A 57,671-nucleotide genomic window follows, 5' to 3' on the forward strand; every position below is an offset into this window, starting at 1 on the left:
AATCACCAGCACGATCGTGACCTCCAGCAACGAGAAGCCGCGGCTGCGCCGTGCGGTCCCGGTGGAGGAGGAAACGAACGGCCGGGTGCTCATGGCTGCTTGGCCGTCTTCGCCAGCGTGGCGTTGGCGTACGACTGCAGGGCGATCGAACCCTGGCTGATCTGGTCGCTCAGGTTGCGCATCTCGGCCAGGATCTGCTGGCGGCGCGCCACGTCCTTCGGGGCCGAGCTGGAGGCCACCGACTGCAACTCCTTGCCCAGCGCCTGCACCCGCGCGGACTGCTCCAGCATCTGGCGCATGGTCTGGAAGTAGCGCGGATCGAAGACGCCCCGCCCCAGCGCCTCGACCTCGTCCATCAGCGACTGCACCTCGGCAATCGACACGTTCGGCCCCTTGGCCTGCAGCTCGGCGAGCTTCTTGCGCACCTGCTCGCGCACCTGGCGGCGTTCTTCGCGCGACATGGCGCTCACCGGCGCGCCACTGCCGGCGGCAGACGGCGCCGCGGTGCCAGCGGCCGGCGGGTTCAGCCACGGGGCCTGGGGGGAGCCGGCGGCAGGCGACGAACCGTCGGCTCCGGCGGCTGGTTTCGAAGGCGACGCCAGACCGGCACCGGCGGCCGGCGCAGCGCTCCCGGACACCCGGCCCGCATCGGCGGAGGTGGCGCGGTCGGACGCCGGGTTCGCCAGCCAGTAACCGCCCAGGAAAGCCAGCACGACGACGCCCACGACGCCACCGGCGAGCACGCCCTTGTTCATCAGTTGCCTTTCGCCCGCGAGGGGAAAGCGCCCAGCACGCGCAAACGCTCCAGAGGCACCGCCACCTGCAGCTCTTCCTTGCCATAGGCAAAGGTCACCGTGCCGACCTGGATCGCGCTGACCACCAGACCTTCGCCGACCGGATCACCCACCTTCACCAGGTTACCGTTCACGATGGCCTTGCGCTCGGTGCCTTCGACCACCACGCTGACCTTGGGCAGGGGAATGGCGTTCAGCGGCGTGCGCACATGGGCCACGCGCACCGGGCCGTTGGCCGGCTTGCTGTCGGGTGGCAGGGCAAACAGGCTGTCGAAGCTGTCGATCGGGCGGATGCCGGGGTTGACGCTCGCGGCCATCAGGCCGGCCGGCCGGCGGGCGGCCGAGTCCAGCAGGGCCTGCAGCGAGCTCTTGAGCTCTCCCTGATCGGCCACATCCTGCGGCGACAGCGGCGGCAGAGACATCTGGATCGGGGCGGGTGCCCGCCGCTCCGCGCCGATGCGGTGGCCGATCGCGCCGACCGCCAGCAGAAGCAGCACGGAGGCGACGAGGCTGAGGGTCAGGGCAACGTATTTCATCGGGTGCTTGGTGTGTCAAAACGCGGACGGAAGCCGCATGGAAGTTCGGCCGGCGACGGGGTTACCTCCACCGCCGGCCTCACGGTCAGCTCTTCCCGCCGGGGGCCAAAGGACGAAGGAAATAGGCGAACGCACCTGCCGTGCCGTCGCTGGGCGCCGTGGACTCGGCCTGCCAGCCCTGCGCGCGCAACTCGCCGAGGAAGCGGCTGAGCTCGGCGCTGGAGCCGTTGGCCACCACGCCGTCGACGCGGAACCGCGCTTTGGACGACTGGTCGATCTTGGCCAGCTGCACCCGTTGCACCCGCACCGTGCTGCCGGCGGCGCGGCGCACCGTGGTCAGCATGCGGATCGGGTCGTGGGTGGCCGCAAAACCGAGCTGCCGGGCGAACGCCAGATCGCCCCCTTCGACCGAGGCCGCCTGCGTCGCGGTGACCTTGTCGACCCGCGCACGCAACTGCTTCATTTCGCCCTGCAGGGAGTCGATGCCCTGGCGCTCGCGGGCGATCATCTGCTCGGCGTAGAGGGCAAAGCCCCCCAGCCCCAGCGTGACGACCGCGACCAGCGCCATCAGCGGCATCACATAGCGCTCGCTCAGCCAGGCCAGCCGTTCCAGGAACGAGGCCGCGAGAAAACGGGCATCCAGTCCGTCCAGCAGACCCGGAATGGCCGAGACCGCCTTGCCGGTGCCGGCGCGGTAAGACGCGTGGGCGAGCAGCTTGGCGTCGGCGGCGCCGAGCGCGGCCAGTTGCGCCACCAGATCCTGCTCGGCGGCCAGGTCGTCCGCCAGCGCGGTGCCCCAGCGCAGCTCGCTGGAACCCTTCCAGCCACTGGCCCGCAACTGGGCCAGCACGGTGCGGACCGGCGCCACGAAATCGGTCGCGTCGCTGCCCAGGGCGGCGGCGGTCGCGAAATGCAGGCGGTTGTCCGACTCGGCATAGGCGTGCAGGTTCTGCCCGATCCGCAGCAGCCGGATCTTGTCGCCCACCCCGGCGCCGGCCAGCAGCGCCACCGCGGGCACGATCAGGCAGTGGTCGGGCTGGCGCGAAGCCCAGGTCTCGAACTGCTGCCAGTCCTCCAGGGCCACCGCGGTGTAGAGCGACTGGCTGCTGTCGGTGTGGCGCACCTGCTGGTGGACGAAGACCTTCAGGGGCCCTTCGACCGCGCCCTCGGCGCGCACCGCCTTCTCGATCTGGGCGGCGGCATATTCCGGCTTGCCCTTGGACGACTGGACGCCGACCTGGGAATCGGCGAAATCGACCACCACGATCGCGGAGCCCTTGAGGTCGGGCCAGGGCGCCACCGGACGCAGCTCGCCCTGCGCAAGGCAGGACCAGCCCTGCGAGGTGACCAGGAGGATCTGCTCAGCGTTCATTTGCCCACCAAGGGAAAGTAGAGGACACCGGCCATCTCGACGTTGAAGCCCCGGTCGTCCGGCGCGGCCGGCGTGAACAGACCGGCGCCGGCGGAGGCCACCGACACGTCGAAGTAGTCCGCAGCAAACCACTGGGCGCCGTTGGCACCGATCTGCTGCACCAGCAAGGTTTCGGCCTCCTTGCGCGGCAGCAGGGCCGCCGCGCGCTGGAGCTTGCGGTTGGCCCAGCGGGCCGGATCGAAGCCGGCCTGGCCGATCATGACCTTGATGTCTTCACCGTCTCTGGCGTAGCGCTCGTGCTGCTCGATCGCGGGCAGCAGGCCCCGCAACTGGGTCAGCTCGGCGCGTGCCAGTGCCGCCTGGGACTGGACCTGTCCCAGGCGCCCCACGGCCTGCAGCGCAAACCAGGTGGCCAGCGCCATCAGGCCGGTGACGATCGCCAGACCGATGAGACGCAGGCGTCGCGACCCGTCCATCACTGATCCATCGTCCAGTGGGCCGTGACCAGGGTCACCCGGTCTTCGTCGTACTGGCGGCCGGTGGCCGTAGCGCCGGTGGGGTTGTTGGCGCCGATGGCGGTGCTGTCATTTCCAGACTGGTTGCTACCGCCGATGTTGCTGGCCACCGTGTTGTTGGCCTCCCAGGCGGTACCGGGCGCGTTGGCGTCCGTGGACTGGGCGTGAGCGGCGCGACCCTGGATGCGGAAGCGGCCTTCGCGCGAGTCGGGCTTGCCGTCAATGACCTGGTCCAGGTAGCGCGCCAGATCGGGCGTCAGACCGCGGATCACCATCACGTTGCCGGCGCCGCTGGCTGTGCCGGAGGGGTTCCACTGGAAGCAGACCTGCGCCTCGGTGGTGTTGCCATTGGTGTCCTGGTAGACATAGCGGTCCTCATGCCCTTCGCCACGGCCCGGCGGCATGCGCACGCCGTGTCGGGTCATCAGGTCACGCAAGCCCTGGACCGCCAGTACCGCGTCGCCGTCACCGGTCTGGCCTGCGGCGTAACCCTGCCCTTCGCAGATCTTCAATCCGGTGTTGGAGAAGCTGTTCGGAATGCCAGCCACCGCTTGGCGGCCGGGGCGCTGACAGGCATTGGAGCCACCGATGGAGGTCTCCGAGCCATTCACGATGTAAGTCGGTGCCTGCTGGCAGTCGCCCACCACCGTCCCGGTGCGCTGGTAGTACTGGTCGTAAGTCATCTTCCACTGTTCGAGGAACTTGTGCTCGACCTTGGTGTACTCGGCGTTGCGCTGCACGTCCTTGCCGATGGCGATGGCGCCGATGATCAGGCCGATCACGGCCAGCACCAGCGCCAGTTCGATCAGGGTGAAGCCGCCCTGGCTGGCGCGGCGAGAGAACTGGGAACTCTTCATGATCTGGATCTCCGGAGGAATGGCGGTAGCGTCACTGGTTCATCTTGAAGACGGCCACCATGGTGGTCACTTGGTCTTCATCGAACCTGCGGTTGTCCCCTGCGGCGGCAGTCGCCGTAGCGATCGAGTCGTCGTTGGTGCGGTCCCACTGAACGCCAGGACCGTTGGCGACCCCGTTGGCCACACCCTGGCGGCGGAAGCGGCCTTCCTGTGCATCCGGCTTGCCATCGACGATCTGGTCCAGCATGCGGGCCAGATCCGGGGTCAGGCCGGAAATGATCATCACGTTGCCCGAACCAGCTGCTTCGGTCGGGTTGTTCCACTGGAAGCACACCTGCACTTCCTGCGGGTTGCCGTTGCTGTCGAGGTAGACGTAACGGTCCTCGAAACCCTCGGCACGGCCCGGCGGCATGCGGATACCGGTCTGGGTCATCATGGTCCGCAGGTCTGTCGTCGTGGCCGCAGCACGGGCCGCCATGTTGGCGCCGTCGGCTTTGTCACAGGCCCGCGCAGGCGGAGCGGCGGCAGTCATGTTGCCACCAGAAATCGGATTGCCCGCACCGGCCGCGAAACCAGCGCCATTGACCATCAGCCGCGGAGATGTCTGGCTGTCCCCCACCACCACGCCGGTGCGCAAGTAGTACTGGTTGTACGCCTGCTCCCACTGCTCAATGAACTTGTGATGGATCTTGGTGTATTCGGCGTTGCGCTGAACGTCCTTGCCGATGGCCATGGCACCGATGATCAAACCGATCACGGCGAGCACCACCGCCAGCTCAACCAGGGTAAAACCCGACTGCTTTTGCCGACCGCTGAGGGTGAGGGGGCGACGAAAACCATATTTCATAAGCTACTCCGTGACATTGATACGGTGTTTGCAGCTTATGAACTACAGCTCCTTAGAAACTGTCACAATCTGTCACGTTCAGATACAAGTGACGGCATTGGCGAGTTATCCCGGGAAAGTGCGCATTCGCGCACGCTGCGGACGGGAAATCAGGGCAGCAGGAGCAGGTTGACGGTGAAGCGATAGCCCCGCCCGCGCATCACCGCGATGGCCCCGGGCGGCAGATCGCAGAGTTCGAGCTTGCGGCGCAGGCGGCGCACCAGCGAGAACAGGGCGTTGTGGAAATCCACGTCCTTCACGTCTTCGGTCCAGAGCAGCGTGCGCAGGGTTTCCACCTCCACCAGCACCCCCGGCGACATGGCCAGCACGTGCAGCAAGGCACCTTCGCGGGATGTCAGCTTCTGCACCTGGCCGTTCAACCCGGTCAGCATGCCGTGCTGGCGGCTGAACGAGACGGAGCCCGGCGCCGACGGCGTGGCCGCGGCCCTGGCGCGCTGCACCACCGACCGCAGCACCAGCTCCACCTCTTCCATCTCGGCCGGTTTGATCAGATAGGCGTCGGCCCCGGCCCGCCAGCCTGCCAGGCGGTCGGGCGGTGCACCGCGCCCCGACAGCAGCACGATGCCGATGTCCGGGTGGGTGGCCCGAAGCCAGCCGGCAATGTCCACCCCCGACTCGTGGGGCAGGCCCACATCGAGCAGCAGCACATCGGGCAGGCGGTTGACCAGTTGCTGCCGCAGCGCCTGCCCGTCGGCCACGGCGCGCACGTTCCAGCGCCCGCTTTCTTCCAGGAAGTCCACCAGCGCCTCCCGCAGGTTGGTGAAATCCTCACAGACCAGCACATCCCACATCAGCAACCTCACTCGGGTAGAAGCGGCAATTCGAGTTCGAAGCACACCGTGGGCGCTTCCGCCACGAAGCGCACGTCGCCGCCCAGAGAGCGGGCGACGCCCCGCACCCAGTACAGCCCCAGACCAGACCCCGAATACTGATGTGCATTCGGCGCCCGGTAGTACTTCTTGAACACCTTGTCCGGGTCCGGCACGCCGACCGGCCCGGCGTCGTTGGCCACCACGATGACCAGCAGGTCCACGCCGGACCGGGGCTCGGTCCTGAACAGGCCGTGACACCGGACCACCGACCCCGGCGGCGAGTACTTCAGCGCGTTGTCCAGCAGGTTGCGGACCATCATCTCGATCAGCGAGACGGCACCCGCCACCCGCCGGGGAGCCCCGTCCGCCGCCCGGGGTGGCGCCCACTCCGCCCGCAACCGGGTCTCGCCCTGCCAGCGCCGGGCCAGCAGCGCCAGCAGGTCGTCCAGGTCGCACACCTCGTGGGCCGGCACATCGGCCGTGACCGCCCCGGTGCGGTGCTCGAGTTCGGTCACCGCCTGCACCTGCTGCAGCACATCGCGCATCTGCCCCACCGACTGACCGATGCGGTGAAGGTCGCGGCTGGTGGCGTCCTGCAGGGCGCCCCATCCGGGAAGCCGGCGCTCCAGCGCACTCTGCGCCACCGAGATCACAGCCAGCGGCGAGCGCAGCTCGTGCAGCAACATGCCCAGAAACCGGCCATCCTCCGTGCGCTGCCGGCGCTCAAACTGCACCTGCTGGTGGGCAAGCGCCAGTTTCCGCTGCACGGAATGCCGCTCGATGGAAAGCAGCTCCCCCCGGCGGACCAGCGCCAGATGCAGCACGACGACGGTGAGCAGGTGGATCGTGACGCCGGGGTACAGATCCAGGTATCCGGGCTCCAGCCACCCCTTTTCGGTGGCGTAGGTCAGCACCAGATAGGTGCCGATGCCGACCGCATTGAGCCGCAACAGGCTCAGCAGGAACGCATCGTCGCAGCGGACCAGCGCCACGCAGAGCACACAGATCACGATCGCCAGCGGATGGAGGAGCTCGTTGAGCCGGTGCGCGACATCCAGCTGCCCGGTGAGCAACACGAGCGCCTGCGCCGGAAGGAACAGCAGCAGCGAGGACAGCAGGACCAGCAGCCAGCGGGGAACGCCGAACTGGCGGAAGAACAGCCGGTAGAACAGGGCGCCGAAGAAAAACTGGACAAACCCGAGCCAGAGCGACAACTGGCTGGCCCAGCCGGGACTGTCCGGCAGAAGAAACTGGCTTCCCAGCCCGAAATAGAACGCCATCGCCCCCAGGGTCGACAGCTGAAACAGGGCATTGGCCGCCCAGTAGGGATCGCGGTGCATCACGGCCAGCAGCGCAGAGGCCAACGCCAGCAGGAGCACGGCCCCGCAATACAGGCCCATCACGACCAGGGTGCGGGCGTTTTCGCTGCCCGCAGCCCGGGGGTCCAGCAGCCGGATGCGGACGTTGTGGGCATGGCGGGTCTGCACGCGGACATAGGCGACCTCGCTGGCGGCAAAACCGTGCTCGACCGAAAAGCCCAGGTCGCCGCGCGGTCGCTGGGAAAACGGAAACAGGTCGCCTTGCTGGTAGAGGCGCCAGCCCGCCGGTTCAACGGGGTCGCGCAGGTAGATGCGCACATCGTCCAGATAGCTCGGCTGGACCACCAGCACACGCGCCCCCTGGGCTTGTGGTGGCGCCTCCACCCGGAACCACCGAACGTCCGGGGACAGGCCCAGAGACACCTGGGCCGCCACCGGGTCGAAAGCGCCGGGCGGCAAGGCAGTGATGCCTTCGATTCCCGCCTTGCCGGTGGCGTCGCTGTACAGCGACAGGCGGGCCGGACTGTCCGGTCCGCTGGCCCAGCGCGACGCCTGCAGATACAGCGCCAGCAGACCGAACAGCAGCAGCACACCGAGCATGAGTCGGCTGGCAGCGGTCCATCCGGCAGGCAGTTCTCCCTCCTCGGTGAGGGGCAGGGTCAAGGGAAACGACGTGCTGTCGGAAGGCATGAACAAAGACTTTGTCGCAAATTTATCCCTGCTTCCCCCATTATTGTGAACAAGCTCACGACACTGTATCAAACAGGTCGCAACAGGTGCAGCCCTGGCGGCGCGCTCACGGACTTTCCGCGGATGCCGAGTCAGGCCCGCGCAGCCTTCCAGCGCTGCGACAGGCGCGCGAGCTGCTCGAACAGCGCATCCACCGTGATGGCCAGCCAGCCGGTCAGCAGCGCGCCTTGCAGCACGTAGGCGGTGTTGAAGCCGCTCAGGCCGATGATGATGGGCGAGCCCAGGTTCTGTGCCCCCACCGTGGCGGCGATGGCCGCGGTGCCGATGTTGATGGTGACCGAGGTGCGGATGCCCGCCAGCACGATGGGCGCGGCCAGCGGCAGCTCGACCGACCAGAAGGCCTGCCATGCACTCAGGCCCAGTCCCCTTGCGGCGTCCATTGCCGCCTCGGGCGTGGCGTCCAGCCCGGCGACCACGCCCTGCAGCATCGGCAGCAGGCCGTACAGCGCCAGCGCCACGTAGGCCGGCTGTTCGCCAAAACCGATCAGCGGCACCGCCAGCGCCAGCACGGCCACCGGCGGAAAGGTCTGCCCCATCGACACCAGGGACTCGACCAGGCTGCGGTATTCGCGCCCGCTTTCGCGCGTGACCCAGATGCCCGCCGCCAGTGCCACCACCAGCGCCGTGCCGCTCGACAGCAGCACCAGGCGCAGATGGGCCAGCAGCAGACCGGCAAAGGTCTCCTGCCGGTACATCGGGCGGTCGAGCGACGGAAACAAGGCGTGGAACAGCGGCTCCAGCCGGTCCAGGCACAGGGTCAGCAACACCAGGCCCAGCACCAGCGCCAGCGACACCCGCCAGGCGCGCCAGCCGGCGGCGGGCTCGGACGCCCCGCTCATGCGCCCTCGCCCGCCGCCGCGGCCGGTGGGCTGGCCGGGTGGGCAGCCAGCAGGTCGACCAGGTGCAGCGCGCCCGCGGGCCGGCCCTGGGCGTCCACCACCGGCAGGCTCTCGCGCCCCTGGACGAAGAAGGCCGACAGCGCCTCGCGCAGGTTCGCATCGCTGCGCACCGGGTCGCCACCGGCCGGCTCACCCGGGCGCAGCCGGTCCGCCACGGTGCCCAGCCCCAGGCGTTTGAGACCCAGTTCCGAACGCCCCAGGAAGTCGCTCACGAAGCCGTCGGCCGGGCGCGTGAGCAGCGCCAGCGGGCTGCCGTCCTGCACCACACGGCCCTCGCGGAACAGCACGATGCGGCCGCCCAGGTACAGGGCCTCGTCGATGTCGTGGGTGACCAGCACGATGGTCTTTCCCGAGAGGGTGTGGATGCGCTTGAGTTCCTGCTGCAGGGCCAACCGAGTGACCGGGTCGAGCGCACCGAAGGGCTCGTCCATCAGCAGCACCTCGGGGTCGGCCGCCAGCGCCCGCGCCACCCCCACGCGCTGCTGCTGCCCACCCGAGAGTTCGTGCGGATAGCGCCGCGCAAACTGCGCCGGGTCCAGCTGCAGCAGTTCCAGCAACTCGTGCACCCGAGCCGCGGTGCGCGCGGCCGGCCAGCCCAGCAGGCGCGGCACGGTGGCGATGTTCTTCTCCACCGTCCAGTGCGGGAACAGGCCGACAGACTGGATGGCGTACCCCATGCGCCGGCGCAGCGCCTCGGGCGCAAACGAGCGGATGTCCTGGCCCGCGAAACGCAGGCTGCCCGTGTCGAACTCCACCAGCCGGTTGATCAGCCGCAGTGTCGTGGACTTGCCCGACCCCGAGGGGCCGATCAGCACCACGAACTCGCCCGGCCCGATGTCCAGCGAAAGACCGGCCACGGCCTGGCGCTGGCCATAGGTCTTGGTGACCTTGAGCAACTGGATCATGGGTCAGCCCCGGGCCCAGCGACGGGCCAGTGTGTGCAGCACGATGAACAAGGCCTCGGCCAGCCAGGCCAGGGCCACGATGGGCACCACCGCCAGCACGACCAGATCCAGCGCGCTGCTGAACAGGCCCTCGAACAGGAGCGCGCCCAGTCCGCCCGCCCCGATCAGGGCCGCCACGGCGGTCAGGCCGATGGTCTGCACCAGCATCACCTTCAGACCCGAGAGCAGCACCGGCAAGGCCAGCGGCAGCTCCACCTGCCACAGCAGCTGGCGGCGCGACAGGCCCATGGCGGTGCCGGCTTCGGCGTAGGCGCGTGGCAGGTGGGCCAGGCCTTCGTAGGTGCTGCGCACCAGCGGCAGCAGCGAATAGAAGGTCAGCGCCAGCACGGCCGGCGCCAGCCCCACACCGTGGATGCCGAGCGCTGGCAGCAGCGGAAGGTGCTGGCCCAGCGTCGACAGCAAGGCCATCAGCAGGCCGAACAGCGCAATCGACGGCACCGTCTGCACCAGGTTCAGCAGCGGGAACACCCGGGACGACCACCGCGGGCGCCGGTGCAGCGCCACACCCAGCGGCAGCCCGACAGCAACCGTCAGCGCCGTGGTCAGCAGGATGATGCGCAGGTGCTGGCGCAGCGCGCTCCAGAAATCCTCCGCCCGGTTGCCGTACTCCTTGACCGTGGACAACGCGTCCAGCGCCCCCGACGCGAGCAGCCAGCACACGGCCAGCAACAGCAGGCACCAGAAGACCGCCGCGCCCGTGGGCGATGCCCGCAGGCGGCGCAGCACCTCGCTGGCCGACATCCACAGCAGCAGGGTACCCAGCCAGAAACCGCTGGCCAGCGTGGTCCGCCCCAGCCCGCCGGTCTGCAGGTCCGCCGCCGCCGCGTGCTGGCCCGCCAGCGTCAGCAACCCCAGAAACCCGGCCCCGAGTGCCACCAGAAGAACGAACGGCACAGTGCGCTGATCCGGCCACCGCACCAGCAGCCCCAGCAGGACACCCGCCAGCAGAACCAGACAGAGCATCAGCATGGACCATCCCCCTGCCGCCGCGTGCAGCACCTGCGCCAGCGACACCCCCTGGCCGCTGAGCAGCCGGTTGGGGGCGGCACTGACCAGCGGCAGGCCCACCAGGGCCGCCGCGGCGGCCAGCAGCAGGATCGGTCGCGCGGAGGCCTTGCCGGAGAAAGGCAGGGAAGGCAAACCGGTCCCGGGCTCAGTTCTTGAGGAAACCCTTGGACTTGAGGTAGTCGGCCGCGACCTTCCTGGCGTCCACACCTTCCAGGGCGATGCGCGCGTTCAGGGTCTGCAGGGTCGTGCCGTCCAGGCTCCGGAACACCGGGGCCAGCAGGTCCCTGATCTTCGGGTTCGCCGCCAGCACCGACGCGCGGATGGTGGGCGCAGGCGCGTACACCGGCTGGATGCCCTTGGGGTCGTCCAGGATCACCAGACCCAGGGCCGCGACCGGCCCGTCGGTGCCGTAGGCCATGGCCGCGTTGACGCCCGAGGTGCTTTCCGCGGCGGCCTTGATGGTGACCGCCGTGTCGCCACCGGCCAGGGTCAGCAGCTGGTCCTGGCCGAGCTTGAAGCCGTAGGCGGTCTGGAAGGCCGGCAGCGCGTCGGAGCGTTCGATGAACTCGGCCGAAGCGGCCAGCTTGAACTTGCCACCGGCCGAGACCCAGCGCCCGAGGTCTTCCAGGCTCTTGAGCTTGTTGGCCTGGGCCACGTCCTTGCGCACGGCGATCGCCCAGGTGTTGTTGGCCGGCGAAGGCGTCAGCCAGGTGATCTTGTTCTGGCTGGCATCGAGCTGGCTGACCAGGTCAAAGCCACCCTTGGCACTCTTCCAGGCCGGGTTCTTGTCGTCGGAGAAGAAGAAGGCACCGTTGCCCGTGTATTCGGGGTAGATGTCGATCTCGCCGGCCAGCAGCGCGCTGCGCACGATCTTGGTGTTGCCCAGGCGGACCTTGTTCTCGGTCTTGATGCCGTTGGCCTCCAGCACCTGGACGATGATGTTGCCCAGCAGGGCACCTTCGGTGTCGATCTTGGAGCCGACGCGCACCGGAGCGCCCTGCGCGAAGACGGTGGAGGAGACCAAGGCACCGACGAGCGTCGCCAGCGCAAGGGTGCGGCGGGTGGTGGAATGTGACATGGGGCTCCTTCTTGTGGAATGAATGGGAATGAACGACGCGGCGGGCGAAATGTCAAGCCGTTCCGGCCCGGCAAGTCGATCGGGCGCCAGGGCGGGTGGCGGAACAGCCGACCATAGCCGGGGTTCAGGAACCATTCATTGCACAGAGATATTCCCCGGCACGGTGTCCCGTGCCGTGGCCACGTCCGTGGTGGCGGAGCACCCGGCAGATCCCAGGTGGATCCCCAGGAAGCCCGGAAACGACAAAGCCCGGCAAGGGCCGGGCTTTGTTCATGGTTCGGTGGGGTGGCTGATGGGACTCGAACCCACGACAACAGGAATCACAATCCTGGACTCTACCAACTGAGCTACAGCCACCGCAAGCCCACCATTATAGCGTGCCCTGTCAGGACTTGGGCTCCGGAACCAGGATTTTCACCTTGAAGCGCTGTTTGAGGGCTTCGTACTGGGCCTGGGCCTCGGCGTTGTTCCACCACTGCGCGTATTGCTGCAGCTCCTGGTTCTTGGGCGCCGGCGCATTGCGCGGCAGCACCTTCTCGACCTTCACGATGGCGTAGCCCTGCTCGCCCATGTCGACACCGGCCCAGGCCGGCAGCTGCTTGGGATCGACACTGAGCGCCGCCTTGACCGTTTCGGTCGCCAGGCTCTGCGGGTTGTCGCGCGAGACCACGACCGAGGCCGGCATGGCGCTGGTGTCGCTGCCCGACTTGAGTGCCGCGAGCTTCTTGGCGCCCTCCTCCTTGGCCAGCTGGGCCGAGCGCTGGGCCACCAGGCGCGTGCGCACGTTGTCGCGCACTTCGGCCAGCGGCAGGGTACGGGCGGGAGCGTGGTTGATCACGCGGGCCGCCGTCATCTGGCCCGAGGCGGTCTCGACCGCTTCGGTGTTGCGCTTGCTCTGGACCGCCTCGGGTGCGAACACAGCCCCCAGCAGGCGCTCGCTGGCGAGCACGCCGGAGCCCGGCACGGGCTGGCGCAGCAGGCCCTTGGCGGTCTTGACTTCCAGCTTGAAGTGGTCGGCAGCGGGCTTGAGGCTCTCGGCCTGTTCGTAGACCATGTTGCCGAAGGCGTCGGCGCTTTCCGCAAAGCGCTTCTGTGCCTGCTGTTTCTTCAGGTCGGCCTCGATCTGCGGGCGCATCTCTTCGAAAGTCTTCTGCTTGGGCGCCTTGATGTCGGTCAGCTGGATGACGTGGAAACCGAACTCGGTTTCCACCAGGTTGGCGATCTCGCCCTTCTTCATGCCGAACACCACGTCTTCAAACGGCTTGACCATGGCACCACGACCGAAAAACTCCAGATCGCCGCCCTTGGGGGCCGAGCCCGGGTCCTGCGAGTTGGCCTTGGCCACGGCGGCAAAGGTCTCCGGCGCCTTGCGCACCTGCTCCAGCAGGCCTTGCGCCTTGGCCTTGACCTTTTCGCGCTCGGCCGCCGGCATGTTGGCCGGGGCGTTCAGCAGGATGTGGCTGGCACGGCGTTCTTCGTCGCCGGAGAGGCGAGAAACGTTTTCCTTGTAGTAGGCCTTCAGATCGTCTTCGGGCAGGGTGATGGTCTTGGCCAGTTCCTTGGCGTCGAGCACGACGTATTCGATGTCGACCTGCTCCGGCGCCTGGAACATCGGCTGGTTGTCCTTGTAGAACTGCTCGATCTCGGCGTCGGTCGGCGTGACCTTGGCGGCGAAGTCCTTGGCCGCCAGCGGCAGCACGCGGATCTCGCGGCGTTCGAAGAAGGCATTGAGCGACACGTTGGCCACCGACGGGGGGGCGAAGCCGGTCGCCTGGACGGCACCCAGCACCTGGCGCAGGGACAGGTCGGAACGCACGCGGGCTTCGAAACCTTCGGGGGTCAGGCCCTGGCGGGCCAGCAGTTGCTGGTAACGCTCGACGTCGAGCGAGCCGTCGGCCTTGCGCAGCGCGGCGATGTTCGGATCTTCCTGCAGGGCCTGGGCCAGGCGCTGGTCGCTGGTGTAGAGATGCTCCTTCTGCACCGCGGTGGCCAGCACGCGGTCGCGCACCAGGCGCTCGAGCGTGGAGTACTTGGCCGCATCGCTGTCGAGCATCTTGGGATCGATGTTGGGCATCTGTTCGCGCAGGCGCTGCGATTCGGTCTTGTGTGCCTGATCCCAGTCGGCCTTGCTGATGTCGTGGCCGTCCACCGTGGCCACGGTCTCACCCTTCTGGCCGAAACTGGTGAAGCCCTGGATACCGAACAGGACGAAGGACGGGATGATCAGGATCATCAGGAAGCCCATGAGGTACTTCTTGTGATTGCGAATGGAATCGAACATGCCTGGAATCCTGCAAATCAAACAAACGCCGACACCGGAATGTCGACAACAAAAAAGGCGAACCCGAGTTCGCCTTTTTGATGGTGGTGGGTGCTGACGGGGTCGAACCGCCGACCTACGCCTTGTAAGGGCGCCGCTCTACCGACTGAGCTAAGCACCCCACCGAAACCCTGGGGTCTGCTTCAGTTCAGAGCGTCCTTGAGCGCCTTGCCCGGACGGAACTTCGGCACCTTGGCGGCCTTGATTTTAATCTCAGCGCCAGTGCGCGGATTGCGACCCTTGCGGGCAGGACGCTTGGTCACGGCAAACGAGCCAAAACCCACCAGCGACACCGTGCCGCCCTTCTTGAGCGTGGTGCGGATGGCGGTGATGGTGGAATCGAGCGCGCGGGTGGCGGCGGCCTTGGAGATGTCGGCGTGCTTGGCAATGTGCTCGACGAGTTCTGTTTTGTTCACAAAAAGCCCCTCTATATGAAATGAAAGTTCGTTGCTTCAGGCAGGCGGGTGATGTGGCATCACCGGTCGCCACAGCCTGCGGATTCTGGTCAGGTCATGCGTCGCATTGGTACGGGAAATCTCTCCATACATGCGCCTCTTCATTAGACCCACGGGGCTGCGCCACTGTCAATACAGCCGCAGCCAAAACGCCCAACGTGCGCCAGAACCGCGAGATTCTATGCGGTTTCGCGACGCATCCGTGATGAAAGACCGGTCGCTTTGGACACGGTCCTCACAGCATCCGAACACTCTCTGCAATGGCCTTTCCCAGATCGCCGGTGCTTGCGGTTCCACCCAGATCGGGGGTGCGCGGCGCACCGCTCTCCGGTGCCAGACAGGCTTCGATCGCCCGCATGATCGCGTCGTGCGCATCCCGGTGGCCCAGGAAGTCCAGCATCATCGCGCCGCACCAGATCTGGCCAATCGGGTTGGCGACACCCTTGCCGGCGATGTCGGGCGCCGAGCCATGCACCGGCTCGAACAGCGAGGGATGCGCCCGCGTGGGATTGAGGTTGGCGCTGGGTGCGATGCCGATGGTGCCGGTGCAGGCCGGCCCGAGGTCGGACAGGATGTCACCGAACAGGTTACTGCCCACCACCACATCGAAGAAGTCCGGCCGCTGCACGAAATGCGCGGTGAGGATGTCGATGTGGAACTTGTCGACTTTCACATCCGGATACGCTTTGGCCATGGCCTCGACCCGTTCGTCCCAGTAAGGCATGGTGATGGCGATGCCGTTGCTCTTGGTGGCGCTGGTCAGGTGCTTCTTCGGCCGCGAGCGCGCGACCTCGAAGGCGTGTCTCAGCACGCGGTCGACGCCGATGCGCGACATCACCGTTTCCTGCACCACGATCTCGCGCTCGGTGCCACCGTACATGCGGCCGCCGATGCTGGAATATTCGCCCTCGGTGTTCTCGCGCACGATCACCATGTCGATCTCGCCGGGTTCGCGCGGGCTGCCGTCGCGCCGCACCACCGGCGCGCGCACGCCAGGCATCAGGCGCGCCGGACGCACATTGACGTACTGGTCGAATTCGCGGCGGAACATCAGCAGCGAGCCCCAGAGCGAGATGTGGTCGGGCACCTTGTCGGGCCAGCCGACGGCGCCGAAGTAGATCGCATCGTGGCCGCCGATCTGGTCCTTCCAGTCGTCGGGCAGCATCTTGCCGTGGCGCTCGTAGTAGTCACAGCTGGAGAAGTCGAAGTGGTCGAACTGCAGGCCGATGCCGAACCGCGATGCGGCGGCCTCCAGGACGCGAAGGCCCTCGGGCATGACTTCGGTGCCGATGCCGTCGCCGGCGATGACTGCGATGCGGTGCGTGGTGCTCATGGGAAATCTCCTGAAATGTGGGTGAGAGCTTACGACCGCATGGAGCAATAATTCGTCCATTCATTGTTTCCACAAGGGAAAGAATTGGACCGACCCGATCTGGAGCTGGTGCTGGCCGTGCGGCGCCACGGCAGCCTGGTCACGGCCGCACGCGCGCTGCGGCTGGCGCCTTCGGTGGTGACCAAGCGCCTGGCCGCGCTGGAGACACGCCTGGGCTCGCGGCTGTTCCAGCGCACCACAAGGCGCGTCAGCCCGACCGCCGACGGCGAGACCCTGTGCGAACGCGCCGAGGAACTGCTGCGCGGGTTCGCGGCGGCCGAGACCGAATTGCGCGAGCGACAGGCCGAGCCATCGGGTCCGATCCGGCTGGCGGCCACCTTCGGTTTCGGCCGGCAATGGCTGGGTCCGGCGCTGGCCGATTTCCAGTCGCTCTACCCCAGGGTCAGCGTGCAGGTGCAGCTGACCGAGCAGTTGCCGGACCTGGTGGTCGACGGCCTGGACGGCGCGATCTGGCTCTGGACCGCGCCGCCGCAGCGCGCCGGCGAATGGGTGTCCCGCAAGCTGGCGGCGAACCAGCGCGTGCTGGTCGCGTCGCCGTCCTATCTGCGCCGCCGCGGTGTCCCGGTTTCACTGGAGGACCTGTCGGCACACGACTGTCTGGTGGTGCGGGAGAACGGCGGCGGGCCGGACCAGCGTTTCGATCACTGGCGGCTGCGCCGCGATGGCGAGGCGCACTGGGTGCATGTGCCGGTGCGCGGCCCGCTGTCCAGCAATTCGGGAGAGCTGGTGCGCGACTGGTGCCTGGCCGGGCACGGCGTCATGCTGCGCAGCCTCTGGGACGTGGCCCCTCAGCTGGAGAGCGGCGCGTTGCAGCGCGTGCTGCCAGACTGTGCGATGCCCGACGCCGACGTGCACTGGATCGCGCCGTATCGTGCGCAGGTGCCGCGCCGCATCCGCTTGCTGGTGGACTTCCTGGCCGAGCGCTTCAAGGGTGAGCCCTGGCGGCACCCGCCGGTGAAGCAGAAAGAGAAACGCGTCAGCGCGCCGGCCGCACCACCAGGCTCACGCCGAAAGCGGTGAGCGCCGTGCCGGCAACGGTCACGGCGGTGATCGGCTCGGCAAACAGCAGCCAGGCGATCATCGCGGTGCAGGGCGGCACAAGGTACATCAGGCTGGTCACCGAGGCCGCCGCGCCACGCTGGATCAGCATGTAGAGCAGCGAGCTGCCGCCCAGCGTCAGCCCCAGCACCGACCAGGCCATGGCGCCTGCGAGTTCGGCATTCCAGCGCATCGGCTCGGCCTCCAGCAGGGCCAGCGGCAGGGTCACCACCAGGGCCGCGGCCAGTTGCACCGTGTTGGCGGTGCGCACGTCGCAGGGCTGCACGAAGCGCTTCTGGTACAGCGTGCCCGCCGTGATCGCGAACAGCGCCATGATGGCCAACGACAGGTTGTGCCAGTTGGCCGAATCGCCCGGGCCGCCAGCGCCGAACTTGCGCGAGACCACCAGCACCAGACCCGCAAAGCCCAGCAGCAGGCCCAGCCACTGGCGCCGCGAGACATGTTGGCCGCCCACACTGCTCAGCCAGATCGCGGTGAGCACCGGCTGGATGCCGACGATCAGCGAAGAGAGACCCGAACCCATGCCGGCCTTGACCGCCGCCCAGACGCCACCCAGGTACCCGGCATGCATCAGCACACCGGTCACCGCCAGATGCATCGCCTGCCGTTGGTTCGCGGGCCACTTCACGCCGGCCAGCACGATCCACGGCAGGAAACAGAGGATGGAGAGCGCGTAGCGCACCGCCAGGAAGGACATCGGCGGCGCGTGTGGCATGCCGTAGCGCGCGACGATGAAGCCCGTGCTCCAGATCAGCACGAACACCCAGGGCATGGCGCGCAGCCAGGCGTTGTCCTGGCCCGCCGAGTCCGCCATCAGCGGGCCCGGGCGCGGATCTCGGGCAGCGCCTTCTGCAGGTAATAGACCATCGACCACACGGTGAGCACTGCCGACGCCCAGATCAGCCAGGTGCCCCACACATGCGTGTCGATCACGCCCAGCAGCTTGCCGTTGAACAGCAGGAAGGGGATCGCCGTCATCTGTACCGATGTCTTGAGCTTGCCGATCATGTGCACCGCGACGCTCTTGGTCGCACCGATGATGGCCATCCATTCGCGCAGCGAGGAGATGGCGATCTCGCGCCCGATGATGATCAGGGCCACGAACACGTCGGCCCGCTTCAGGTGCACCAGCACCAGCAGGCTGGCGCAGACCAGGAACTTGTCGGCCACCGGATCGAGAAAGGCACCGAAGGCCGAGGTCTGGTTCAGTCGGCGTGCCAGGAAACCGTCGGCCCAGTCGGTCGCCGCGAACACCACGAACATCACCGTGGCGATCAGGTTCTGCTGGGCCGCACTCACACCTTCCAGATAGAACACACCGATGATCAGGGGAATGGCGACGATGCGCGCCCAGGTCAGCAAGGTGGGAAGGTTGAAGAACATGGGCGAGATTATGGGGGCGGTTTTGTACACTGCCCGTCCATGACCCGCACCGATCCCGCATCCGGCCCGCGCTTTGGCCGCTTCACCTTGCGGTTCACGCTGGTCGCGGCGTTTGCCGGCGTCACCCTGCTGGTCAGCCTGGTGATCGGTCTGGCGACCAGCCGCCTGGTGGGCGACTTCGTGCGCGACGAGTTCAAGCTGCGGCTGGCCGACCTGTCGTCCGTGGCCGCGACCCAGATCGATGTGGTCAAGCACCAGCGGCTGCAGGACAAGGGCGACCAGGCCAGTCCGGACTACCGCGCCCTGCGCGACCGGTTGCGCGAGATCCGCGACATGGGCACCGACATCCGCTTCATCTACACCACGCGTCAATTGCCCGACGGCAAGGTGGTGTTCGTGGTCGACGCGGAGGAAAACCCGACCGAGTTCAGCACGCTGGGCGATGTCTACCAGGACGTGAGTCCCGCCCTGCTGCAGGCCTTCAAGGCCAGGCGCGGCGAGCGCTCCTCGTATGTGACCGACCGCTTCTACACCGACGCCTGGGGCACCTGGATGTCGGCCTACGCGCCGCTGTACCTGCCCGACGGGCGGGTGGAAGCCGTGCTGGGGCTGGACATTTCTGCCGAGCGCGTGCTGGCCAAGGAGCGGCGCTACCAGGTCGTGCTCTGGGGCACGGGCGGTCTGGTCACACTGCTGCTGATGCCGATGGCCTACCTGATCGCACAGCGCATCCGGCGCCCGCTCTCGCGGCTGGAGGCCGACATGATGAAGGTCCGCCAGTTCAACCTGGAGAGCACGCCACCGATCTACTCGCGGGTGATCGAGATCAACAGCATGGTGCAGCAGCTCGAGAGCATGCGCTCGGGCCTGCGCTCGTTCCAGAAGTACGTGCCCGCCGAGCTGGTGCGGCGCCTGATTGCGCGCGGCGTCGACGCCGAACCGGGTGGCGCGCAGCAGGAACTGACGGTGTTCATGTCCGACATCGAAGGCTTCACCTTGCTGAGCGAGCGCGTGCCGCCGGACCAGCTGGTGCATCTGCTCAGCGAATACCTGACGACGGTTTCTGCCGCCCTGCTGCAGACCGGTGCGACCGTGGACCAGTATGTGGGCGACGCGGTGCTGGCGTTCTGGAACGCGCCGGAGCCCACGCCCGACCATGCGCACCGCGCCTGCGAGGCCGCGCTGGCGGCCCAGACGGCGATCACCGCGCTCAACGCCGACTGGCGCGACCGCGGGCTGGACGTCGCGTTCAGGACCCGCATCGGCATCAACACCGGCGAGGCCATCGTCGGCAACATCGGCTCCGACAACCGCATGAGTTACACCGCCATCGGCGACCAGGTGAACCTGGCCAGCCGGCTCGAAGGCGCCAACAAGCTCTACGGCACCTCGGTCCTCCTGTCGCAGCACACCCGCGACCAGCTGCGCCCGGACAGCTTCGTGACGCGGCGGGTGGACCAGCTGGTCCCGGTGGGCAAGTCGGTGCCGATCAAGGTCTACGAGCTGGTGGGCCGCAAGGGGGAAGTGCCCGAGGCGCAGATGGCCGTGCTGACCGACTACGAAGCCGCGTTCACCCGCTACCAGCAGCGCGAGTTCGCCGCCGCCATCGCACGGCTCGAACGCCACCCGGACGATCCGCCGTCGCGCGTGCTGCTGGCGCGCTGCCGCGGGTACCTCGACCAGCCGCCGCCGGCCGGATGGGACGGCAGCTTCCAGCTCACCAGCAAGTGAGGCGAACGCCTCAGTGCAGGGCGCGGTAGATCGCGTCGGCCAGCTCGGCCGAGATGCCTTCCACCGTGCTCAGGTCCTCGACGCTCGCCGCCGCCACGCCACGCACGCCGCCGAAACGCTGCAGCAACCGCGCCCGCTTCTTCGGGCCGACGCCGGGAATGTCTTCGAGCTTGCTGCCGCCGGTGCGCACCTTGGCGCGCTGGGCCCGCATGCCGGTGATCGCGAAGCGGTGCGCCTCGTCGCGGATCTGCGCCACCAGCATCAGCGCGGCCGAATCGTGGCCCAGGTAGACCTTCTCGCGACCGTCGGCAAACACCAGCTCTTCCAGACCGACCTTGCGGCCCTCGCCCTTCTCGACGCCAACGATCAGCGACAAGTCCAGACCGAGCTGCTGGAACACTTCGCGCGCCATGCTGACCTGGCCCTTGCCACCATCGACCAGCACCAGGTCGGGCATGCGCGGCCCCTTGGGCGCTTCCTGCGAGGCGCTGGATGCCTCTGGCGCTGCCGCGTCGGCAGCCTCTGGCACCGCCTGATCGGCCAGCAGTTCGGCCACCGGTGCCGCCTCGACGCCCTGCTCCGCCCGCAGCGCCTCGGCGATCTTGCCGTAGCGCCGCAGCAGCACCTGGCGCATGGCGGCATAGTCGTCGCCACCGGTGATGCCGTCGATGTTGTAGCGCCGGTACTGGCTGTTCTGCATCTTGTGGGTTTCGAACACCACGCAGGACGCCTGGGTCGATTCGCCGGCGGTGTGCGAGATGTCGAAACACTCGATGCGCAGCTCGTCCAGGTTGTCGTCGGGCAGGCCCAGCGCCTCGGCCAGCGCGCGCGTGCGTGCCTGCTGCGAGCCCTCTTCGGCCAGCAGCCGCGCCAGCGCGATCTCGGCGTTCTTCTGTGCCATCTCCAGCCAGATGCGGCGGTGCTCGCGCGGCTGGTGCACCGCGTTGACCTTGGCGCCGTTCTGCTCGGTCAGCGCCTCGACCAGCGAGCGGCGCACCGGGTGGCTGGTGACCAGCGTGTGCGGCAGCGCGGCGCCCAGGTAGTGCTGCGCGATGAAGGCTTCGAGCACGCGCACATGCACCCGCTCCAGCGGATCGCTGACCGCCGGTGCTTCCCCCTCGGTCTCCAGCGCCTCGTCGATCTGGGTCGCATCGTCGACGTGGGCCGGGAAATACGGCCGGTCGCCCAGGTGCCGACCGCCGCGGATCATCGCCAGGTTCACGCAGGCCCGGCCGCCGAGCACCTTCACCGCCAGCACGTCGACGTCCTTGTCCGAGAGGTTGTCCATCGCCTGCTGCTGCAGCACCTTGGACAGGGCACCCATCTGGTTGCGGATCTCGGCCGCCTGCTCGAACTCCAGCCGGTCGGCGTGCGCCATCATGCGCGCCTGCAGCGCGTCGAGCACCTCCTGGGTCTCGCCGCGCAGGAAACGCTCGGCGTCGGCCACGTCCCGCCCGTAGGCCTCCATGTCGATCAGGTCCACGCAGGGGCCAGTGCAACGCTTGATCTGGTAGAGCAGACAGGGCCGCGTGCGGTTGGCGAACACCGTGTCTTCGCAGGTGCGCAGGCGGAACACCTTCTGCAGCAGCGTGATGGTCTCCTTGACCGCCCAGGCGCTGGGGTACGGGCCGTAGTAGCTGTGGCGCCGGTCGACCACGCCACGGTAGTAGGCCATGCGCGGGAACGCGAGCATCGGCAGGGGCTTGGTCCCGGCGGTCCGGAAGGTCTCCCGCGTGCCGGTGATCTTGAGATAGGGGTAGCTCTTGTCGTCGCGGAACAGGATGTTGAACTTGGGGTTCAGCGTCTTGATCAGGTTGTTTTCCAGCAGCAGCGCCTCGGCCTCGGTGCGCACCACCGTGGTCTCCATGCGCACGATGCGGCTGACCATCTGGCCGATGCGGGTGCCGTCGTGGTTCTTCTGGAAGTAGCTGCTGACGCGCTTCTTGAGGTTGCGGGCCTTGCCGACGTAGAGCAGCTGGCCCTGGGCGTCGAAATAGCGGTAGACCCCTGGCAGGCCCGGCAGCGCCGCGACCTCGGCCAGCAGTTGTTCGGAATGTGGTGCGTCAGATGCAGGGCTGGACATGGGGCCGTATTGTGGCCCGGACCGATCCGTCAACGTGGGGCCAGCACCTTCGTCAGGAACCCCACGATGGCTTCCGCCGCCTTGTCGCGTGCAGCCTTGTCGCCCTGCACGTTGGCACCGGTTGCGGCGCAGGCTTTCTGCGTCGCAGCGAGCGCTTCGCCGGTCAGTCGTTGCCCGGTCTTGCGGTCCATCACCGCCATCGCATCGACGTCGGTCTCCAGCGGGCAGTCATCGACCGTCCGCTGCGCGCCCCGCAACATGATCTTGCGGGTGTCGTCGGCATCGAATTTGTGCTGCGCGCCGGGAATGGTCACAAACGTCACTGGCGTACCGGTCTGTCCGATCTTCTCTGTGTACTCGCGGCACGGCCCGATGGGCGTGTAGTCGTCGGCGTCACCATGCACCCAGAGCATCGGTGCGGGCGAGAACACCCCGGCCTTGGGCGTGACGCGGAAGATGCCCACACACCCGCCGGCATACACCGGCACGTGGGCCGCAAACCGAAGGTCGCCCGGCAGCTTCTGGGAAACGATGATGCGGTTGATGGCGCTTCGCCACGCCGTGATCCCGCCACGGGAGAAACCCATCACCGCGATGCGCTTCGGATCGATCCGGGGATGCGTGGCCAGCATCCGCAGGGCCACGAAAGCATCGGCGGTGTCGGCCGCAAAGGGCACCTGGGACTGGTCCTCGGCGGTGCTCTTGACCCCTCTGGGCCCGAAGGTGTCGAGCGACAGCACCGCCAGGCCCGCGGCATTGAAGCGCTTGGGCCAGTAGTCGAGCATCGCGTCGTAGATCCCGCCCGAGCCATGGACCAGGATCACCGCGCCCACCTTGCCGGCAGCGGGTTCGGCGGGCAGAAAGAGATGGCCGACGATGCTCGCCGGATCACCCTGCCCGGGCCCGCGCAGCAGCTCGGGCAGGCTCTTGGGCGTCGAGCTGCCGAAGGCGTAGCGACCGGAGGGTGGCCCGGCCGCCATGTCGGTCAGCAGCTCCTGCGCCCAGGCGGAGCCGACACCCAGACTCAGACCCAGACACAGGACCCACAGGGCGAAAGCCTTCAGCAACTGCTTCATGGTTTACCTCCAGCCAGACCGCAACAACCTCGTGCGGACTCTAAGACCCGCGACGTCCCCTGTCCATCCCTTGCGCGCCACGTTGGACAATCGGTGCCATGCAATGGGACATCTTCTGCCGCGTGATCGACAACCTGGGCGACACCGGCGTCTGCTGGCGCCTGTGCGCCGATCTCGCGCGCCGCGGCGAGCCGGTGCGGCTGTGGATCGACGTGCCGGACGACCTGGCCTGGATGGCGCCGGGTGCGCTGGAAAGCCGCTGGCCCGGCGTGCAGGTGTTCCGCTGGACCGCGCCACTGCCCGCCGGTCTGGTCGCTTCGCTGCCGCCCGCCGAGGTGTGGATCGAGGCCTTCGGCTGTGACCCGGCGCCGGAATTTCTCGACGACCTGGCACGGCGTCTGACGGAAGGCGCAACGCCGCCGGTCTGGATCAACCTCGAGTACATGAGCGCCGAGGCCTGGGTCGAACGCTCGCACCGCCTGCCCTCGCCGGTCATGACCGGCCCGCTGCGGGGTCTGACCAAGTGGTTCCTGTTTCCGGGCTTCACGCCCGCCACCGGCGGCTTGCTGCGCGAGGCCGACCTGCCTGCGCGGCAGGCGGATTTCGACGCGCCGGCCTGGCTGGACGCACAGGGTCTGCCATCCGGCGAACGCCCGCGCGCCAGCCTGTTCTGTTACGAGCCGCCGGCGCTGGCCGCGGTGCTCCGGCAGGCCGGGCGCGACACCGCCAGCGACTGGCTGGTGACGGCTGGCCGTGCCAGCGACGCCGTGGCCGCTGTGCAAAAGGACGGGCAGGACATGGGTGCTCCGGACCTGCACGCCGTGCCCCGCCTGACCCAGCACGGCTACGACCACCTGCTCTGGAGCTGCGACCTCAATTTCGTGCGCGGGGAGGACTCGCTGGTGCGTGCGCTGTGGGCCGGACGGCCCTTCGTCTGGCACATCTATCCGCAACACGACAACGCCCACCACGCCAAACTTGAAGCCTTTCTGGACTGGCTGGAAGCACCGGCCTCGCTGCGCGATTTCCACCGTGCCTGGAACGGTCTGACCCGGCCCGAAAGGGTCTGGCCAGGCTGGGAAACGGTGCGCGGCTGGAGTGGCTGCGCCCTGGCGGCCCGGCAGCGCCTGCTGGCCCAGGCCGACCTGACCAGCCAGCTGCTCGGATTCGTTGCCGAAAAGCGTTAAAATTCAAGGCTTTGCTGTAAACCGGTGCGGCCATGCGCCGCCGCCCGTTACCCGCCAGCCATCTGCCTCGCCGCGCAGATCGCGGCCTTCCAGACCTTCCGCAGGCCTTTCGCCCCGACGGAACCCGCGGCCCAACTGTTGGAATCCCTATGAAAATCGCCCAAGAACTCCGCGCCGGCAATGTGATCATGCACGGCAAGGACCCGATGATCGTCCTGCGCACCGAATACGCCCGTGGTGGCCGTGGCGCCGCCACCGTCCGCATGAAGCTCAAGGGCCTGCTGGGCAACATCGGCACCGAAGTCGTCTTCAAGGCCGACGACAAGATGGACCAGATCATCCTGGACAAGAAGGAGTGCACCTACTCCTACTTCGCCGACCCGATGTACGTCTGCATGGACGCCGAGTACAACCAGTACGAAGTCGAAGCCGAAAACATGGGCGACGCCCTGAACTACCTCGAAGACGGCATGACCGTGGAAGTGGTGTTCTACGAAGGCAAGGCCATCTCGGTCGAACTGCCCACCAGCGTCGTGCGCGAAATCACCTGGACCGAACCCGCCGTCAAGGGCGACACGTCCGGCAAGGTGCTCAAGCCCGCCAAGATCGCCACCGGCTTCGAAGTGCCGGTGCCGCTGTTCGTCAGCCAGGGCGACAAGATCGAAATTGACACCCGCACCGGTGAATACCGCAAGCGCGTCTGATCATCCGGACTGTTGATGTAAAAGGCTCCCCCGGGAGCCTTTTTCTTTTGCTGCACGCATGGACCTCATCACCCGCATCGCCGACGTCATCATTCCGGTCTTCCTGATCGTGGCCATCGGCTACGGCTACGCCCGCCGCAAGGCGCCGGACATGTCGGTCTTCAACCGCATCGCGCTGGACGTGCTGGCGCCGGTGCTGGTGTATTCGGCGCTGTCCTCGAAAGACTTCCACCTCGCCAGCCATGTGCCGCTGCTGATCGGCGGCACGGTGCTGATCCTGGGCAGCGGGCTGCTGGCCTGGCCGGTGGCGCGGATCTTTGGCGCCCAGCCGCGCTCCCTGGTGCCGGTGGTGATGTTCAACAACAGCGGCAACATGGGTCTGCCACTGGCCCTGCTGGCCTTCGGACCGGCGCATTTCGGTGCCGCCGTGGCCCTGTTCTCGGTCGCCAACCTGCTGCACTTCTCGATCGGCGCACGCATCACCAGCGCCTCTGCCCGCACCCGCGACCTGCTGACCAGCCCGCTGATGATCGGCACTGCGCTGGGTTTCGCGAGCGCTCTGACCGGGCTGCGCCCTCCGGATGTGCTGCTCTCCGGCCTGAAGCTGCTGGGCGACGCGCTGCTGCCCATGATGCTGTTCGCGCTCGGCGTGCGCCTGACCTCGCTCACCCGGGCCGGGCTGGCGCTGGGCCTGCTGGGTGCGCTGGCCCGGCCGCTGATCGGTCTGGCGATCGGCATCCCGCTGGCCTGGGCGCTGGGCATCGAAGGCGCGGCGCGCGGCCAGTTGCTGCTGTTCGCCGCCCTGCCCCCGGCGGTGATGCAATTCATGCTGGCCGAGCGCTACCACCAGGAACCCGACAAGGTAGCGGCCATGATCATGCTGGGCAATGCGCTGGCCGTGGTCTTTGTGCCGCTCGCGCTGGCCATCGGCCTGTGAGCGGGTTCTTCGCGACACAATCCCTCTTTTGCCAACGAGACCTCCCGCATGGAAACCACCCAAAACCTGAGCGAACAGCGCATCGCCGACGCCTGGGCCGACCTGCAGGCCCACGCCAACAACGGCAATGCCCTGCAGGCCGATGCCTACCGGATGGCGTTTGCCGACCCCGAGTTCCTGCTGCGGCGCGAGACGCGCGGCATCCGCTTCCAGCTGGAGATGCTCAAGCCCGACCTGGCACAGCAGCAGCTGGGGATCGAGAACACCGTCGTCGTCTTTGGCAGCGCCCGCTTCCGCGAACGGGAAGAGTCCGAGGCAGCGCTGGCCACGGCCCGTGAAGGCGGCAACGCCGAGAGCATCCGCAAGGCCGAAGCGATCCTGCGCAACGCGCACTACTACGACGAGGCGCGCGCCTTCGGCCGCCTGGTGGCCCGCTACAGCGCCCACGCCGCCAAGGAAGACCAGATGTTCATCTGCACCGGCGGCGGGCCGGGCATCATGGAAGCGGCCAACCGGGGCGCGCACGATGAAGGCGCGCTCAATGTCGGCCTGAACATCTCGCTGCCCTTCGAGCAGTCGGGCAACCGGTTCATCTCACCCGGCCTGAGCTTCAAGTTCCACTACTTCGCGCTGCGCAAGATGCACTTCATGATGCGCGCCAAGGCCCTGGTCGCCTTCCCTGGCGGCTTCGGCACGCTGGACGAATTGTTCGAAGTGATCACGCTCGTGCAGTGCAAGAAGGCCAAGCCGGTGCCAATCGTGCTGTTCGGCTCGACCTACTGGCAGCGCCTGCTCAACCTGGACGTGCTGGTCGAAGAAGGCACGATCTCGCCCGAGGACCTGAACCTGTTCAAGGTCGTCGACGACCCGCAAGCCGCCTGGGAGCACATCGTGCGCTTCTACGACCTGAAGACTTAATAGCCTCCGCCGAGGGCCTTGTAGAGCGCGACCTGGTTTTGCTGCTGGGCCAGGCGCGACTGGGCGAGGGCCTGCTGGGTCGCGAACAGCGAACGCTGCGCATCCAGCACGTCGAGGTAGCTCGACACCCCGTTCTTGTAGCGCAGCTCGGCCAGGCGGAAGCGCTCGGCCTCGGCCTTGGCCTGCAGCTCCTGCGCCGCCAGCTGCTCGCCCAGCGTCGCCCGCCCGGCCAGTGCGTCGGCCACTTCGCGGAACGCGACCTGGATGGCCTTCTCGTACTGCGCGATCGCGGTGTCGCGACCGACCTTGGCCACGTCCAGGTTGGCCTGGTTGCGGCCCATGTCGAAGATCGGCAGCAGCGCCTGCGGCGCCAGCGAGAAGCCCCACGAGCCGTCCTTGAACAGACCCGAGAGCTGGTTGCTCACCGTGCCCACGCTGGTCGTCAGCGAGATGCGCGGGAAGAAGGCCGCGCGCGCGGCGCCGATGTTGGCATTGGCCGCCACCATCGCCTGCTCGGCCTGGCGGATGTCGGCGCGGCGCGTCAGCAGCTCGGACGGCAGCCCCTCGGGCACCGCCTGGAACGGCGTGACGTCGGCCGCACCGGGCAGCAGGTTGGCCGGCACTTCCTGCCCCACCAGCAAGGTCAGCGCATTGATGTCCAGCGCGCGGGCCCGCTGCTGCTGGGCCAGCGTGCTGCGCGCGGCCGCCGTCAGCGATTCGGCCTGCCGCAGGTCGAGCGCCGAGGTGGCGCCGTTGTCGAAGCGCAGCTTGGACAGCCGCAGCGAATCCTCGCGCGTGGTCAGGGTGCGCTGGGTCAGGGCCAGCAGTGCCTCGTCGGTCTGCAGGCTCAGCCAGGTGCTCGCGACCGAGGCGACCAGGCTGGTCTGCGCCGTGCGCTGCGCTTCTTCGCTGGCGAGGAACTGCGCCAGCGCCGCGTCCTTGAGGCTGCCCAGGCGACCGAAGAAATCGATCTCCCAGCTCGCCATCGCCAGACCCGCGGTATAGACGCTGCTCATGCCACCGCTGGTGGTCGGCTGGCGGCTGCCGCTCACCACCGCATTGACGGTGGGGAACTGGTCGGCCCGCTTGACCTGGTACTGCGCGCGCACCTGCTCGATGTTGAGCGTGGCCACGCGCAGGTCGCGGTTGTTCTGCAGCGCGAGCTTGATCAGGTCGCGCAGCCGCGCGTCGGAGACGAAGCTCTCCCAGGCCGGCAGCTGGCCGGTGGCGGTCGCCGCCGCGGCCTGCCCCGGGTAGGTGGCGGCGACGGGTGCCGCGGGCTTTTCCAGCGCCGGGGTCAGCGAGCAGCCGCCCAGCAGGGCCGCCAGCGCCAGCGCGGACAGTCGGAAGGTGGCGCGCTCAGACATGATTCACTCCATGGTGTTTGGCTTCCTCGATGTCGTGGAGCCGCTGCCGCTCGCTGCCCTTGAAAATGGAGCGCACGACGACAAAGAAGATCGGAACAAAGAACACGGCCAGCGCCGTGCCGGTCAGGATGCCGCCGATCACGCCGGTGCCGATGGCACGCTGGCTGGCCGAGCCCGCGCCCGAGGCGAGGAACAGCGGCAGCACGCCCAGCGTGAACGCCAGCGAGGTCATGATGATCGGACGGAAGCGCAGGTGGGCGGCGGCCAGCGCCGACTCGATCACGCTGTGGCCCTGCGCCTGCAGGTCCTTGGCGAACTCGATGATCAGGATGGCGTTCTTGGCCGACAGACCGATGATGGTGATCAGGCCGACCTGGAAGTACACGTCGTTCGAGTAGTTGCGCAGCAGCGTCGCCAGCAGCACGCCGAGCACACCCAGCGGCACCACCAGGATCACGGCCAGCGGAATCGTCCAGCTCTCGTACAGGGCGGCCAGACACAGCACGACCGCGAGGATGGCGAAGCCGTAGAGGATCAGCGCCTGGCTGCCGGCGAGCTTTTCCTCGCGCGACTGGCCGGTCCACTCGTAGCCGAAGCCCGGCGGCAGCTTGGCCGCCAGTGCCTCCATCTCGGCCATCGCCTGGCCGGTGCTCACGCCCGGCGCGGCGCTGCCGCTCAGGCGCATCGAGGGATAGCCGTTGTAGCGCACGGTCTGCATCGGGCCGGTGATCCACTTGGTCGAGGCGAAGGCCGACAGCGGAACGGCCTGGCCGCTGCTGTTGTTCACCGTCAGCTTCAGCACGTCGTCGGGCTGCATGCGGGCGGCCGCGTCGGCCTGCACCATCACGCGCTGCAGGCGGCCGGCGTTCGGGAAGTCGTTGGCGTAGGCCGAGCCCAGCGCGGTACCGATGGCGGCGCTGATGCCGTCGAAGCTCACGCCCAGCGCGTTGGCGCGGTCGCGGTCGATGTCGATCTGCAACTGCGGCGCATCTTCCAGACCGTCGGGCCGCACCTGCGTCAGCAGCTTGCTCTGCGAGGCCATGCCCAGCAGCTGGTTGCGCGCGTTGACCAGGGCCTCACGGCTCTGACCCGAGCGGTCCTGCAGGCGGAAGCTGAAGCCCGACGAGGCGCCCAGCTCGGGAATCGGCGGCGGATTGAGCGCGAAGATGAAGGCGTCGCGGATGCCCGAGAGCGCGCCGAAGGCACGGCCGGCGATCGACTGCGCGTCGCTGCCCGGCGCCTTGCGTTCGTCCCAGTCCTTGAGGGTCACGAAGGCGAGCGCCGCGTTCTGGCCCTGGCCGGAGAAGCTGAAGCCCAGCACGCCGACCATGCTCTGCACCTCGGGCTGCTTGAGCACGAAGCCCTCGACCTGCTTCATCACCTCCAGCGTGCGTTCCTGCGTCGCGCCCGGCGGCAGCTGCACGTTGACCAGCATGGTGCCCTGGTCTTCGTTGGGCAGGAACGAGGTCGGCAGGCGCTGGTAGACGAACACCGCCACACCGACGATCACCGCGTAGACGATCAGCGTGCGGCCGGCGCGCGGCAGCAGGCGGGACACACCGCCCTCGTAGTTCTTGGCGGTGCGGGCGAAGCCGCGGTTGAACCAGCCGAAGAATCCGGTCTTGGCATGGGCGTGGCCGGCCTCGACCTGCTGCAGCAGCGTGGCGCACAGCGCGGGCGTGAGCGACAGCGCCATGAAGGCCGAGAAGGCGATCGACAGGCCCATCACGGCCGCGAACTGGCGGTAGATGTTGCCGACCGAACCGCTGAAGAAGGCCAGCGGCACGAACACCGAGATCAGTACCACGGTCACGCCGATGATGGCGCCCGAGATCTGGCCCATGGCCTTGCGCGTCGCCTCAACCGGCGGCAGGCCTTCCTCGCTCATGATGCGCTCGACGTTCTCCACCACCACGATGGCATCGTCCACCACGATGCCGATCACCAGCACCATGCCGAACATGGTCAGCACGTTGATCGAGAAGCCCATCGCCAGCAGGCCGGCGAAGGTGCCCAGCAGCGCCACCGGCACCACCACGGTCGGGATCAGCGTGTAGCGCCAGTTCTGCAGGAACAGGAACATCACCAGGAACACCAGGGCCACGGCCTCCAGCAGCGTCTTGGCCACTTCCTGGATCGAGATCTTCACGAACTTGGAGCTGTCGTAGGGAATCGTCCAGCTCATGCCCTTGGGAAAGAACTTCTCCAGCTCGGTCATCTTGGCGCGCACCGCGTTGGCGGTCGCCAGCGCGTTGCCGTTGGGCGAGAGCTGCACGCCAATGCCGGTCGAGGGCTTGCCGTTCAGGCGGGCGGAGGTGGCGTAGGCCTGGGCGCCCAGCTCGATGCGGGCCACGTCCTTGAGGCGCACGGTCGAACCGTCGCTCTTGGCGCGCAGCACGATGTTGCCGAACTGCTCGACGCTGGAGAGCTGGCCGTTGACCACCACGGTGGCGGCGATCGACTGGCCGGCCACGTTGGGCAGCGCGCCGATTTCACCGGCCGAGACCTGCGCGTTCTGCGCGCGGATGGCGGTGGTCACGTCGTTGGCGCTCAGGTTGAAGCCCAGCAGCTTGGCCGGGTCGATCCAGATGCGCATGGCGCGTTCGGTGCCGAACAGCTGGGCCTGGCCCACGCCCGGCAGGCGCTGGATTTCCGGCACCACGCTGCGCGAGGCGAAGTCGCCCAGGGCCACCGGGTCCCAGGCCGGGTCGTCCGAGGACAGGATCGCGAACAGCAGGAAGTTGCTGCGCGACTTGTCCACGCGCACGCCCTGCTGCGTCACCGCCGAGGGCAGGCGCGGCGTGGCGCGCGAGAGGCGGTTCTGCACATCCACCTGCGCCAGGTCGGGGTTGGTGCCCGGCTGGAAGCTCAGCGTGATGCTGCCGGTGCCGTTGGCCTGCGCCACGGCTTCCATGTAGATCAGGCCGGGCGAGCCGTTCATTTCCTGCTCGATCACCGACAGCACACTGTCTTCCAGCGTCTTGGCCGAGGCGCCCGGGTAGGTCGCGTTGATGACGATGGACGGCGGCGCCACCGGCGGGTACTGCGAGATCGGCAGCTGCGTGATCGACACCGCGCCGGCCACCATGATGAAGAGCGCGATCACCCACGCGAAGATGGGGCGCTCGATGAAAAACTTTGCCATGTCAGACGTCCCTTACTTCGCGGGGGCCGCGTCGGCCTTGCCTTCGGTCTTGGCTTCCGCCTTGGCCTCTGGCTTGGCCTCGGCCGGCTTGGCGTCGGCGGGTTTCGCCTCCGCTGGCTTGGCCGCCGGTGCGGCGCCCGGGGTCCACGGCACGGCCTTGACCGGCGTGCCCGGCGGCAGCATCTGCAGCTTCTGGAAGCCGTCGACCATCACCTGCTCGCCGGCCTTGAGACCGTCCGTGATCACCCAGCGGCCGTTCTGCTGGCCACCGACCTGGACCGGGCGCTGCTCGGTCTTGCCGTCGGCGCCCACCACCTTGACCGAATCGCCCTGCGCGGAACGCGTCACCGCCTGCTGCGGCAGGGCGATCGCGTTGCCCGCCACCGCCTGCTCCAGCCGCACGCGCACGTACAAGCCCGGCAACAGCGCGCCACCCGGGTTGGGCACCTCGGCGCGCAGCGTCACCTGGCCGGTGGTCGAATCGACCGTGAGGTCGGAGAACAGCAGCTTGCCAGGCTTGGCGTATTCGCTGCCGTCGTCCAGCACGACCCTGACCGCCGCCGCGCCCTGACCGGCGCCCTTGAGCTGGCCGGACTCCATCGCGCGCTTGAGCTTCATCGCCTCGGCCGCCGACTGGGTGAAGTTCACGTACAGCGGATCGACCTGCTGGATCACGGCCAGCGCCGTGGCCTCACCCTGTCCGACCAGCGCGCCTTCGGTCACCAGCGCGCGACCGATGCGGCCCGAGATCGGCGCGGTCACACTGGCGAAACCGAGGTTGATGCCCGCGGTCTGCACCGCGGCCTTGGCGGACGCGACATCGGCCTCGGCCACCTTCTGGGCCGCGACCGCGGTGGTGTATTCCTGCTGGCTGATCGCGTTTTCGGCCACCAGCGGCTTGTAGCGCTCGGCCACCGCCGTGGCGTTCACCAGATTGGCCTGCGCGCGCGCCAGGCTGGCCTGCGCGCTCTGCAGCGTGGCCTGGTAGGTCGCGGGGTCGATGCGGAACAGCGCCTGCCCCGCCTTCACATCGCTGCCTTCCTTGAACAGGCGCTGCTGCAGGATGCCGGCCGCGCGGGCCCGCACCTGCGCCACGCGCGAGGCCTCGAGGCGGCCGGGCAGCTCGGTCTGCAGGCCGACATCGCCGGGCTGCACCGTGACCACGCCCACTTCCGGCGCAGGCATGCCCCCACCCGGTGCACCACCGGCCGCGGCCGGGGCGTCCGACTTGCCACAGGCGGCCAGTGCGGCGACCAGCGGCAGCAGCAACGCGACCTGGCGCAGGCGCGCGCCGGAGAGGGAATGTGCCGGCTGTGGCGGCAAGGGTTCGGCGGGGGAAGCGGACATGAAGAACCTCGCGAAGGGCATTTTTGCAGGATGGTGGTGTCTGGGCACCGGGCCGGTGGCGTGCAAGGCGCATGCCATGACCCTTGAAGGAGCGGCAGTATACATACACACACGAATGTATGTATATTCGTGGGGTTTCTACTTTGCAAAGAGCCTGCCATGGTCCGCCGCACCAAAGCCGACGCCGAAGCCACCCGGCAAAGCCTGCTGGACGCCGCCGAACACCTGTTCCAGTCGCGGGGCGTCTCGCGCACCTCGCTGAACGACATCGCCACCGCCGCCGGCACCACGCGCGGCGCGATCTACTGGCATTTCAAGGACAAGGCCGACCTGTTCAACGCCATGATGGAGCGCGTCACCCTGCCGCTGGAAGACTCGATCGCCTGCGCCGGCGCGGCCGCTCAGGAGATGGACGATCCGCTGCAGTCGCTGCGCGATGCCATGCGCATCGCCATGCACCGCACCGCCACCGACGAGCAGACCCGCCGCGTGTTCGAGATCGCGACGCACCAGGTCGAGTACAACGACGAGATGGTCGCCGTGCGCGAGCGCCACCTGCAGGTGCGCAACGACTGCGTGAAGCAGACGGCGCAGGTGCTCAAGGCCGCGGCCCAGCGGCAGTCGCTGAAGCTGGGCGTGACGATGGAGTCTGCCGCGCTGGGCCTGCACGTCATCGTCGACGGCCTGATCCAGAACTGGCTGCTCTCCCCCGGCGCCTTCGACCTCGTGAAGGTCGGCCGCCAGACGGTGGACGCCTACCTGACCGGTCTGGGCTTCAAGGCGGCGCCCCAGCGCGTGGCCCCGGCGTCCGGCAACACCCGCATCCTGGCCGCACCGGCCACCGGGCTGCCCGCGGCCAAGGCCAGGGTCGCGATGAAAAGGGCCACGGTGAAGCCGGTGTCTCAGAAGCTGGCCACCGGCACCTGATCGCACTGCCGCAGCCCGCCGGGCGGGCCGGCGGCTGGACGTTGTTCAACGGCCGATGTCAGTGGCCGCGCGACGGGTGGTGGCCCGCCGACATGCGCCAGGCCAGCCTCGCACCCAGGCCGACCACCGAGCCCACCGCCCAGAACACGCCCGCCGTGCCCACCACCACCCCGGCCGACCCGAACAGCAGCGGCATCACCACGCTGGACCCGTTGATCGCCATCGAACGCAGACCCAGTGCTTCGCCGTGGCGGTGGTGCGGCGTGATCTGGTGCAGCGTGCTCATCACCATCGGCTGCACCGAGCCCAGCGCCAGTCCCAGCAGCACCGACAGCGCGCCCATCAGCCAGGCCGTGTGCACCAGCGGATAGAGACCGAACAGCAACGCCGTCGCCACCATCGCGCTGCCGATCACCCGGCCCTCGCGCAGGTGGTCCGACACCCAGGGCATCACCACGCGGATCGCGGTCGCGGCGATGGCGAACGCGCCCAGGATCGACCCGATCACCGTCGCCGACAGGCCGCGCTCATGACCGATCACCGGCACGACGAAGGTGTGCACGTCCCAGCACGATGCCAGCATCCAGTTGATCAGCAGGAGATGGCGGAACGCCCTGTCGTGCAGCAGGTCCCACGACGAGCCCCGGCGATGCCCCTCCGGAATCTCCACCCGCGCATGCTCCTGCACCCCGCCGACCGCGAACCAGGTGAACAGGGGCAACAGCGCCAGCATCAGGTAGGCGGCGCGGAAGCCGCTGGCGTCGATCAGCAGGCCCGACAGGAAGGGGCCGAGGAAGTTGGAGATCGATGGTCCGATGGCCAGCCAGCTGAACACCTGCCGCAGCTCGCTGGCGTCCTGGGCCATGCGGCCCACGTGGCGCTGCAATGCGATCACCGTCAGGCCCGAGGCCGCGCCGGTCAGCAGTGCCGCGAGACACAGCACCGGAAACAGGGGCCAGGCCGCCGCCAGCGCATTGCCCAGCACCGCCACGATCACCGCCAGCCGCACCGGCCGGCGCATGCCGTGGCGGTCGGTGAAGCGCCCTGCCGGCAGCGCGAGAAACACCTGCGACAGCGCAAACAGCGCCAGCAGCAGCCCGACCGCGGCCGGGCTGTGGCCCTCGCGCAGCGCCATCAGAGGCGCCGCCATGCGCAGCCCGGTCATCGCGGCGTGCAGGCAGACCTGCGCGCCGATCAGGCGGGTGAGCGTCTTGCGAAGGCCTTGCACCAGATGAAAGGCTGCCCGGCTTCAGCCAAACAGGTGGTGTTGAGCGATGTAGACCGCCGCGCCCGCCAGGTAGCCGACCAGCGCCAGGCCGCTGATCTTCTTCACGTACCAGAAGAAGTGGATCTTCTCCAGACCCATCGCCGCCACACCCGCGGCCGAGCCGATGATCAGGATCGAGCCGCCGGTGCCGGCGCAGTAGGCCATGAACTCCCAGAGGAAGCTGTCTGCGGGGTACTTGTCCAGGCTGTACATGCCCATCGATGCCGCCACCAGCGGCACGTTGTCGACCACCGCGCTCACCAGCCCGATCAGCAGCACGATGATGTCCTGCCGGCCCACCGTCTGGTCCAGCCAGCCGGCCAGCGAGGACAGGATGTGGGTGTGCTCCAGCGTCGCGACCGACAGCAGGATGCCGATGAAGAAGACGATCGACCCCATGTCGATGCGCGAAAGCGCGTGGCCGAGGGTCAGCGGCATGCGAGCCGATTCGTCCTTTTCCTTGTGGATCAGGTCACCCACGAGCCACAGGATGCCGAGCCCGAACAGCACACCCATGAATGGCGGCAGGTGGGTGACGGTCTTGAACACCGGCACCAGCACCAGAATGCCCAGGCCCAGGAAGAACATGGTGTTCTTTTCGAACGGCGTGGTCTGATGGCCCTCCCGCTGTTCAAGCTTCTGCGGTGCCACCACCAGACGGCCGCGCAGCACCATGGCGGTGATCGCCAACGGCACCAGCAGGTTGACGATCGAGGGCAGGAAAACACCCTTCATGATCTCGATCGCTGTCACCTGGCCTCCGATCCAGAGCATGGTCGTGGTCACGTCGCCGATGGGCGTCCAGGCCCCACCAGCGTTGGCCGCAATCACGATGATGCCGGCGAAGAACAGGCGGTCGTCCTGCTTGTCCAGCAGCTTCCTCATCAGCGAGATCATCACGATCGTCGTGGTCAGGTTGTCCAGGATCGCCGACAGGAAGAACGTCACAAAGCCCACCATCCACATCAGGGAAGACAGCTGCTTCGTCTTGATGCGCGCGGTGATGACGTCGAAACCGTCGTGCGCGTCGACCACCTCGACGATGGTCATCGCACCGATCAGGAAGAACACGATCTGCGCCGTGCCCATCAGCGACTCGCCCAGTTCTTCACTGACCCGATGCGCATCGCCTGCGCCCAGCGCATAGACGGTCCAGAGCAGACCGGCGCCGATCAGTGCAGAGGCCGCCTTGTTGATGTGAATGGGGTGTTCCAGCGCAATGGCCGCATAGGCCAGCACGAAGATCACGATCATCGCGGAGAGCATGTTGTCGTCCTTTCTGGTTATTCGGGGTGGCGCTCTGGTTCGCCCTGCCCCGCTGGCATGCCATCCACGATTGTAGAAAGCCCCGCGTCAGGAAAACCAACGAAACACTGACGCCAGGCTGGCGACCTCAGTCGTCCTCGCGGTCCAGTGGCAGCAGGCTCTGCGCCCGGTCCTGCGGCAGCGCCTCGACGGTGCGCAGCGCCCGGCCCATGGCACGGCTGCGGGTCTCGGCGGCGTCCAGCGTGTTGAGCACGGTCTGGGTCTGGTTCTTGACCTTGGCCAGCACGTCGCCGAACTTGCCGAACTCGGTCTTGACCGCGCCCAGCACCTGCCAGACTTCGGAGCTGCGCTTTTCCAGCGCCAGCGTGCGAAACCCCATCTGCAGTGAGTTGAGCATCGCCATCAGCGTGGTCGGCCCGGCCAGCGTCACGCGGTACTCGCGCTGCAGCACCTCCATCAGCCCCGGGCGGCGCAGCACCTCGGCGTACAGGCCTTCGGTCGGCAGGAACAGGATCGCGAAGTCGGTCGTGTGCGGCGGCTCCAGGTACTTCTCGGCCATCGACCTGGCTTCGAGCTTGATCCGGTTCTCCAGCCCGCGCGCCGCCGCTTCGGCGCCTTCGGCGTCGGCGCGCTGCTGCGCATCCAGCAGGCGCTCGTAGTCCTCGTTGGGAAACTTCGCGTCGATCGGCAACCAGCACGGCGCACCGTCGTCGCCGCGCCCCGGCAGCTTGATCGCGAAGTCCACCACGTTGCGGCTGCCCGGCCGGGTCGCCACCTGCGCCGCGTACTGGTCGGGCGCGAACACCTGCTCCAGCAGCGCGCTCAGCTGCGCCTCGCCGAACATGCCGCGCGTCTTCACGTTGGACAGCAGGTGCTTGAGGTCACCCACGCCCTGCGCCAGCGTCTGCATCTCGCCCAGGCCTTTGTGCACCTGCTCCAGCCGCTCGGCCACCTGCTTGAAGCTTTCGCCCAGCCGCGCCTCCAGCGTCGCGTGCAGCTTCTCGTCCACCGTCGCGCGCATCTCGTCGAGCTTGGCGGCGTTGTTCTGCTGCAGGCTGGCCAGTTGCGTCTCCAGCGTCGCGCGCACCTCGGCCATGCGGCGGGCATTGGCCTCGCTCAGGTCCTTGAGCTGGTTGGTCAGCGTGTCGCCCAGCGTGCCGCGCAGTTGCACCAGCTGCTGCGCGAAGGCATCGATCTGCGCATTCTGTGTGCGGGTGGTCTCGGCACCCTGGCGCGTCAGCGTCTCCTGGAAGGTCGCCAGCGTCTGCTGGATCTCCTGCCGACCGCCGCGCGCGTTGTCGCCGACCTCGCGCCGCAGTTCGCCCTCGACGTGTTCGATGCGCTGCATGGTCGACGCGCCCTGCGCCTGGATCACCGACAGCAACTCCTGGCGGTGCGCGGCCTGGGCCGGGTCTTCGGGCCTGCGCCGCAGCAGCAACCACAACAGGGCCAGCAGGATCAGCACCTGCAACAGCAGGCCCAGCACCACCCAGATCGAGAGCGAATCAGACATGGCGGCGATTATCGGTGAGGGTCCTCTCGATAGAATGGTCCGATCCCTTGAACACCATCCTCTGGAGTCCCCGATGAGCGTCTACGACAAGCTGAACCAACTGGGCATCGTCCTGCCCCCCGTCGCCATTCCCGCCGCCGCCTATGTGCCCTTCGTGCAGACCGGCAATCTGGTCTTCCTCAGCGGCCACATCGCCAAGAAAGACGGCAAGCCCTGGGTCGGCCAGCTGGGTCTGACCATGTCCACCGACGAAGGCAAGCTCGCCGCCCGCGCCATCGCCGTCGACCTCATGGGCACCCTCGCCGCCGCCTGCCTGGCCGCCGGCAAGACGCTCGACGACGTCAAGCGCGTCGTCAAGGTCATGAGCCTGGTCAACAGCACCGGCACCTTCACCGAACAGCACCTGGTCACCAACGGCGCCAGCGAGCTGATCGGCGAAGTCTTCGGCCCGCAGGTCGGCGCCCACGCCCGCAGCGCCTTCGGCGTCGCACAGATCCCGCTGGGCGCCTGCGTCGAAATCGAACTGATCGCCGAGCTGGCCTGATCCGCCGCCACCCGGCAAGGCCCACCATGACCATGCAGCCGGTTCTGCTGAACAAGGCCAGCCGCCTGTTGAACCATGGTCCCACCGTGCTGGTGGGCAGTGCGCACGGCGGAAGGACCAACGTCATGGCGGCCGCGTGGGCCATGCCTCTGGACTTCGATCCGCCCAAAGTCGCGGTGGTCATCGACCAGTCCACCCTCACGCGCCAACTGGTGGAATCCAGCGGGGTGCTCAGTGTCTGCGTCCCGTGCGTGGCGCAGGCCGACCTGACCCGCGCGGTGGGGGGTGAAAGTGGCAAGGACCACCCCGACAAACTGCAGCGCTGTGGCGTCGCCTGGACGGCAGGCCCTGAAACCGGTTGTCCGCTGGTCGAGGGTGCGATTGCCTGGATGGAATGCCGCGTCCTGCCTGCGACCCGTCATGTGGCCGCCCCTCACGACCTGATCCTGGCCGAGGTGGTGAGCGCCTGGGCCGATGATCGGGTGTTTTCCAACGGACGCTGGCATTTCGAAACCGGCCCCCAGGACTTGCGCAGCCTGCACCACGTGGCGGGTGGTTCTTTTTATGCGGTCGGTGATGCGGTGTTCCCCCACTGAAGCAGCACATTTCTGAACGCTCGATCATTGGTCTCCCCAGAAGGTTGCAGGTGCCCTGAAATCCGCTGGAGGTGCCCTGGGAAACCTGCCGTGCCCTCTTCCACCACTGGCCTCCCCTGACCTCACACCCTGAACCTATGGAACTGCTCAAACTGGAAGACTTCGCGGGCTGCGTCAACGACACGTTCGCGTCGCGGCTGGATGACGTACCTCTGGAATTTGTCCTGGTCGAGGCTCGCGCCTTGCAAAACCCGTCGCCGGCTGCGGTCAGGCAGCCGTTTTCCCTGCTGTTCCGCAACACGGCCGCAGTGGTGTTTCCACAGAAGATCTACCCACTGCACCATCCGCGCACAGGGGAAGTTGGCATCTTCCTGGTGCCCATCGCGATGGAGCCGGCGGGATTCCTCTACCAGGCCGTGTTCAACTGACCGCGTGCGCCGCGCTGGATCGGGCACTCCACCGCATGGCGGTGTGTGCGCCTTCGTCGCCTTCCGCGCGAAAGCCCATCCGCTCGTACAGGCGACGCGCCGATGGATTGGTCTGCAAGACGTGCAGAACTAGATCAAGACCCTCGCGGGCAGCGTCCTGCTGGCATTGGCGAATCAGCGCTGAGCCTATCCCCTGGCTACGCCATACCGGAAACAGGCTGATGTGCACGATCCGGTGCTCCGCCGGAATGCGCTGCAGATAGAAATTGCCGACCGTTTCGCCTGCACCGGACTCGATCGCCAGAAATTGGGTGCTCTGGCAATGCACCACGTAATGGCGATGCTGGAGCCCGAACTGCTGTTCCAGGAACATGCGCCGGGTGGATTCCGGCCAAGGCACCTGCGCCATTTCCTCCTCGCGTGTGCTCTCATAGAGGCGAAGCAGCCACGGGACGTCTTCGAGCGCCAGCGGCCGCAGCCGGACACCGCGCACCGCCAGTTCCGGCGGCGCAAAGAACTCCCAGGGCGGAGCGGAAGGGAACGGCGGCAGCGGCGGCAACACCGCGGCAATCAGGGGAAACTGGGGAAGACGCCTTGCAGCGCAATGCAGAAGTTCACAGCCAGGTAAGGCTGCTGGTTCTGGTGGGGAGTGCTCCCACCCGCACTGGGCGAAAGCATGTTCGCCGCCAGCGTCGTGTTCGGTGCACCCGCCGAAAACGCCTTGTTGGCCGCCGAGGCCGGCTGGGAGAGGCCGCCGTTGGACACGGGTGTGCCCGATCGTTTGGCCGGGTCGCCCTGCACGAACGCTGTCATGCCATGGTTGTGCGTGGGCATCTGGTTGACGTTCAGTGTCACATCGTCCACACCGAATGTCTCGCCCAGGGATCTTGGGGAGAGTCCCGGCCCGTTGCCTTGCTCACAACCCGCACGGCCGGCAAAGTTCGGCAACTGGAACGTCGTCTGTCCATTGCCGCCATAGGTGGTCCCGAGGAGCGCAAACAGTGCCGTGTTTTGCGAAATCGGCAAGGTGGCGCCGTTGCAGAACGCCCAGCCCCGTGGATTGAAGTTGAAACCGAACAGCTGGATCTCGCCGATGTATGGGGTGGTCATGGAAAGTGTCCTCCGTGGTGGGTCAGGCTTGCGACGGGAAGATGCCTTCGGTGGCGATGCAGTACTGCACCGTCAGTGTGGGCATGCAGTTCTCGTGGGGCTGACTGGCACCGGCGACCGAGGTCGATTGCGCTGACATGGCCAGAGGGGTTGCACCCGTGGTGTCGGTCACATAGAAGGTTTCGCCACTCACCGCACCGGGCAGCACGGTGGGACCGGGTGTGACCGTACCGGCGGCCCCGGTGGACACCGACAGGGTGTGGGTGTGGGCCGCCATCTGGGTGGGCAGCAGCGTGACGGTTTCTGTGCCGCTCTTCTGGCCAATCACATAGTTCGAGAGGCCGGGGCCCGTACCTTGATGGATGGGCACGCGTCCCCGCAGATCGGGCACGGCAAAGGTGTTCTGCCCGTCGCCGCCATAGGTGGTGCCGATCACCGCGAACAGTACGTCGTACTGCGAGATGGCCAACAAACTGCCATCGCAGGCCTGCCATCCCGTCGGAACACGGCCAAATCCGAGCATGCGGATCTCACCGACATAGGGTGTGGTCATGGGTGATCCTCCTGTATGTTCTCAATTGCGTGAGGGGAAGATGCCGGACAGCGCGATGCAGAAGTTGATCGTCGTGTAGGGCTGCAAGTTGCTGTGGGGCTGGTTGCCCCCCGACGCACCCACGGTCTGGGCGTTCTGGGGAACGGCGGCACCCGAACTGGCCGCGTACAGGTTGGGAGCCGTTCCGGTGCTGGTGCTGGTGGCATAGACGCGCCCCGTGGGGTTGCGGTTGTCTGCGGCGGCAGTGGAGGCGTTGACCGCGTGGCCGTGCGCCGGCAGATTGCTCGACAGCAGGGTCACGTTCTCAACCCCGGCGGCCTGCCCGATCTGCACCGACGGAGGCTGCCACGAAGGATCGACCGAACTGGCGTAGCCCACTGGTGTGCGGCTCCTCAGGTCAGGCAAGGCGAAGTTGGTGGTTCCGTTGCCACCGTACTGGGTTCCCAGCAGGGAAAACAGGGCCTGGTTCTGGTTGATGGGCAACAGCTGTCCGTTGCACTGCGCCCAGAACTTGGGCGCGAAATTGAACCCGGCCAACATGACCTGTCCGATGAAAAAGTCGCTCACTTTGGTTCCTCTCCAAGTGGTTGGAACGGGCGCGGATTTCGCGCCGTCGCAGCCCATTCTGTGGGGATCGGAGTGGCGAAACAAGCGGCCAGTGAGCCGACGAACGGAGCATTTGCAGATTCCGCGTTTTCGTGCTTAAGCCCCGCAAGAAGGCTCCGTCCCCCCCTGTGACACGGGAAGAACGGATGTGATTCATCACGCAGTTCTCCACAAAAAGGTGCAAAAAATGTCACACGAAAAGTCGAAAACCCTCTATTTTCGGTGGATTTGTGTTGGCAACTTACAACTTTTTGCATCTGCAGGTGAACCCTATACTGGCCGGCCGCTGGACAAGTATCCATCGGTTTCTGGGGCCATAGGCCACGTCGGACAATCCGTGGGAGGGAGCAAATGACAACGAAGATTCGGGCCACAGACGCCATTGGCGGGCCATCCAGAACACGCCCAGGTTTTCTGAATGGGTTGCGGCTGTTTCTGCTGGTCCTGGGACTGCTCTGGTCGGGCATGGCAAGTGCCCAGCATTCCTCCTCGCTGTGCTCTGCAAAAACAGCCTCGGTGACCGTCGGCGGCTCGGTCACCATCGACATCAGTGACTGCGAGTTCGGCCTTGGATTCGGTGGAGACGGTGCCATCGATGGCGGCGGCTCCGACGGTTCCGCTGCCAACTTCGAAGACCACGGGACGGCCACGACCCGGCACACCGGCAGCCAATGGCTCCTTGATTACAGCAACAACGGCACGGGAGCCGGTTCGACCGATGTCTTCGAGCTCAGTGATGGTTCACTGACTGGCATTGGCGACATCCAGTTCACGATCACCATCAATGCCTCGGCCTCCCCGATCACGGTGGCTCCGGCCAGCCTGCCCACATTGACCGCCGGCTCGGCCTTCTCGCAGACCCTGACGTCTTCGGGTGGCCTGGCGCCCTATACCTACACGCTGCAGAGCGGCGCACTGCCCGTCGGGCTCTCCTTGACCAGCGGCGGCGTGCTCAGCGGCACGCCCACCCAGCGCGGCGCCTACAGCTTCAGCGTCCGTTCGACCGACTCCACCACACCAACGGCGCAATTCGCCGACAAGGGTTACACCGGCACCGTGGCGAATCCGACCCTGACGCTCACCACGCCCAGTGGCACCGCCATTCAGAGCGTCCCCTTCTCGCAAACGCTGTCGACCAGCGGTGGCGTCGCGCCCTACACCTACGCGCTTGAGACCGGGCCCCTGCCGGCGGGCATCACGATATCTTCTGCTGGCGTGGTCAGCGGTACCACCGCCGCCGCGCCCGGCAGCTACGCGGTCACCATCCGTGTCACCGACAGCAGCACCGGCCCGGGCAGCTACTTCGAGGTCGAGAACTACACCCTGACCGTCAGCCCGCCACCCAGCGTCAGTATCGCGGTCGCCCCGGCCAACGTCAGCGAAGACGGCGCGACCAACCTCACCTACACCGTCACCCGCAGCCTCAACCTGAGCTCGTCGACGGTAGTGAACATCACCACCTCCGGTACCGCCACCGCGGGCACCGACTTCACCGGCAACGTGGCCACCGTGACCATCCCGGCCGGCGCGACCACCGCCACGATCACCATCGATCCGACCGTCGACGGCACGGTGGAAGCGGACGAAACGGTGACCTTGACCGTAGCCGCCGGCACCGGCTACACCGTTGGCGCACCCGCCAGTGCCACTGGCACGATCCTCAACGACGACGTGCCGAGTGTCACGATTTCCGTGTCGCCCGCATCGGTCGCCGAAGATGGTGCGTCCAACCTGGTCTACACGGTCACCCTCAACCAGGCGGCGTTCAACCCGATCAGCGTCAACTACACGGTGGGCGGCACCGCGACCAACGGCACCGACTACGCGACGATCGCATCTCCCCTGGTGATCAACACAGGCAATACGACCGGCACGATCACGGTCAACCCGACCGCGGACGCCACCATCGAGGCCGACGAAACCGTCGTCCTGACCCTGGCCGCCGGTAGCGGCTACACCGTTGGCGTGCCCAACAGCGCCACCGGCACCATCCTCAACGACGACCTGCCGAACCTGGCGATCAATGACGTCACCGCGACCGAAGGCAATGCCGGCACCACGAACTTCACCTTCACGGTGAGCCTGAGCGCGCCCGCGGGTCCTGGCGGTGTCACCTTCGACATCGCCACGGCCAACGGCACCGCCACGGCCGGCGTCGACTACGTTGCGCAAAGCCTGACCGGCCAGACCATCCCGGCCGGGAGCAGCACCTACAGCTTCACCGCGCTGGTCAACGGCGACACGCTCAACGAGCCGAGCGAAACCTTCTTTGTCAACGTGACGAACGTGACCAACGCCGTGGTCGTCGATGGGCAAGGTGTGGGCACCGTCGTCAACGACGATCCCCTTCCGAGTCTGTCCATCAATGATGTGAGCTTGGTCGAAGGCAACAGCGGCTCCACCAACGCCACGTTCACGGTTTCCCTCAGCACGGTCAGCGGCCAGACCGTGACCGTGAACTATGCGACCGCCGACGGCACCGCGACAGCGCCCGGCGACTACACCAGCACTTCCGGCACCCTGACCTTCACGCCGGGTCAGACCGTGCGCACGATCACCGTGCCTGTGATCGGTGAGACCCTCCCCGAGGCCAACGAAACCTTCTTCGTGAACCTCTCCGGTGCGACCAATGCCACGCTTGCCGACAACCAGGGCGCGGGCACGATCACCAACGACGACGTGCCGGTCACGCTCTCGCCTGCCAGCCTGCCCGGTGGCACCGTGGCTGCAGCCTACAGCCAGACCGTCACTGCCAGCGGCGGCGTCGGCCCTTACAGCTTCTCGGTGACAGCCGGTTCCTTGCCGGCCGGACTCACGTTGTCGTCCGGCGGTGTGCTTTCGGGCACCCCGACAGCCGGAGGCACCTTCAACTTCACGGTGACCGCCACCGACAGCAGCCCGTTCCCGGGCCCGTTCTCCGGATCACAGGCCTACTCCTTGACCGTGGCCCCCCCCACGATCTCACTGCCGGCCACGGCGCTCGCGGGCGGCACGCTGGGGGTGCCTTACTCCGCGACCATCACGGCCGCGTCTGGAGGCACGGCACCGTACAGCTACGCGGTCAGCGCTGGCGCCCTGCCGGGCGGGACGACACTGAACCCTGCCACCGGAGCCATCACCGGGACACCCAGTGCCGCCGGCACGTTCAACTTCAGCGTCACCGCGACCGACAGCAGCACCGGCACGGGGCCTTACACCGTCACGCAGTCGTACGCCATCACCATCGTCAACATTCCACCGGTGGCCAACGCCGTGTCCGCCTCCGTGGCATACAACGCCGTCGCCGCTCCGGTGACCCTGAACATCACCGGAGGCGCCCCCACGTCGGTGGCCGTCGCCTCCGGTGCCGCCCATGGCACTGCGACCGCGGCGGGTACATCCATCACGTACACGCCCGTGGCCGGCTATGCGGGCCCGGACAGCTTCACCTACACGGCGACCAACAGCGCGGGCACTTCCGCCCCGGCGACCGTGACGGTCACCGTGGCTGACCCGACCATCACGATCACAGCGGGTGGCAGCCTCACGGCGACCACGGCCGCTCCGTACAGCCAGACGTTCACCTTCAATGGCGGTGCAGCGCCCTGGAGCGGATTCCAGGTCACGAACCGGCCTTCGGGCCTGTCGATCACCGGCACCACCGCCAACACGGTCACGGTCTCGGGCACGCCGTCGCAGGCGGGCTCGTTCAACCTGAATGTGTCGGCCACCGACAGCAGCACGGGCAATGGCCCCTACACCGTCGGTCAGGCTTTCACCCTGATCGTCAACGGGCCCACCATCGCGCTGGCACCGGCCAGCACGACATTCACCGCAACCTATGGCGCCGCGTTCTCGCAGAGCTTCACTGGCAGCGGCGGGGTCGGCCCCTACACCTACGCCATCACCGGCACGCTGCCAACGGGTCTGAGTCTCAGCGGGAACACGGTCTCCGGCACGCCCACCGTGCCCGGACTGTCCAATGTCACCATGACGGTCACGGACACCGGTTCGACCGGCTCGGGAGCACCTTTCACGGCGTCCCAGAGCTACAGCTTCAACGTGCCGGTACCCACGATTTCGGTGAGTCCGGCATCGCTGCCCAACCCGGTGGCGGGCGCCGCCTACGCGCAGACGGTTTCCGCCACCGGCGGCGTGGCGCCCTATGCCTTCACCGTGACGTCGGGCGCATTGCCCGGAGGCCTGTCGCTCGCCACATCGGGCGGCATCTCCGGCACACCCAATGTGGTGGGTGTGTTCAACGTGACGGTCACGGCCACCGACGCCCACGGGCAGTCGGGTTCGCGTGCCTACAGCCTGACGGTGCCGGCCCCGACGCTCACGCTGGCGCCGGCTGCGGGCACCTTGTCCGCCCCCTACGGCGTCGCCTATTCGCAGGCCTTCACAGCCACCGGTGGTTCGGGATCCTTCACCTACGCAGTGACCGGCGCGCTGCCACCGGGCCTGAGCCTCAGCGGCAACACCGTCTCTGGAACTCCTTCCACGCCGGGCAACTATCCGGTCACCGTGACGGCCACCGACAGCACCCTCACCGGCACCGGCGCACCGTTCGCGGTCTCGCAGAACTACACCTTCAATGTGGGTGCACCGACCATTGTTCTCAGTCCCGCCACGTTGCCCAATCCGGCCACCGGTTCGGCCTACAGCCAGACCATCACGGCCACCGGGGGCGCAACGCCCTACGCTTTCACCGTGACGGCCGGTGCGCTGCCGGCAGGTCTCACGCTGGGTGGCACCGGCAACCTGACGGGCACGCCCACCCAGGTCGGCACCTTCAACTTCACGGTCTCTGCCAGCGACCAATTCGGTCAGAGCGGCAGTCGGGCCTACACGGTGACCATCGGCGCTCCGACGCTGTCGCTGACACCGCCGGCAGGGACGCTGGCACTGACCTACGGCACGCCGTTCGTGCAGGTGTTTTCCGCGTCGGGAAGCCCTGGCCCCTACAGCTACGCCATCAGCGGTGCGCTGCCGGGTGGCCTGGTCTTCAGCGGCGGAGCGCTGTCGGGCACCCCCAACACCACCGGCAATTTCCCGGTCACGGTGACGGCCACCGACACCGTGCTGACGGGCGCAGGAGCCCCGTTCACGGTGGCGCGCAATTACACGCTCACCGTGCCGGTGCCGACCATCACGCTCACGCCGGTCACGCTGCCGGAACCTGTGGCGGGAACGGCGTTCAGCCAGCAGCTCACAGCTTCGGGCGGCATTGCGCCCTACAGCTTCGTGCTCTCGGCCGGCAGCCTGCCGACGGGCCTGACTCTAAGCACCGCGGGCCTGCTGTCTGGCATTCCCACGCAGGTCGGCACCTTCAACATCACGATCACCGTCACCGACGCGCACGGGCAACTGGCACATGTCAACTTCGCCCTGAAGATCAACGGCGTGCCCACCCAGTCGCTGACCAAACAGGTCCTGGGCAACGCCGATGGCGACGGCAACGGCAAGATCTCGATGAACGACGTGCTGACCTACCGGGTCACCATGACCAACACCGGTTTTGTGCCGCTGACCAATGTGGTGGTGAGTGACCCGCGGATCACCCCTTCCAGCACCACCTGCGCCACGGTGCTGAACGGCGAAACCTGCGTGCTGCAGGGCACTACCACCGTGACGGCGGCCGATGTCGTCGCGCGCAAGATCGTCAACGTGGCCACCGTCACCGATGCCATCTGCGCGGCGGGCAGCCAGGATCCGCAATGCCGCGTCACGCTGACCACCGACGTCATTCCCGCCGAGGTCCGCGCCCAGAATGACGACTTCGGTGAACTGATGTGTCCGAAGGGTGATGTCGTGGTGGGCAACGCCTACGCCAACGACACGATCGATGGCCGACCGGTCCAGCCGTCCGACTTCATCGGCTCGGTCACCTCGCCAGCCGACCCGGTCAAGCCCGGCAAGCCGGTGCCCGAGCTGGACGCAGCCTCCGGCAATGTGACGGTACCCGCAGGCACGCCAGGGGGAACCTACACCATCGGCTACCAGATCTGCCAGCGCGAGGTGGCCAACAACTGCTTTGGCGCGGTGATCGTGGTGCGCATCAAGCAGTGCGAGATCCTGGTCCGCGTGATCAAGACCGCCAACACCAAGCAGACACGGGTGGGCGAGTTCGTCTCGTACACCCTGCAGATCGACAACCTCTCGGAAAACGACACCGAGGTGGAAGGCCTGCGCATCCTGGATACACCGCCACTGGGCTTCAGTCTGGTGCCGGGCAGCGTGCGCTTCCAGGATCTCGACCGCGCGGGTTCAGTCTCTGGCACCGCACCGTTCAACATCGACCAGATTGATCTGGCCGGCAACGGGCGTGCCTTCATCACCTACGTGATGCGGGTGGGTGCCAACGCCATGCGCGGCAACGCAGTCAACACCGCGACCCCGCTGCACGAGGGCAAACAGGTGGGTACCACGGCCAAGGCGGTCGTGGCGGTGACCGCCGACCCCGACACCGACGAGACCACGATCATTGGCCGCGTCTTCTACGACCGCGACGGTGATGGCTGGCAGGACAGCGCCGACGCCCAATCGGTTCGCATCCAGGGGGGCATTGATCCCGCGGTGTATGTGGCCGGGTCGACCACGGTCGACCGTGGCACCGGACCGCAATCGGTGCCCGACGCCAGCGCACCGCTGCTGCGCGGCATCGACCTGGGCACACTGGCGGGTCGCGCCGGGGATGACCCGACCGATCCGGTGCACCACATCACCGTGAGCCTGTGGGTCACCTCGCCCCGCTTCGCATCCGACACCATCGTGACCAGCGGAGAAGGTTCACGCCTGGTGGTCCCACCAGGCGGTGATGCCACGCGCACCCTCTCGGGTGATGTTGCCGCCGGTCTGAACAGCCAGAATCTGAAGATCGAACGCCGGGTGACAGCCCAGGACGGCAAATACCGGGTCGACTACATCCTGACCAATCTGGGCGTGTCCGAACTCGGCATACCGGGGGTGCGACTGGCCAGTCCCGAGGGCTTCGTCATCCAGACGGACAGCTATGGCCGATTCCACCTGGAAGGCATCGACGCGGCAGCCCGCGCCCATGGCCGCAACTTTGTTCTGAAGCTCGACCCGGTCAGCCTGCCTGAAGGCACCCGGGTCCTGTCGGCCAATCCGCTGGTGCGTCGCCTCACGGGTGGCGTTGCCGTGCGCTTTGACTTCGGCGTCGGATCCGGCGGCGCGGTACCGGGGGCCCCACGATGAAAGCCAGGCACTTTCCTCTCAGCCCCCGCACAGCAACCCGTCCGGACGACCGCCAGATGAACCAGCCTTCACACCCCTTTGAACGCGCAGCCCCCCTGTCCGTCCGCACGTCCGCAGCCGAGCGGTGGCGGGACGCCATGCTCTGGCCACTGGGGGCCGCCCTGGCGGTGGCACCGCTGGCGGTGATGGCGCAGGCCGCGGGCGCTCCCCCTTTGGCCCAGGTGCAAGCCGCAGCCAACCCGCCCGGCGACAAGACTCAGGTGCGCCCCGGCCAGGTCCTGAAGTTGCCCGGCGGCGGGCGCCTCTGGGCCACCGAAGACCCGGCCAATCTGACGCCGCAGATGAACGTTTCCTCGCAGTCGATCGCGGGACTCCGTGACGACCGGCTCAGCGAGGCCCAGACCTTCAACATCAGCACCAACTACGCCGACTTCATCGACCGGATGGAGCTGCAGATCTTCAGCGGTCGCGACACCGATCTGGTCAAGCCGCTGGTGAGGCTGCCGCTGCCGGTGCAAGGCGAAAGCGAAATCCGCTGGGACGGCCAGTTGCCGCGCGGCCACGGCCTGCATCCCGGTGACACGCTCATCTATGTGGTGCGTGCCACGGGCAAGGGGGGACAGGCCGACGAAACCCAGACGCGATCCATCCGGCTGTACTCGGAAGAAGAATGGCGCCTGGCCAAGGAGCAGTTGCTGTCGGAAAGCAACCAGCTGGCCGACGGATTCACGCTGGACCAGCGCATCGCGCGCGAAGCGCAACTGGTCAACGGGCTGGCGAAGCAGAACATCCCGCTATCCGGTTCGATCGTGCGGGTGTTCGGACAGGACATTCCGGACGATGCGCAGGTGCGCATCCGCGGCAAGAACGTCGCCATCGACGTCAACCGGCGGTTCGTGTCGGAATTCCTGCTGCCGGTCGGCACGCACGACCTGAAAATCGAAGTCGGTGGCCTGAAGGAACCCGCCGGTCCCGACCGTCAACTCGGGGTGACGGTCAGCGGGCAGTATTTCTTCATGGTCGGCATGGCGGACTTCTACCTGTCCAAGTCGAAGCTGACGGGCAACATCGAGCCCGCCACCTCCGCCGACGGGTTCGACCAGGAATTGCTCAAGGAGGGCCGGCTGGCCTTCTATCTCAAAGGCAAGATTCAGGGCAAGTACCTGTTCACCGCCCAGGCCGACACCGGTGACCAGGAGCTCAGGCACCTGTTCCGGGACTTCTTCAAGGCCACACCGGAGGACATCTTCCGGCGCCTGGATCCCGACCAGTACTACCCCGTCTACGGCGACGACGCCACCAACTACCGTGACGTGGACAGCGCGGGCAAGCTCTACGTCCGTCTGGACTGGGACAAGAACCAGGCCATCTGGGGCAACTTCAACACCCAGATCGAGGGCAACGAATTCAACCAGTACAACCGCACGCTCTACGGCGGCGCGCTGAAGTGGCGCAACAACGGTACGACCCGCTACGACGACCCCCAGGCCTCCGCCACGGTGTTTGCCTCCGAGGCGCAGACGGCCAAGGGTTACAGCGACCTGCTGGGCACCGGTGGCAGCCTCTACTACCTCAGGCACACCGATGTGCTGCGGGGATCGGAGCAACTGCATGTGGAAGTGCGCGACACCGTGACCGGCCAGGTCGTTCAACGTGGCAAGCTGGCCTATGGCACCGACTACGAGATCGACTACCTGCAGGGACGCATCATCCTCACGCGCCCGCTGGACCGCAGCGACCTGGACGCGGGTTTCGGCATCACGCGACTGAACACGGCGGGCGAATATGAGAACCACCTGCTGGTGGACTACGAATACGTCCCGGACGACTTGAAGAATCTGGTGGTCGGTGGTCACGGGCAGGTCTGGGCCGGCGACCATGTGGCCATCGGCGGCACCTACGTCTCGGAGGACCGTGCCGGAGACGACTACCGCCTGAAAGGACTGGACGTCACGCTGCGCGCCGGCCGAGGTACCTACCTCAAGGCCGAAGTCGCGCAGAGCGAGTCGACGCAGACCGATGTGCAGTACTCCGACAACGGCGGGCTGACGTATACCGCCCGCGCCGTCGTGGCCGACGGCGTCCCGCGCTCGGGTCAGGCCGTCGGGGTCGAGGCCCGGGCCAACCTCTACGAGCTGGGATGGACACCGGGCAACGTGGGCATCGGCGCCTGGTACAAGGACCGCGAAGCCGGCTATTCGACCGCGCGCGCCGAAACCGGTGGTCTTCACACCCGCGACACAGGTGTGGAAACCTCGGCCCAGGTCAACGACAACCTCGACCTGGCCGCCCGGGTCAGCCGGCGCGACACCGACACACAGGTCCGCCTCGACCAGGTGCAGCTGGTGGCCAACTGGCGGCTGGACGATGTCCAGAGCCTGGGACTGGAAGCGCGGCGCATCCGCAGCAGCGAGCCGGGGGGCGATTTCGAACCCCGGGAGGCCAGCCTCCAGGCCCAGGGTCAAGGCATCGGAACCGCCACCTACGTTGGTCTGAGGTACAAGCGCAAGTTCACAGGGCGGACCGAAGGCTATGTGTTCGGGCAGACCACCGTGCAAAGCGACGAGGACTTCCGCAACGACCGGCTCGGCGTCGGTGCCACCCACCGCTTCGGCCAGCGCTCATCCGCCACAGCGGAGGTCTCCACCGGCAACCGTGGTGTGGCCGGCAAGCTGGAAGGCAATTACTACGTCACGCCGGACTACAACCTGTATTCCCGGTATGCCTACGCCTCGCACCCGGGAGACATCTTCGGCGACGACACCTTCGGCGATGGCGCTGGCCGCACCTTGTCGATGGGTCAGCGCTGGAACGCCGGTGGTGGCCTGAGTCTGTTCCAGGAAGCCCAGTTGAACCGTCTGGGCACCCAGGACAGTCACGGCCAGAGCCTGGGCATGGACTACAGCATCGCCAAGCACTGGCAGGTCGGCCTGCGTTACGCGCAGAGCCGGATCGAGGACAGCGCCATCACCGGCACCACCACCCGGCGATCTGGCAGCGCACTGGCCAGCTACAACGACAACACCACGAGCTTCACGCCCAAGTTCGAATACCGAAGGGACCGCGGTGCACAGTCCTATGACCAGTACCTGCTCAGCCTGGGCCTGACCCACAAGTTCAATGAAGACTGGCGCGCAGCATGGCGCCTGCGGACTTCACTGACAAAGGACCTGCTGGACCGCGACAACGACGCGCGCTTCACCGAATGGAACATGGGCCTGGCCTACCGCCCGGCGGGTACCGGGCGCTGGTCCTGGCTGTCGCGCTACACCTACCTGGTCGACCTCGGCACCGTGACCCAGGTGACACCCACCTCGGGCGTGGCCGCCAACGCGGTCGACCAGCGCGCCCACATCGTCGCCACCGAGGCCCTCTACCGCATCAATCCTGTGTGGGAAGTCGGCGGCAAGTACGCCTACCGCACGGGCGAACTGCGCGAAGGCCGCAACACCGGCGCCTGGTACAAGAACACGCGGCATTTCGTGGCAGCACAAGTGCGCATGCACGTGATCGAGTCGTGGGACCTCCTCCTGGAGCGGCGCCAGTTGCGCACGGTCGAAGACAAGAACACCCGTTCCGGCTGGCTGGCGGGCGTGGACAAGCAGATCACGCCCAATTTCCGCATGGGCGTCGGCTACAACTTCACCGATTTCAGCGACGACCTGCGCCGCACGGACTTCCGCTTCAAGGGTTGGTACCTCAACGCGGTGGGCGTCTACTGAACGGGAGAGTGCCTGGTCTCAGGCGCCGACGCCAAAAGAAAGAGGCTCCCGCGGGAGCCTCTTTGCTGCGACGTGTCCGGCCTGGTGGCCGGCAACCTCTGCGGACCGCCTTAGACCTTGGCAGCCTTCTTGGCCAGATCGGTCGCTTGCTTGGACGCAGCGGCGAAGTTGGCCTGGGCTTGGGCGGTGGCCTTCTTGATGGCGGCCTGGGTCGACTCGACCGCCTTCTGGCCGTTGCTCAGGGCGTTCTGGAAGGCGGCGACGGCAGCTTCGGAACCGGCCGGGGCGTTCTTGACCAGCTGGTCGACGGAAGCGCCGATGGTCTTCTGGGCTTCGGCCAGGCTGGCTTCGAGTTGCTTGGTGAACTCGGCGCTGCCTTCGGTGGCGATGCTCTGCACGTGCTGGAAGTAGGCGGCGGACTTTTCAGCCAGGGGCTGGAAGAAGCCGGTCTGCACGGTCATGAATTCCTGGGGCGTCTTGGCGGACAGCACGGCCTGGGCATAGCCGAAAGACTCGCCCAGGGCGGCCTTGGAGGCAGCCATGTTCAGTTCGACCAGCTTTTCGACACCGGCGTAGGCCTTCTTGGAGGCGCCTTCGAAGGCTTCCAGGTTGGCTTTGTTGGCGGCGATGATTTGTTCGGCGGGGTTGCTCATGTCGGTTTCCTTAAATGGAGGGTTGAGGAGCCGCCCCTTGGACACAGCCCGGAACTTCCGGGTTATGTTGCAGTGCAGCATGGACGTGATTCTACGGGTAATCCCGGGGATGGCAAGTGTTTTTTGCTGCAGCGCAGCAAATTAGGGGAGCCCACCCAGACCGGAGCTGTGCCGCGCGACAATGCACCCATGAAGCGCGTCCTTCTTGCCCTCCTGTTCACCGGCCTGCAACTGCTGGCGGGTGTCGCACACGCCCAGCCGCTGAACCTCGGCTACGTGAGCGTGCAGCACCCCAGCCACGGCATGACCAGCTTCTTCTACCCGACGCTGGAAGCGGAGTCGCCGCAGCGGCGCGGGCCGTTTTCACTGAGCTGGGCGGCCGACGCGCCGCTGGCACCGGGCAACGGGCGGCTGATCGTGATCTCGCATGGCTCGGGCGGCTCGCCCTGGGTGCACACCGATCTGGCGCGCGAGCTGGTGCTGCACGGGTTCGTGGTGGTGGTGCCGACGCACATGGGCGACAACGCCGCCGACAACAAGACGCCGGGGCCGGAGAGCTGGAAGAAGCGACCGGCCGAGGTCAGCCGAGCGATCGATGTGACGCTGGCGATGCCCAAGTTCCTCGACAAGCTGGACCCGAACAAGGTGGGCGTGTTCGGCGGCTCGGCGGGCGGACACACGGCTCTCTCGATGGCCGGCGGTGTCTGGTCACCGGCGCGGTTTCGCGACCACTGCCTGGCGAACATCGAGGCCGACTTTGCGTCCTGCGTGGGTTTCACGACGCGGCTCACGGGCGGCATCCTCGACGGCGCCAGGCTCTGGCTGGCGCGGCGCACCATCAGCTCGCGCTTCGGCGACGAAACACCGCAGTCGCACGACGACCCGCGCGTGAAGGCGGTGGTGGCGATGGTGCCGTTCGCGGCCGACTTCGACCCGGCCTCGCTGGCGACACCGCGCGTGCCGCTGGGCCTGATCACCGCCGCCAGGGACGTGAACCAGGTGCCGCGCTTCCACATCGAGGCCGTCAAGGCCGCCTGCCTGCCGCGCTGCACCGACCTGATGACCCTGCCCGACGCGGGCCATGGTGCGATGCTCTCGCCCATGCCACCGCTGGAGCCGGGCAGCATCGGCGAACGCCTGCTGGCCGATCCGCCCGGGTTCGACCGGGCGGCGACCGTGCCACTGATCCACAAGAAGATCGCCGAATTCTTCGAGAAAAACCTGCTCAACCCCTGAAGGAGACAACCCTTGACCACCCCCGACATGCTCACCGTCCAGGCCACGTTGCACTGCGGCCTGGCCCGCGCCTGGAACGCCTACACCGACCCGAAGGCGATCGTGCAATGGAACTTCGCGGCGCCCGAGTGGCACTGCCCGCGGGCCGAGAACGACCTGCGCGTGGGTGGCACGCTGAAGTCGCGCATGGAGGCCCGCGACGGATCAATGGGCTTTGATTTCGAAGGCACCTACACCGAGGTGGTGCCGATGGAACGGCTGGCCTACGCGCTCGGCGACGAACGCCAGGTGCTCGCGACGTTCAAAGAGTCTGGCAGCGTCACGGAGTTGACGGTGCGCTTCACCCCGGATTCGACCTTCCCGGCGGAGTACCAGATCGGTGGCTGGCAGGCGATCCTCAACAACTACAAGGCGTTCGCGGAAAGCGCGGCCTGAGCCCGCCGATCCACCGCGGGGACGACCCGAGGCGGATCAGCCCCCGGAGGGGCAGCGACCCGCGAAGCGGTGTAGCGTGGCTACGCGGGTTTACATGCACTTGCCGGGCAGCGAGCTCGGGATCGAGCAGGAACCGCCACCCTTCGCGCCGCAATCGGCCACGGCGGCCGACTCGGCGTCGGCCTGGCTGGCACCCTTGCCCACGCCGGCCACCAGCGATGCACCACTACCGACGGCAATCGCACCGCAAGCGCCCTTGCCCGAGAACTCCAGCACCACGGCACACGCCCCACCACCGCAGCGCTCCAGCGCGGCCGAATTGGCCTGTTCCTGCGTCACGTAGTTGATCGTGATCGCGGCGGACGGACGGCTCGCATCCCAGGCCACCGAGCCGTATGGCGTGGGGTCGCTACCACCGCCACAGGCCGTCAACGCGCCAGCGGTCATCACCATGGTGCCCAGGAGTTTCATCAGTCTTGTCATGCTCGCCTCTTCGGATGGTCACAGATCCTTACAGCGTAGCACGCGCCCAACGACGGATTCCGTGAATCAGAACCAGGTCGTGACAGCGTCCACAACGGCGTAGCGATCATCCACCACCGGCAGCCAGCGCCAGCGGTCGAAGGTGGCGCAGGGGTGCGAAGTGCCGCTGGCCACGGTCTCGCCCAGCCGCGGCCACTCGGCCTGGGGCGCCGCGGCATCGAAGCGCAGGTAGGCGTGCTGGTCGTTGAGGGCGTCGATGCGCCAGTGGGCGGGCACGGCTTGCGGCGCACCGCCCTGCCCGTCCGAGCGCCACACGGGCTGCGGCAGGTCGAGGTCGTGGGCCACGTCGCGTTTGCCCATCGACAGCAGCGCCAGGCCCGGCTCGGGCTGGCTCTGCACGCAGGCCAGCACTTCCAGCGCAGGTTTGAGGGTTTCCTTCAGGTTCAGGCGCTCGCCCACGCAGCACAGGTAGCGCGTGTAGCGCTGGTGGTCGTGTGTGAGGTAACAGCCCGAGCGCAACACGCCGCGCACCGGGCGACCCAGGTCGGGCGCGAGGCGCTCGGCCACCAGGTCGAAGATCGCCGAGCCGCCGGCGGTGAGGATGATCTCGTCGTGCGCGAACCAGCCCTGCGCGATGGCCTCGCGCGCGGCCGTCTCGACACGGTCCATCAGGCCCTGCACCGTGGCGCGGTCCTTGGCGTGGTCGCAGTAGGCGGTCGTGCCCTCGTAACACTCGATGCCGGCGAGCTGCAGCACCGGGCTGGCGGCAATGCGCGCAGCGGTCTGTCGAGCCTCATCGGCCGTGCGCGTACCGGTGCGCTGGCCGGTGATGCCCAGCTCCAGCAGCACCTCGAAACGGCCGGTGAAGCCGCGGTCCGCCGCCCAGGCCTCGATGGCATCGACCTGCCCGACCGCGTCGACCAGGAACATCGAGCGCAGCGGCGGGCGCTCGGCATGCAGCGCCGCCAGCGCGTCCAGTTCGGCGCGCTGGATCACCTGGTTGGCGATCAGCAGCACCGGCACGCCGTGGCGCGCGCCGATGGCCGCCTGGAACACGGTGGCGAAGCTGATGCCCCAGGCGCCGGCGTCGAGCTGCAGTTGCCACAGCTCGGGCGACATGCTTGTCTTGCCGTGCGGCGCCAGATGCAGGCCACGCTGCGCGCAGAAGTCGCGCATCCAGTGCAGGTTGTGCCGCAGCTCGCTCTGTTTGAGCACAGCCAGCGGCAGGGCCAGGTCGCCGCGCAGCACATTCCAGTCCTGGGCCGGGATCTGCGCGCGCGCGAGCGGCGCGCCGCTGGCGGGGAAGCCTTTGAGATGGGGACCGAAGGAGGGTTCGCTGAGGTTCATGGCGGTGCGATCTTGCAGGTGGTCGGGCGCGCGGTGTGGCCGTCGCCCCGCCACGCATCATGCCCGCACTCAGTCAAGCGGCCAGGTCATGCCCTTGGGCAAGCCGGTGTCCGTGCCGGGCTCCGGCTCCGCGGTCTGGGCCGGGTGCGCGGGCGCCGCCTGCGTTTCCACGCTGCGCCACCAGGGCTTGGTTCGCTCCACGTGCGCGGGCTCCACGGCCTGACCGAGGATGGGCATGAGCAGCGGCGTGTCGTGCCGGTCGGCCTTTTCAATCAGCACCTCGGCCGGCTGGTCCCAGGCGTGCATGGCCAGGCTGAAGGTGCCCCAGTGCACCGGCAGCAGCACCCCGCCGCCGAGCAGCTGGTGCGCCTTGAGCGCGTTGTCGGGACCGAGGTGGATGTCGCCCCAGGCGGGGTGGTGGGCACCGACTTCGAGCATGACCAGATCGAAAGGCCCGAGGCGCTCGCGGATCTCGGCGTATTGGGCGGTGAGGCCGGTGTCGCCGCTGAAGAACACGCTGTGTTTGTCCGAGCGGATGACCAGCGACGACCAGAGGGTGGCGTTGCGGTCTTTCAGGCCGCGGCCCGAGAAGTGCTGCGAGGGCGCGGCGGTGATGGTGACGTCGCTGCCGGGCAGGCGGTGCTCCTCCCACCAGTCCAGTTCGGTGATCCGCTCGGCCGGCACGCCCCAGGCCTGCAGGTGCGCGCCGACACCAAGCGAAGTGACGAAGGGCACCGCCAGCCTGTTCAGCTCGCGGATGGTGGGGTAGTCGAGGTGGTCGTAGTGGTCGTGCGAGATCAGCGCCACGTCCACCGGCGGCAGCTGTTTCACGCCCACCGGCACCGGCTGGAACCGTTTGGGGCCAATC

Annotated in this window: 48 protein-coding genes and 2 tRNA genes (2 of these 50 only partly in view); 14 read left to right on the top strand and 36 right to left on the bottom strand. The window is 67.4% G+C overall.

The features are described from left to right. The 18 genes from ACS5NL_RS10745 to ACS5NL_RS10830 form a co-directional block, all read right to left on the bottom strand. On the bottom strand, positions 1-93 hold the beginning of the coding sequence (locus ACS5NL_RS10745) for a type II secretion system protein (RefSeq protein ID WP_439353784.1). It extends 693 nt beyond the left edge of the window; the window shows 93 of its 786 coding nt (coding positions 1-93); its start codon is at positions 91-93; the stop codon falls past the left edge of the window. Beyond that, complete coding sequence (locus ACS5NL_RS10750; RefSeq protein WP_439353785.1) at positions 90-755, bottom strand: hypothetical protein; 666 nt, start codon at positions 753-755, stop codon at positions 90-92. Before ACS5NL_RS10750 ends, ACS5NL_RS10745 begins: the two co-directional genes overlap by 4 nt. Then, the gene (locus ACS5NL_RS10755; protein ID WP_439353786.1) at positions 755-1,330 is read right to left on the bottom strand and encodes a hypothetical protein; all 576 of its coding nucleotides are present in this window, start codon (positions 1,328-1,330) and stop codon (positions 755-757) included. The genes ACS5NL_RS10750 and ACS5NL_RS10755 overlap by 1 nt, the downstream gene beginning before the upstream one ends. Before the next feature lie 85 nt (positions 1,331-1,415). Then, positions 1,416-2,702 carry a hypothetical protein gene (locus ACS5NL_RS10760; protein WP_439353787.1) on the bottom strand — a complete coding sequence of 429 codons (1,287 nt, stop codon included), beginning with the start codon at positions 2,700-2,702 and terminating at the stop codon, positions 1,416-1,418. Beyond that, entirely contained in the window at positions 2,699-3,178 is a 480-nt protein-coding gene (locus tag ACS5NL_RS10765) for a hypothetical protein (RefSeq protein ID WP_439353788.1), read from the bottom strand. Before ACS5NL_RS10765 ends, ACS5NL_RS10760 begins: the two co-directional genes overlap by 4 nt. Continuing rightward, positions 3,178-4,074: a type II secretion system protein gene (locus ACS5NL_RS10770; RefSeq protein ID WP_439353789.1), complete on the bottom strand. Its 897-nt coding sequence runs from the start codon at positions 4,072-4,074 to the stop codon at positions 3,178-3,180. The genes ACS5NL_RS10765 and ACS5NL_RS10770 overlap by 1 nt, the downstream gene beginning before the upstream one ends. 31 nt (positions 4,075-4,105) lie before the next feature. Then, positions 4,106-4,921 carry a type II secretion system protein gene (locus tag ACS5NL_RS10775; protein ID WP_439353790.1) on the bottom strand — a complete coding sequence of 272 codons (816 nt, stop codon included), beginning with the start codon at positions 4,919-4,921 and terminating at the stop codon, positions 4,106-4,108. Between the two features lie 149 nt (positions 4,922-5,070). Continuing rightward, the gene (locus ACS5NL_RS10780) at positions 5,071-5,772 is read right to left on the bottom strand and encodes a response regulator transcription factor (protein ID WP_439353791.1); all 702 of its coding nucleotides are present in this window, start codon (positions 5,770-5,772) and stop codon (positions 5,071-5,073) included. 8 nt (positions 5,773-5,780) lie between these two features. Beyond that, positions 5,781-7,775 carry a sensor histidine kinase gene (locus tag ACS5NL_RS10785; protein WP_439353792.1) on the bottom strand — a complete coding sequence of 665 codons (1,995 nt, stop codon included), beginning with the start codon at positions 7,773-7,775 and terminating at the stop codon, positions 5,781-5,783. A gap of 158 nt (positions 7,776-7,933) precedes the next feature. After that, complete coding sequence (locus tag ACS5NL_RS10790) at positions 7,934-8,701, bottom strand: ABC transporter permease (RefSeq protein WP_439353793.1); 768 nt, start codon at positions 8,699-8,701, stop codon at positions 7,934-7,936. Beyond that, positions 8,698-9,666 (bottom strand): ABC transporter ATP-binding protein, encoded by a 969-nt coding sequence (locus tag ACS5NL_RS10795; RefSeq protein ID WP_439353794.1) that lies wholly within the window; start codon positions 9,664-9,666, stop codon positions 8,698-8,700. The genes ACS5NL_RS10790 and ACS5NL_RS10795 overlap by 4 nt, the downstream gene beginning before the upstream one ends. Before the next feature lie 3 nt (positions 9,667-9,669). Then, the gene (locus ACS5NL_RS10800; protein ID WP_439353795.1) at positions 9,670-10,866 is read right to left on the bottom strand and encodes an ABC transporter permease; all 1,197 of its coding nucleotides are present in this window, start codon (positions 10,864-10,866) and stop codon (positions 9,670-9,672) included. Positions 10,867-10,879: 13 nt separating this feature from the next. Beyond that, positions 10,880-11,812, bottom strand: coding sequence for a glycine betaine ABC transporter substrate-binding protein OsmF (osmF, locus tag ACS5NL_RS10805; RefSeq protein WP_439353796.1), 933 nt, complete (start codon positions 11,810-11,812; stop codon positions 10,880-10,882). Between the two features lie 281 nt (positions 11,813-12,093). Continuing rightward, positions 12,094-12,169 (bottom strand) — tRNA-His (locus ACS5NL_RS10810). A gap of 28 nt (positions 12,170-12,197) precedes the next feature. After that, complete coding sequence (locus tag ACS5NL_RS10815; protein ID WP_439353797.1) at positions 12,198-14,093, bottom strand: SurA N-terminal domain-containing protein; 1,896 nt, start codon at positions 14,091-14,093, stop codon at positions 12,198-12,200. 84 nt (positions 14,094-14,177) lie between these two features. Continuing rightward, positions 14,178-14,253, bottom strand: a tRNA-Val gene (locus ACS5NL_RS10820). Between the two features lie 22 nt (positions 14,254-14,275). Continuing rightward, a complete protein-coding gene (locus ACS5NL_RS10825; protein WP_066158910.1) occupies positions 14,276-14,548 on the bottom strand; it encodes an HU family DNA-binding protein in 273 nt (90 codons plus the stop codon). A gap of 274 nt (positions 14,549-14,822) precedes the next feature. Beyond that, positions 14,823-15,920 carry a tartrate dehydrogenase gene (locus tag ACS5NL_RS10830; RefSeq protein WP_439353798.1) on the bottom strand — a complete coding sequence of 366 codons (1,098 nt, stop codon included), beginning with the start codon at positions 15,918-15,920 and terminating at the stop codon, positions 14,823-14,825. A gap of 84 nt (positions 15,921-16,004) precedes the next feature. On the opposite strand from ACS5NL_RS10830, the gene ACS5NL_RS10835 reads away from it, so the two are divergent. Then, complete coding sequence (locus ACS5NL_RS10835; protein ID WP_439353799.1) at positions 16,005-17,000, top strand: LysR family transcriptional regulator; 996 nt, start codon at positions 16,005-16,007, stop codon at positions 16,998-17,000. Here the strand turns inward: ACS5NL_RS10835 and ACS5NL_RS10840 are convergent. Continuing rightward, complete coding sequence (locus tag ACS5NL_RS10840) at positions 16,957-17,853, bottom strand: DMT family transporter (protein WP_439353800.1); 897 nt, start codon at positions 17,851-17,853, stop codon at positions 16,957-16,959. The genes ACS5NL_RS10835 and ACS5NL_RS10840 overlap by 44 nt on opposite strands. Next, entirely contained in the window at positions 17,853-18,422 is a 570-nt protein-coding gene (gene pgsA / locus ACS5NL_RS10845; RefSeq protein ID WP_439353801.1) for a CDP-diacylglycerol--glycerol-3-phosphate 3-phosphatidyltransferase, read from the bottom strand. The genes ACS5NL_RS10840 and pgsA overlap by 1 nt, the downstream gene beginning before the upstream one ends. Positions 18,423-18,461: 39 nt before the next feature. Here pgsA and ACS5NL_RS10850 point away from each other — a divergent pair, with 39 nt between their 5' ends. Further along, on the top strand, positions 18,462-20,153 hold the full coding sequence (locus tag ACS5NL_RS10850) for an adenylate/guanylate cyclase domain-containing protein (protein WP_439353802.1): 1,692 nt from the start codon (positions 18,462-18,464) through the stop codon (positions 20,151-20,153). 10 nt (positions 20,154-20,163) lie between these two features. On the opposite strand, the gene uvrC is transcribed toward ACS5NL_RS10850, so the two are convergent. Next, the gene (uvrC, locus tag ACS5NL_RS10855; RefSeq protein ID WP_439353803.1) at positions 20,164-22,236 is read right to left on the bottom strand and encodes an excinuclease ABC subunit UvrC; all 2,073 of its coding nucleotides are present in this window, start codon (positions 22,234-22,236) and stop codon (positions 20,164-20,166) included. A 29-nt stretch (positions 22,237-22,265) separates the two neighbouring features. Beyond that, a complete protein-coding gene (locus ACS5NL_RS10860; protein WP_439353804.1) occupies positions 22,266-23,312 on the bottom strand; it encodes a dienelactone hydrolase family protein in 1,047 nt (348 codons plus the stop codon). A gap of 98 nt (positions 23,313-23,410) precedes the next feature. Between ACS5NL_RS10860 and earP the strand changes: the two genes are divergently transcribed. The 4 genes from earP (at position 23,411) to ACS5NL_RS10880 (ending at position 27,058) form a co-directional block, all read left to right on the top strand. Beyond that, positions 23,411-24,499 (top strand): elongation factor P maturation arginine rhamnosyltransferase EarP, encoded by a 1,089-nt coding sequence (earP, locus tag ACS5NL_RS10865; RefSeq protein ID WP_439353805.1) that lies wholly within the window; start codon positions 23,411-23,413, stop codon positions 24,497-24,499. A 149-nt stretch (positions 24,500-24,648) separates the two neighbouring features. Further along, entirely contained in the window at positions 24,649-25,203 is a 555-nt protein-coding gene (gene efp / locus ACS5NL_RS10870) for an elongation factor P (RefSeq protein ID WP_439353806.1), read from the top strand. Between the two features lie 58 nt (positions 25,204-25,261). Then, the gene (locus ACS5NL_RS10875) at positions 25,262-26,140 is read left to right on the top strand and encodes an AEC family transporter (RefSeq protein ID WP_439353807.1); all 879 of its coding nucleotides are present in this window, start codon (positions 25,262-25,264) and stop codon (positions 26,138-26,140) included. Between the two features lie 48 nt (positions 26,141-26,188). After that, positions 26,189-27,058 carry an LOG family protein gene (locus tag ACS5NL_RS10880; RefSeq protein WP_439353808.1) on the top strand — a complete coding sequence of 290 codons (870 nt, stop codon included), beginning with the start codon at positions 26,189-26,191 and terminating at the stop codon, positions 27,056-27,058. On the opposite strand, the gene ACS5NL_RS10885 is transcribed toward ACS5NL_RS10880, so the two are convergent. The 3 genes from ACS5NL_RS10885 to ACS5NL_RS10895 are packed head-to-tail and all read right to left on the bottom strand — an operon-like array spanning position 27,055 to position 32,917. Further along, positions 27,055-28,425 carry an efflux transporter outer membrane subunit gene (locus tag ACS5NL_RS10885; RefSeq protein ID WP_439353809.1) on the bottom strand — a complete coding sequence of 457 codons (1,371 nt, stop codon included), beginning with the start codon at positions 28,423-28,425 and terminating at the stop codon, positions 27,055-27,057. The genes ACS5NL_RS10880 and ACS5NL_RS10885 overlap by 4 nt on opposite strands. Continuing rightward, positions 28,418-31,570, bottom strand: coding sequence for an efflux RND transporter permease subunit (locus ACS5NL_RS10890; RefSeq protein ID WP_439353810.1), 3,153 nt, complete (start codon positions 31,568-31,570; stop codon positions 28,418-28,420). Before ACS5NL_RS10890 ends, ACS5NL_RS10885 begins: the two co-directional genes overlap by 8 nt. 12 nt (positions 31,571-31,582) lie before the next feature. Continuing rightward, positions 31,583-32,917, bottom strand: coding sequence for an efflux RND transporter periplasmic adaptor subunit (locus tag ACS5NL_RS10895; RefSeq protein WP_439353811.1), 1,335 nt, complete (start codon positions 32,915-32,917; stop codon positions 31,583-31,585). Between the two features lie 159 nt (positions 32,918-33,076). Between ACS5NL_RS10895 and ACS5NL_RS10900 the strand changes: the two genes are divergently transcribed. Next, a complete protein-coding gene (locus ACS5NL_RS10900; RefSeq protein ID WP_439353812.1) occupies positions 33,077-33,844 on the top strand; it encodes a TetR family transcriptional regulator in 768 nt (255 codons plus the stop codon). A gap of 58 nt (positions 33,845-33,902) precedes the next feature. On the opposite strand, the gene ACS5NL_RS10905 is transcribed toward ACS5NL_RS10900, so the two are convergent. The 3 genes from ACS5NL_RS10905 to ACS5NL_RS10915 all read right to left on the bottom strand — a co-directional run bounded on the left by ACS5NL_RS10905 (position 33,903) and on the right by ACS5NL_RS10915 (position 37,890). Continuing rightward, complete coding sequence (locus ACS5NL_RS10905; RefSeq protein ID WP_439353866.1) at positions 33,903-35,009, bottom strand: MFS transporter; 1,107 nt, start codon at positions 35,007-35,009, stop codon at positions 33,903-33,905. An 84-nt stretch (positions 35,010-35,093) separates the two neighbouring features. Continuing rightward, a complete protein-coding gene (gene nhaD, locus ACS5NL_RS10910) occupies positions 35,094-36,377 on the bottom strand; it encodes a sodium:proton antiporter NhaD (protein ID WP_439353813.1) in 1,284 nt (427 codons plus the stop codon). A gap of 127 nt (positions 36,378-36,504) precedes the next feature. Beyond that, positions 36,505-37,890 (bottom strand): DNA recombination protein RmuC, encoded by a 1,386-nt coding sequence (locus tag ACS5NL_RS10915; RefSeq protein ID WP_439353814.1) that lies wholly within the window; start codon positions 37,888-37,890, stop codon positions 36,505-36,507. A gap of 73 nt (positions 37,891-37,963) precedes the next feature. Here ACS5NL_RS10915 and ACS5NL_RS10920 point away from each other — a divergent pair, with 73 nt between their 5' ends. The 3 genes from ACS5NL_RS10920 to ACS5NL_RS10930 all read left to right on the top strand — a co-directional run bounded on the left by ACS5NL_RS10920 (position 37,964) and on the right by ACS5NL_RS10930 (position 39,458). Further along, entirely contained in the window at positions 37,964-38,434 is a 471-nt protein-coding gene (locus tag ACS5NL_RS10920; RefSeq protein WP_439353815.1) for a RidA family protein, read from the top strand. A gap of 26 nt (positions 38,435-38,460) precedes the next feature. Beyond that, the gene (locus ACS5NL_RS10925; RefSeq protein ID WP_439353816.1) at positions 38,461-39,030 is read left to right on the top strand and encodes a flavin reductase family protein; all 570 of its coding nucleotides are present in this window, start codon (positions 38,461-38,463) and stop codon (positions 39,028-39,030) included. Between the two features lie 137 nt (positions 39,031-39,167). Further along, a complete protein-coding gene (locus ACS5NL_RS10930) occupies positions 39,168-39,458 on the top strand; it encodes a DUF6916 family protein (protein ID WP_439353817.1) in 291 nt (96 codons plus the stop codon). Here ACS5NL_RS10930 and ACS5NL_RS10935 read toward each other — a convergent pair. Genes ACS5NL_RS10935 through ACS5NL_RS10950 form a run of 4 tightly spaced genes read right to left on the bottom strand, consistent with a single transcriptional unit; the run spans position 39,451 to position 41,688 of the window. Beyond that, positions 39,451-40,020, bottom strand: coding sequence for a GNAT family N-acetyltransferase (locus ACS5NL_RS10935; protein ID WP_439353818.1), 570 nt, complete (start codon positions 40,018-40,020; stop codon positions 39,451-39,453). The two genes, ACS5NL_RS10930 and ACS5NL_RS10935, sit on opposite strands and share 8 nt — an antisense overlap. A gap of 8 nt (positions 40,021-40,028) precedes the next feature. Continuing rightward, positions 40,029-40,568 (bottom strand): phage tail protein, encoded by a 540-nt coding sequence (locus tag ACS5NL_RS10940; RefSeq protein WP_439353819.1) that lies wholly within the window; start codon positions 40,566-40,568, stop codon positions 40,029-40,031. Positions 40,569-40,590: 22 nt separating this feature from the next. Further along, positions 40,591-41,121: a phage tail protein gene (locus ACS5NL_RS10945; RefSeq protein WP_439353820.1), complete on the bottom strand. Its 531-nt coding sequence runs from the start codon at positions 41,119-41,121 to the stop codon at positions 40,591-40,593. 21 nt (positions 41,122-41,142) lie between these two features. Then, positions 41,143-41,688 (bottom strand): phage tail protein, encoded by a 546-nt coding sequence (locus ACS5NL_RS10950; protein WP_439353821.1) that lies wholly within the window; start codon positions 41,686-41,688, stop codon positions 41,143-41,145. A 504-nt stretch (positions 41,689-42,192) separates the two neighbouring features. Here ACS5NL_RS10950 and ACS5NL_RS10955 point away from each other — a divergent pair. Further along, entirely contained in the window at positions 42,193-48,927 is a 6,735-nt protein-coding gene (locus ACS5NL_RS10955; RefSeq protein WP_439353822.1) for a beta strand repeat-containing protein, read from the top strand. Positions 48,928-49,064: 137 nt separating this feature from the next. After that, positions 49,065-52,649 carry a TonB-dependent receptor gene (locus ACS5NL_RS10960; protein WP_439353823.1) on the top strand — a complete coding sequence of 1,195 codons (3,585 nt, stop codon included), beginning with the start codon at positions 49,065-49,067 and terminating at the stop codon, positions 52,647-52,649. A 110-nt stretch (positions 52,650-52,759) separates the two neighbouring features. On the opposite strand, the gene ACS5NL_RS10965 is transcribed toward ACS5NL_RS10960, so the two are convergent. After that, a complete protein-coding gene (locus tag ACS5NL_RS10965; protein ID WP_439353824.1) occupies positions 52,760-53,302 on the bottom strand; it encodes a phasin family protein in 543 nt (180 codons plus the stop codon). A 189-nt stretch (positions 53,303-53,491) separates the two neighbouring features. Here ACS5NL_RS10965 and ACS5NL_RS10970 point away from each other — a divergent pair, with 189 nt between their 5' ends. Beyond that, complete coding sequence (locus ACS5NL_RS10970) at positions 53,492-54,538, top strand: alpha/beta hydrolase family protein (RefSeq protein ID WP_439353825.1); 1,047 nt, start codon at positions 53,492-53,494, stop codon at positions 54,536-54,538. Positions 54,539-54,550: 12 nt separating this feature from the next. After that, positions 54,551-54,973, top strand: a complete 423-nt coding sequence (locus tag ACS5NL_RS10975; protein ID WP_439353826.1) for an SRPBCC domain-containing protein — start codon at positions 54,551-54,553, stop codon at positions 54,971-54,973. Positions 54,974-55,063: 90 nt separating this feature from the next. Here the strand turns inward: ACS5NL_RS10975 and ACS5NL_RS10980 are convergent, their stop codons facing one another. From ACS5NL_RS10980 to ACS5NL_RS10990, 3 genes are all read right to left on the bottom strand, one after another. Beyond that, positions 55,064-55,444, bottom strand: a complete 381-nt coding sequence (locus tag ACS5NL_RS10980) for a DUF4189 domain-containing protein (protein ID WP_439353827.1) — start codon at positions 55,442-55,444, stop codon at positions 55,064-55,066. Positions 55,445-55,522: 78 nt separating this feature from the next. Next, positions 55,523-56,803 carry an alanine racemase gene (locus ACS5NL_RS10985; protein WP_439353828.1) on the bottom strand — a complete coding sequence of 427 codons (1,281 nt, stop codon included), beginning with the start codon at positions 56,801-56,803 and terminating at the stop codon, positions 55,523-55,525. Positions 56,804-56,872: 69 nt separating this feature from the next. Next, positions 56,873-57,671 carry the 3' portion of an MBL fold metallo-hydrolase gene (locus ACS5NL_RS10990; RefSeq protein WP_439353829.1) on the bottom strand. Its footprint extends 341 nt past the window's final position, so 799 of the gene's 1,140 nt are visible here — the last part of the coding sequence; its start codon lies off the right edge, out of view; the stop codon is at positions 56,873-56,875.

The organism is Hydrogenophaga sedimenti (assembly GCF_051857515.1).
Lineage (GTDB): Bacteria > Pseudomonadota > Gammaproteobacteria > Burkholderiales > Burkholderiaceae_C > Hydrogenophaga.

Bases quoted from the DNA above. Each gene is read 5' to 3' on its own strand.
- earP (WP_439353805.1), top strand. From the start codon at position 23,411: ATGCAATGGGACATCTTCTGCCGCGTGATCGACAACCTGGGCGACACC.
- ACS5NL_RS10830 (WP_439353798.1), bottom strand. From the start codon at position 15,920: ATGAGCACCACGCACCGCATCGCAGTCATCGCCGGCGACGGCATCGGC.
- ACS5NL_RS10895 (WP_439353811.1), bottom strand. From the start codon at position 32,917: ATGTCCGCTTCCCCCGCCGAACCCTTGCCGCCACAGCCGGCACATTCC.
- nhaD (WP_439353813.1), bottom strand. From the start codon at position 36,377: ATGCTCTCCGCGATGATCGTGATCTTCGTGCTGGCCTATGCGGCCATT.
- ACS5NL_RS10770 (WP_439353789.1), bottom strand. From the start codon at position 4,074: ATGAAGAGTTCCCAGTTCTCTCGCCGCGCCAGCCAGGGCGGCTTCACC.
- ACS5NL_RS10920 (WP_439353815.1), top strand. From the start codon at position 37,964: ATGAGCGTCTACGACAAGCTGAACCAACTGGGCATCGTCCTGCCCCCC.
- ACS5NL_RS10890 (WP_439353810.1), bottom strand. From the start codon at position 31,570: ATGGCAAAGTTTTTCATCGAGCGCCCCATCTTCGCGTGGGTGATCGCG.
- ACS5NL_RS10750 (WP_439353785.1), bottom strand. From the start codon at position 755: ATGAACAAGGGCGTGCTCGCCGGTGGCGTCGTGGGCGTCGTCGTGCTG.
- ACS5NL_RS10940 (WP_439353819.1), bottom strand. From the start codon at position 40,568: ATGACCACCCCATACATCGGCGAGATCCAGCTGTTCGGTTTCAACTTC.
- ACS5NL_RS10900 (WP_439353812.1), top strand. From the start codon at position 33,077: ATGGTCCGCCGCACCAAAGCCGACGCCGAAGCCACCCGGCAAAGCCTG.
- ACS5NL_RS10780 (WP_439353791.1), bottom strand. From the start codon at position 5,772: ATGTGGGATGTGCTGGTCTGTGAGGATTTCACCAACCTGCGGGAGGCG.
- ACS5NL_RS10970 (WP_439353825.1), top strand. From the start codon at position 53,492: ATGAAGCGCGTCCTTCTTGCCCTCCTGTTCACCGGCCTGCAACTGCTG.
- ACS5NL_RS10755 (WP_439353786.1), bottom strand. From the start codon at position 1,330: ATGAAATACGTTGCCCTGACCCTCAGCCTCGTCGCCTCCGTGCTGCTT.
- ACS5NL_RS10955 (WP_439353822.1), top strand. From the start codon at position 42,193: ATGGCAAGTGCCCAGCATTCCTCCTCGCTGTGCTCTGCAAAAACAGCC.
- ACS5NL_RS10930 (WP_439353817.1), top strand. From the start codon at position 39,168: ATGGAACTGCTCAAACTGGAAGACTTCGCGGGCTGCGTCAACGACACG.
- ACS5NL_RS10815 (WP_439353797.1), bottom strand. From the start codon at position 14,093: ATGTTCGATTCCATTCGCAATCACAAGAAGTACCTCATGGGCTTCCTG.
- ACS5NL_RS10915 (WP_439353814.1), bottom strand. From the start codon at position 37,890: ATGTCTGATTCGCTCTCGATCTGGGTGGTGCTGGGCCTGCTGTTGCAG.
- pgsA (WP_439353801.1), bottom strand. From the start codon at position 18,422: ATGTTCTTCAACCTTCCCACCTTGCTGACCTGGGCGCGCATCGTCGCC.
- ACS5NL_RS10985 (WP_439353828.1), bottom strand. From the start codon at position 56,803: ATGAACCTCAGCGAACCCTCCTTCGGTCCCCATCTCAAAGGCTTCCCC.
- ACS5NL_RS10840 (WP_439353800.1), bottom strand. From the start codon at position 17,853: ATGGCGGACTCGGCGGGCCAGGACAACGCCTGGCTGCGCGCCATGCCC.
- ACS5NL_RS10760 (WP_439353787.1), bottom strand. From the start codon at position 2,702: ATGAACGCTGAGCAGATCCTCCTGGTCACCTCGCAGGGCTGGTCCTGC.
- ACS5NL_RS10790 (WP_439353793.1), bottom strand. From the start codon at position 8,701: ATGAGCGGGGCGTCCGAGCCCGCCGCCGGCTGGCGCGCCTGGCGGGTG.
- ACS5NL_RS10880 (WP_439353808.1), top strand. From the start codon at position 26,189: ATGGAAACCACCCAAAACCTGAGCGAACAGCGCATCGCCGACGCCTGG.
- ACS5NL_RS10875 (WP_439353807.1), top strand. From the start codon at position 25,262: ATGGACCTCATCACCCGCATCGCCGACGTCATCATTCCGGTCTTCCTG.
- efp (WP_439353806.1), top strand. From the start codon at position 24,649: ATGAAAATCGCCCAAGAACTCCGCGCCGGCAATGTGATCATGCACGGC.
- ACS5NL_RS10945 (WP_439353820.1), bottom strand. From the start codon at position 41,121: ATGACCACACCCTATGTCGGTGAGATCCGCATGCTCGGATTTGGCCGT.
- osmF (WP_439353796.1), bottom strand. From the start codon at position 11,812: ATGTCACATTCCACCACCCGCCGCACCCTTGCGCTGGCGACGCTCGTC.
- ACS5NL_RS10925 (WP_439353816.1), top strand. From the start codon at position 38,461: ATGACCATGCAGCCGGTTCTGCTGAACAAGGCCAGCCGCCTGTTGAAC.
- ACS5NL_RS10795 (WP_439353794.1), bottom strand. From the start codon at position 9,666: ATGATCCAGTTGCTCAAGGTCACCAAGACCTATGGCCAGCGCCAGGCC.
- ACS5NL_RS10905 (WP_439353866.1), bottom strand. From the start codon at position 35,009: ATGACCGGGCTGCGCATGGCGGCGCCTCTGATGGCGCTGCGCGAGGGC.
- ACS5NL_RS10850 (WP_439353802.1), top strand. From the start codon at position 18,462: ATGACCCGCACCGATCCCGCATCCGGCCCGCGCTTTGGCCGCTTCACC.
- ACS5NL_RS10775 (WP_439353790.1), bottom strand. From the start codon at position 4,921: ATGAAATATGGTTTTCGTCGCCCCCTCACCCTCAGCGGTCGGCAAAAG.
- ACS5NL_RS10765 (WP_439353788.1), bottom strand. From the start codon at position 3,178: ATGGACGGGTCGCGACGCCTGCGTCTCATCGGTCTGGCGATCGTCACC.
- ACS5NL_RS10965 (WP_439353824.1), bottom strand. From the start codon at position 53,302: ATGAGCAACCCCGCCGAACAAATCATCGCCGCCAACAAAGCCAACCTG.
- ACS5NL_RS10885 (WP_439353809.1), bottom strand. From the start codon at position 28,425: ATGTCTGAGCGCGCCACCTTCCGACTGTCCGCGCTGGCGCTGGCGGCC.
- ACS5NL_RS10960 (WP_439353823.1), top strand. From the start codon at position 49,065: ATGCTCTGGCCACTGGGGGCCGCCCTGGCGGTGGCACCGCTGGCGGTG.
- ACS5NL_RS10860 (WP_439353804.1), bottom strand. From the start codon at position 23,312: ATGAAGCAGTTGCTGAAGGCTTTCGCCCTGTGGGTCCTGTGTCTGGGT.
- uvrC (WP_439353803.1), bottom strand. From the start codon at position 22,236: ATGTCCAGCCCTGCATCTGACGCACCACATTCCGAACAACTGCTGGCC.
- ACS5NL_RS10980 (WP_439353827.1), bottom strand. From the start codon at position 55,444: ATGAAACTCCTGGGCACCATGGTGATGACCGCTGGCGCGTTGACGGCC.